The following is a 56,758-nucleotide window of genomic DNA, read 5'->3' as shown; positions in this document are numbered from 1 at the left end:
GCCTTGACGCCCGGAAAGCGCTTGCTGACATGGTCGACGTGCAAGTAAGCCATCGTCGTCTCCCGTGGACTCTCGCGTTGAATCACCGCAACCGACCCGCCGGAGATATCGCTGCCGACGGGGGCGTCTTGGGCCTCACTCCATGAAGGAGTCGACGTTATCGGGCGTGATCATGACGTTACCGGTATCGATGTGATTGGGCGTGATCGCCCCGGTAGCCAGTTGCCACATGTTGATCACCGACCAGTAGCCCTGCATGGTCGGGCGCGAAGCCGACGAGGAGTCCGCCACGCCCTCCTTGATCAACACCAGCATCTGGCTGAGGTCATCGAGACCGACCAGTTGGACCTTGCCGACCTTGTCGGCCTCCTTGATCGCCTGACCGATACCGACCGGTCCGGCGGCGTCCGACGCCACCCAGCCATCGAGGTCGGGGTTGGCCTGCATGATCGCGGAGGCCTGCTGCTGCGCGGTATTGATGTCATCGTTGTCGACGCCGGTCGCGACAACCTCGATACCCTCGTGCGCATCAAACACGGCCTGCGCACAGCGTGCCCGCTCGGCGTGGTTGGGGGCCGTGGGCACGCCCATCATGATTGCCACCTTGCCCTGTCCATCCAGCAGTTCGATCAAGCGATTGGCCGCCATCTCGGCCTGCTCGCAGAAATCGCTGCCCACGGTGGTCAGATTCATCCCCTCGGGGTTGATCGAATCGAACAGCGTGATCGGAATCCCCTGCTCCTGGGCCTCCTGCAGCACGGTACGATTGCCGCTGGGATCGAGAAGATCGACGATGATCCCGTCGGGACGCGTCGAGATGGCACGCTCGATGATCTCGTTCTGCTGGGCGACGTTGGCGCTCTGGGGAGCCGAGTACTGGATCTCCACCTCGGACCCGGTCTGCGCCTTGATGGCAGCGGCAGCCTGCTGCGCACCCTGGTTGACCTTGTCGAACCAGGGGTGGACCACCTTCGGCACCACCACGAAACGATAGCTATCGTGCTTTTCGGTCCCCGGCCCCTCGGCGGCGAGGGTCGATGAAGCCACTCCCGCGGATGCCAGAATGCCGAGTGCCAGTACCACACTTGCCTTGACGATTTTCATGAGGAACCCTCCGCAATGACCCAAACCATCATTCATATGAGGCATATGGAATTCATATGAACAGCTTTTCCCACCATCATTTGCCGCTTGGCTTGCAAAATGAACAAGGCAGCCTTTAGTGGCCACGATGAAAGTTATTTATTTTGCACTTTGATTTCATTGTCTTATCGGTCTACCGAGAAGCATCGCCTCAGACCCGAGACTAACCGGCCAGTCATTTCCGGATGATCACATGATCAGTAGATAGCACCTCTACCTCCCGCGGCACGCCGGGGCCGTCGATCACCCAACCTTCCCGATGAGAACTCCCAGCAGGTGCCGAGCCATCAGCCCGACTCAGCGATGCTCACGCTCGTAAGCCTCGATCCGATCCACCTTGGGCTGCGAGCGGCCGCCGGGCTCATACTCGTTACTCAGGAAGCTCTCGACGATCGTCTTGGCCAACTCGATACCAATGACGCGCGCGCCCATGGTGACGATCTGGGCATCATTGCTCTTCCGAGCGCGCTCGGCGGAGTAGGTGTCGTGAGCCTGGGCGGCACGAATGCCGGCCACCTTGTTGGCGGATATCGCCACGCCAATGCCGGTGCCACACATCAGGACGCCGCGATCGTAGCGCCCCTCGGCAATCGCCTCCGCGATCTCGATCGCGATATCCGGGTAGAGCACCGGCTTCGCCTCGTGCGTGCCGAAGTCCTCGACTTCGTGCCCCAGCGCCCGGACATGCTCGATCATCGCCTGCTTCATCTCATACGCCGCCTCGTCACACCCCAGCGCCACTCGCCACTGCTTTGCCATCACTCACCTCCCATGCTCTCAATGGCGTCGAACGTCGACGGCGTCATCATAGCCACACATTGTTCATATGAACAATAACATCTCATATGAGCAAAAAGTCGTGTATCAAACGGGGGAAACGACGCACGAATCGGCGCCAAAGCCGCTAGTGAGCCGCGATAATCATGCTCAAGTAACGAGATAGAACGAAGCGATATCACCACCAAAGTCGCATATCCGCGTCTTTTCCGGTCGCTATGATGGTCCCAAGCGCCACAGACAACCAAATGTGCAGCATTGGATCATATTTTCAGCAGGCCAGATCCGGACAGCGATCGTCCATGGCCTGGCACACATCTCAATCGCCGGGAGCGTCGGCCATGACACGTCTTTACAACGATCCTGTGAATTTCGTCGACGAAGCGACCGAAGGGTTCGTCGCCGCGCATGCGCAGCGGGTCTGCCAGGTGCCCGGCGGGGTCATTCGCAGCACCCGCAGCGAGCCGGGTACCGTCGCCGTCGTCATCGGTGGAGGCTCCGGCCACTATCCCGCCTTCGCGGGGCTGGTCGGCCAGGGCCTGGCTCATGGCGCGGTGATGGGCAATCTGTTCGCCTCGCCTTCGGCGCAGCAGGTCTACAACGTCTGCAAGGCAGCCAACAATGGTGCCGGCGTGCTGCTCAGCTTCGGCAACTACGCCGGCGACGTGCTGCATTTCGGCCAGGCCCGGGAGCGCCTGATCCGCGAGGGCATCCCCTGCGAGATCGTCGCGGTCATCGACGATGTCTCCAGTGCCGGGCAGGACGAGCTGCACAAGCGTCGCGGCATCGCCGGCGACCTGACCGTCTTCAAGATCGCAGCGGCAGCGGCCGAGGCCGGCTATTCGCTGGAAGAGGTCGTACGCGTCTCCCGCGCGGCCAACCTGCGCACCCGCTCCATGGGCGTGGCGTTCGACGGCTGCACGCTGCCGGGTGCGAAGGATGCGCTGTTCCACGTTCCCGCCGGCAAGATGGCGGTGGGCCTGGGCATCCACGGCGAGCCGGGGATCAGCGAGCAGAACGTTCCCAGCGCCGACGCTCTCGCCGAGCTGCTTGTCTCTCACCTGATGGAGGAGATCCCGGACGGGGTCGGCAGTGTCGGAGGGGCCAAGGCCTCGGTGCTGCTCAACGGCCTGGGCTCAATCAAGTACGAAGAGCTGTTCGTGGTCTATCGGCGGGTCAATCAGTTACTGACGGAGGCCGGCCTGGAGATCGTCGAGCCGGAAGTGGGAGAACTGGTCACCAGTCTCGACATGGCGGGCGCCTCGTTGACACTGTTCTGGCTCGACGACGAACTGGAGCGACTGTGGAAGGCCCCCGCTGATGCACCGGCCTATCGCAAGGGCAGTCTCGAGGCCGCCCCGCCCATCGACGCCTCCCAGCTGGACATCCCGGATGCCGATGCCATTCCACCCGCCAGCGAAGCGTCGATCGCTACCGCGCGCTGCCTCTATCAGGCCTTGAGCGCGACGCGCAAGATCATCGATCAGGAGGTGGAGGAGCTGGGGCGACTCGATGCCATTGCCGGGGATGGCGATCATGGCATCGGCATGCAGCGCGGGGTGGTCGCCGCGGAACTGGCCGCGGAAGACGCGGTGAGCCGCAGTGCCGGGGCCGGCACGCTGCTGCGCATGGCCGCCGAGGCGTGGTCGGATCGCGCTGGCGGCACCTCCGGCGCGATCTGGGGCGTCATGCTCAATGCCCTCGGTGTGACGCTCGGCGACGACGACGCGCCAACCCCGGCGCACTATGCCGAAGGCATCACCAAGGCCAAGAATGACGTGATGGCGTTCGGCAAGGCCAAGCTGGGCGACAAGACGCTGGTCGATGCGCTGGCGCCGTTCAGCGAGGCGCTCGAGCAGGCGGTGAATGCCGGCGACGATCTGGCGACGGCATGGCGCAAGGCCGTCGAGGCCTGCGAAGCGGCGGCGACCGCCACCTCCGAGCTCCGGCCGAAGATGGGGCGCGCCCGCCCGCTGGCCGAGAAGAGCCTCGGCACGCCGGATCCCGGCGCGGTCTCGCTCTCCCTGATCGTCGCCGCCATTCAACCCGTCATCGACCGGTGACCCCGTTCTCGATGGCCCAAGGCTAGACAACCGCGAGGACGCCATGGCTCAAGCCCCGATCACCCTGGGCATCAGCTTCAAGATGTACTTCGGCTATGCCCAGACCCTGGAGTGGTGTCGCCGGATCGCCACCCTTCTCGCCCATCACCCGGCCGTCGTCGACGGCCGGGTGTCGCTATTCGTGCTGCCCAGCTTCCCGGCGCTCGCCCCGGTGCTCGACTGCTTCGCCGACACGCCAGTCGGCGTGGGTGGCCAGAACCTGTATCAGGCACCACCCGGCGCTTATACTGGCGAGGTGAGCGGGGCCATGCTGGCCGAGATGGGCTGTCGTTATGTCGAGATCGGCCATGCCGAACGTCGGCGCCTGTTCGCGGAAGATGACGCTGTCGTCGCCACCAAGACACGGATCGCGCTGGCGCAGGGGCTGATTCCGGTGCTCTGTATCGGTGAAGCCGACCATGGCGAGCCGCGCGATGCCATTGCCGACTGCCGGCATCAGATCGACTCGGCGCTGGCGCTGGCGACGCCGGCGCAGCGCTCGCAGCCGCTGGTGGTCGCCTATGAACCGCACTGGGCGATCGGTGCCTCGGAACCGGCATCACTCGCGCACATTGCAGCGGTCTGCCAGGGGTTGCAGGATCACCTCTCCACGCACCCGTCTGCTAGGGTGATCTATGGTGGCAGCGCCGGCCCCGACCTGTTGACCCGCCTGGCGGGAAAGGTCGATGGTCTGTTCCTGGGGCGTTTCGCCCACGATCCGGCCGCGTTCGAGGCGATCGTGAACGAAGCCTCGCTGCTCGCGTCAAACGGATCAGCCGCGGGGAGCGAATCCTCCGCACCGGATTGACCATCCGCGCTAAACTGAACAGCCACGTTAGACTTGATGCCACGTTAGACTTGATTGCCGTGTCGAACCGAGTGCCAGATCGCGTCTCGCGACATCATCCATTTACGATCTAGGGGATCCGAAAGCCAATGCCATCTCGTCGTCAGCTAGCCAACGCCATCCGCGCGCTTTCCATGGACGCCGTGCAGAAGGCCAACTCCGGCCACCCCGGCATGCCGATGGGCATGGCCGATATCGCGGAAGTGCTGTGGAACGACCATCTCAAGCACAACCCCGCCAACCCGGACTGGGAAGATCGCGACCGTTTCATTCTCTCCAACGGTCACGGCTCGATGCTGCACTACTCGCTGCTTCATCTGACCGGTTACGACCTGCCGATGAAGGAGCTCGAGAACTTCCGCCAGTTGGGTTCGAAGACCCCCGGTCACCCGGAACACGGTTACACGCCCGGTATCGAGACCACCACCGGGCCGCTGGGCCAGGGCCTGGCCAACGGTATCGGCATGGCCATCGCCGAGCGCACCCTGGCGGCGCAGTTCAACCGTGACGGCCACGAGATCGTCGACCACCGCATCTGGGTCTTCGCCGGCGACGGCTGCCTGATGGAGGGGATCAGCCACGAGGCGTGCTCGCTGGCCGGCACCCTGGGTCTGGGCAACCTGACCGTGTTCTACGACGACAACGGCATCTCCATCGATGGCGAGGTCGAGGGCTGGTTCACCGACGACACCGCCAAGCGCTTCGAGGCCTACCACTGGCACGTGGTGCGCGACGTCGACGGCCACGACGCCGAACAGATCAACGCCGCCATCGAGGAAGCCAAGCGTGTCACCGACAAGCCGACCCTGATCATCTGCAAGACCGTGATCGGCTTCGGTTCGCCCAACAAGGCGGGCAAGGAAGAAAGCCACGGTGCCGCCCTGGGCGAAGACGAAGTCGCGGCCGCGCGCAAGGAGCTGGGTTGGGAATATCCGGCGTTCGAGATTCCCGACGACTACTACGCGGCGTGGGACGCCCGCGAGCAGGGCCAGAAACGCGAAGCCGAGTACGACGCCAAGCTGGCGGCTTACGAGAAAGCCTACCCGGAACTGGCCAAGGAGCTGAAACGTCGCTACAACGGCGAACTGCCGGCCAACTTCGACGGCGATGCCCTGATCAAGACGGCGCAGGAGAAATCCGAGACCACCGCCTCGCGCAAGGCCTCGCTGGGCGTCCTCAACGAGCTGGGACCGGACCTGCCCGAGCTGTTCGGCGGCAGCGCCGACCTGGCACCGTCCAACCTGACCCTGTGGAAAGGCGCCAAGGCGATCAGCAAGGAAGACTTCGACGGCGGCTACCTGCACTACGGCGTGCGCGAGTTCGGCATGGGCGCGATCGCCAACGGCATCGCCACCCACGGCGGCTTCATTCCCTACGACGCGACCTTCCTGGTGTTCATGGAGTACATGCACAACGCCGTGCGCATGTCGGCGCTGTCGCATACCCGCATCATTCACGTCTTCACCCACGACTCCATTGGTCTCGGCGAAGATGGCCCGACCCACCAGCCGATCGAGCAACTGGCCGACCTGCGCAATCTGCCCGGTCTGGCGACGTGGCGGCCGTGTGACGCCACCGAGACGACGGCGGCCTGGGTCGAGGGCCTGAAGCGGGAGAAAGGCCCCACGGCGCTGATCTTCTCGCGCCAGGATCTGCCGGCCCAGCCGCGCGACGACGAGCAGCTCAAGCAGATTCGTCGCGGCGGCTACGTGCTCAAGGAAGCCGAGGGTGGCAAGCCGGAGCTGATCCTGATCGCCACCGGTTCCGAAGTGGGCCTGGCAATGGACGCCGCCACCGAACTCGAGGGCAAGGGCAAGAAAGTCCGCGTGGTCTCCATGCCCTGCACCAGCGCCTTCGACGAGCAGGACGAGAGCTATCGCGAGTCGGTGCTGCCGAGCGACGTGCGCAAGCGTCTGGCGGTCGAGGCCGCCATCCCGTCGACCTGGTACAAGTACGTGGGCCTCGACGGCGACGTCATCGGCATGACCACCTATGGCGAGTCCGCCAAGGCCGGCGATCTGTTCAAGCACTTCGGTTTCACGGTCGACAAGGTCGTCGCCCGCGCCGAGAAGCTGCTGGGCTGATCGTCACATCCGATAGCGTCAAACCAGACGCCCGGCCTATTGGCCGGGCGTTTTTCGTTGGAGGGTTCGCGACGAGGCGGCTCGGCCGCCGAGGAACGCTCCGGTCTCGGCCAGCGCTCAATCGGACTTGTCGTCGACCCGGGTCGCCTCGTCCAGGCGCAGAATGGTGTGGGCGTTGGTGACGCTGGTGGCGAGGGTGTCGATCACCCCGGTGCGCAGCGCGCCGAGGATACCGGCCGCCTTGGTGTTCTCGGCGGCGATGGCGATCACGTCGGGGATCCGCGCCAGATCGGTGATGGTCAAGCCGATCACGCGGCCCTGCATCGGCGTCATCGACGGCCGGCCGTAGATGTCGATGAAGTCGTAGCCCATCATGTCGCCGACCGTGCCGGAGAGCCGCGCCTCGGCAGTCTCCTGGGGGGTGAACCAGCCCATCCGCACCATGTTGCTGTTCTCGCTGAGATCGCCGATGCCGATCAGGGCGAGGTCGGCGCGCCGGGCGCGATCCAGGGTCTGGCGAATGGTCGGGTTCTCGTACATGGCGTCGCGCAGTTCGAGGTTCTGCACCAGCGCTGGCGCGTAGAGCGTCTCGCTGTCGCCGCCGAACTTGATCGCCAGGCGACGACAGATATGGTCCGGGTTCATGTACTCCCCCGCCCGCACCGAGCCGCCGATAGCGCAGACGAACGAGCATTGGCGCTGCCCCTGCTCGAACACGTTGTCCGCCACCGCACCGACGTTGCGCCCCATGCCGACGGCGACGATCGCCCCCTCGCTCAGCTGCCGCGAGAGATGATCGGCGACCAGGCTGGCCACGTTGGCGCGCTGAACGTCGGCATCGGCGTGATCGAGCGCGATCAGGGCGCGCTTGACCCCGAAGCGCCGCTTCAGGGCCTGCTCGATCTCTGCACTGACGGCGGGATGCTGGCGCACACGAACGTCGACGATGCCTTCCGCCTGCGCGCGCTTGAGCAGGCGCCCCGCCTTGACCCGCGAGATCCCCAATCGATTGGCGATGACCTCCTGGGTCTCCCCCTCGGTGTAGTAGAGGGTGGCGATTTCCGTCATCAGAGCGATATCGGCGTTCTCGTTGCGCTCGTTCATGCACGCTTCCATAGTTTGAGAAGATCGAGTGTTGAGAAGATCGGTCTTGAACGGCCCGAGACGGGCGGCGTCCCACCCTCGCCCAGCCGGCCGCTTCGACCGGCTCACGATACCACAGGGTCCACCGCGTTCGACTTTCTCGCGCGCCGGGATCGGCGTAGACTATCGGCGGATTGCGGTTCGCCGCGATCGGTTCTCAGGGCGGGGTGCAAGTCCCCACCGGCGGTAATGAGGCGGCGTGACACGAACGCCAGTCTCTCAGCCCGCGAGCGCTCGATGGCACCGCCTTCGAGGTCAGCAGATTCGGTGAGATTCCGAAGCCGACGGTGATAGTCCGGATGAAAGAGAACGGCTCCCTTGCAACGACGATTCGGTCAGCCGCGCGGCGATCGGTGATGTTCACCGTTCGCGCCTACGCCAACCGCCTCCCGTGACGCCCAAGCGGATCCGAAGCCCTGATTCTGGTTAACGTGACTTCGGTCACCGATCAACAGGAAACGACCATGAATCAGCCCTATCCGCCGCAGCTCTCGCCGCAGACGCTGTCGCAACGCATCGCCTTCATTCGTGCCGACTGGCACGGCGATATCGTCGGCAACTGCCACGCTGCCTTCCTCGAAGCGGTCGCCGAACGCGGCTTTGCCACCGAGCAAGTCGATACCTTCACCGTCCCAGGCGTGTTCGAGATCCCGCTCCAGGCCAAGCTGCTGGCCAAGAGCGGCCGCTACGCCGCGATCGTCGCCTCCGGCTTCGTCGTCGACGGCGGCATCTATCGCCACGACTTCGTCTCCACCGCCGTGATCGACGCACTGATGTCACTGCAGGTCGAACAGGAAGTGCCGGTGCTCTCCGCGGTGCTGACGCCGCACCACTTCCATGAGCACGAGGCGCATCTGTCGTTCTTCCAGCAGCACTTCCTCACCAAGGGGCGCGAGGCCGCCGAGGCGTGCCTGACGACGATGGAAAACCTCAGTCAGGTACGTAAGCTGAGCGTCGACTGATCGCCTGCCGGCATCATGCCGATAAGCCCACGCCATCCCCGATGGCGTGGGCTTTTTCGTTCCGTTTCACCCGTTCGACGGGGGATCAGGTCAGCTCTCGACGGCGGCCTGGCGCCGACTCCTCACCCGCAGATAGATCGCGAACGCCAGCGACACGGCGATCAATACCCACAGGCACACGGCGATCGGACTCTTGGTGAAGAAGATCGAATAGTTGCCGTATGACTCCAGGCTCTTGACGAAATAGACCTCTGCCGACTTGCCGAGAATGAAGCCGATGATCAGCGGCACCGTCTCCAGTCCGATCTTGTGGGCGACCCAGCCGAACACGCCGAAGATCAGCAGCGTCCAGACATCGAACATGATGCCGTAGTTGATGGCGTAGGCACCGACGACGCACATCATGATGATCAGCGGATAGAGAATGTACTTCGGCACCTCGATCACCCTGGCGATATGGCGGATCGCGAAGTACATGATGCCGAACATCAGCACATTGGCCGCCAGCAGCGCGATGATCATCAGGTACCAGGTATCGAGGTTGTTGCCGATGAACAGCGGGCCGACCTGGATGCCCTGCAGCGTGAACGCGCCGATCAGGATCGCGGTGGTGGAGTCCCCGGGGATACCCAGCGACAGCAGCGGCACCAGCGCGCCACCGGTCAGCGCGTTGTTGGAGGACTCCGACGAGACGATCCCCTGCGGGGCGCCCTTGCCCATCTGGGAGGAGTCCCGCGAGAAATTCTTCTCCTGGCTGTAGGCCAGTACCGAAGCGGCACTGCCCCCCACGCCCGGCAGGATCCCGACGAAGGTGCCGATGCTCGAGGAGCGTATCAGGTTGGTTAGCTGGCCCTTGAACACGCCGAACCGGAACTTGGCACCGTTCTTAAGCGAAATCGGCCCCTGGCCGGTCTCGTCCCTGAACCCCTTTTCGGCATCCAGCAGCACGGTGGTCAGGCCGAAGATACCGATCAGCACCGGCAGCAGCGAGAAGCCGTCGATCAGGTAGTACTGCATGAAGTCGAACATCAGCCGCGGCTCGCCGTTGCCACCCTCGGTGATCGAGTAGGTGCCGATCAGGCTCAGCCACACCCCCAGCACGCCGCTGAACACGCCCATCAGCATGTTGGAACAGAGCGAGGCGATGACCGTCAGCGCCAGCAGGATGATCAGGAATTTCTCGACGTAGGAGAACTTGATAGCGAAGTCCGCCAGCAACGGCGCGAAGAAGAACAGTACCGCGGCGCTGAACAGCCCGCCGAAGACCGAGGCGACGATCCCGATCTTGAGCGCGCGTTCTCCCTCGCCCCGCTTGGCCATCGGATAGCCGTCGAAAGTGGTGGTGATCGACGATGGCGTGCCGGGGATGTTGATCAGTACGGCCGGCACCATCCCGCCGGAAATGCCGCCGACGTAGAGCCCCAGCAACAGCGCGATGCCGTTCTCGAGGCCGAAGGCGTAGGTCAGCGGCAGACAGACCGCCACCGCCATGGTGGCGGTCATGCCGGGGATCGCGCCGAAGATGATGCCGATCGCGGTCCCCGCGGCGATCAGCGCGAAGAACATCGGCGTGAGATGAGACAGGATATCCATGAAAGACGTCTCCGGCAGTCAGGGCGAAGGAGTTGGGGGCCAGCGGCTCAGGGCAGGGTGATGCGGAAAAGCTGTGCCAGCACGTACCAGGCCAGCGTCGGTGCGATCAGCGCATTCAGCACCAGGATGACCCACAGGCGCCGCGTCGGCCGATCCACGTACAACAGCGAGAGCAGAAACACGAACAGCACCGACATGATCAGAAAGCTGTAGCCGGTGTTGGGAAACACATCGCTCAACACGCCCATCAGGTAGAAGTAGGCCGTGGTCAGCGCCAGCGTGCCGAAGAAGCGCCGGTGGTCGAAATCGCCCTCGCGTCCGGCCAGAACGCGCCCCGCGTGCTTGAGCCCCGGCACCAGCCGCCGGTAGCGGGTGATCAGGATGATCGCCAGCAGTACGACCAGAATCCAGGTGACGATTCGCGGGAAGAAGAGATGCGATTGGTCGAAATCGATGGTCACATCGAGCAGCGACAGCCATTGGCTTTCCATGGAAAGCGGCTCCTGCGCCGGGTCATTACCGGCGGCCTCAGTGGTGGAAACGAGCCGTACCGGCCGACGTCGGTCGGCCGGTACGCGACAGGATCAACCTTCCAGGTCGTTGATGATGGTCTTGTACTGGTCGTTTTTCTCTTTCAGGTAGCTGGCCGCTTCCTGGGAAGGCTTGAAGTCCGGCACGAAGAACGAGCGCTTCTGCTGCTGCTGGATCTCGCCCTCGTCGTAGATCTCCGCCAGCGCGTCGTCGATACACTGGATCGCGGCGGGATCCATGTCCTTGTTGTAGAGGAAGAAAAATTCCTTGTCGAAAGTGAAGTCCTGGTCGGCGGTCATCGGCACGCTGACATTCGGCGTCACGTACTGCAGCAGCTGCTCGCGCGTGGTGTCGCCCATGCCCGCTTCGTCGGTTTCGGCGATGGTCTGCTCGCGCGCGGTGATCCAGACGAAGCGCATCGCCTTCTGATCATCCGCCGGCAGCTGGGTGTACTGCTCGTTGGCCTGCACCGAGCCGTTGATCACGTCCACCGCCCCGTCGAACAGCAACTGATTCTTGTCCGCCTGGGAGCCGGTATTGACGGCGACGATATTGCCTTCCTTGCCGGGAGACTTCATGCGCACGGCATTCTTGAGCGCCGAGAACCCGATCTCCGAGACGCTGCCCGGCTGGATCGCGACCTTGATCTCCTTGCCGTCGCCCGCGGCCTCGATGATGTCGCTCATCGACTGATAAGGGGAATCCTTGGGCACCAGATAGGCGTTGCCCGGGTTGATGGCGATGGTCGGCCCGACGATGAACTTGTCGAAGATATCGGGATAGCCGTTCACCCCGTAGAGGTTGCCCAGATAGGCGCCATCATGAAAGATCATCACGGTGTTGCCGTGACGGCTGCGCTCCAGCGCCTGGAAACCCGGCATCACCCCGACGGCATCGACCTTGGCATTGATATCGAGCTTGTCCGCCAGTTGATCCACCACGATGCTCGAGTTCTGGTAAGTGTCGCCCCCGGTCGAGGTCGAGCCGATCACCACGCGCAGGTTGCCCGGCAGCGGACAGTCGTCGGCGGCCTGTGCCGAGGCCGATATCCCGATGGCGGCACTGGCGACGATCGCCAGACAGGTCTTGTTCCAAATCGCTTTCATGACACGTCTCCCTCATACCGTTGCCCACTCGAGTGGCGCGACTCGCGACGCCCTACCCCGGCGGTGACAAAATGATAGCGTTATCATCCAACACGTCTTGCACGGTAATGAAGGCGACTTTGTCAGACAATTCAACTTAAGTCCCTAGACCAAGGTCGCATGCCGTCGTTCGGTGCAACTCCCTGAAATCGAGGCAGAAAAAAGCCCGGCGATGGCCGGGCTTCGGAGATTCCATGGCGTCCTGCGTCGAGCGTCGATCCCGGAACCGGGATCAGGCGACGGTGACATCCTTGGAAAGGTAGACATCCTGAACCGCATTGAGCAGTTCGATACCCTCGTTCAGCGGCTTCTGGAACGCCTTGCGCCCGGAGATCAGGCCCATGCCGCCGGCACGCTTGTTGATGACCGCCGTGCGTACCGCTTCGCCCAGGTCGGAGTGCCCCTTGGAGCCACCACCGGAGTTGATCAGTCCGGCGCGCCCCATGAACGAGTTGGCCACCTGATAGCGGGCCAGATCGATCGGGTGATCGCTGGTCAGTTCGCTGTAGACCTTGTCGTGGGTATGGCCGAAGCCGATCGCCTTGTAGCCGCCGTTGTTCTCGGGCAGCTTCTGCTTGACGATGTCGGCCTTGATGGTCGCCGCCAGGTGCACCGCCTGACTGGTGAGGTCGGAGGAGACGTGGTAGTCGACCCCATCCTTCTTGAACTCCGGGTTGCGCAGGTAGGACCACAGCACGGTGACCATGCCCAGCTCGTGGGCGCGCTCGAAGGCTTCGCTGACTTCCTGGATCTGGCGACGGCAGTCCTCGGAACCGAAGTAGATGGTGGCGCCGACCGCGATGCAGCCCATGTCATGGGCCTGCTCGATCTGCGCGAACATGGTCTGTTCGTACATCGCCGGCAGCGTCAGGCTCTCGTTGTGGTTGAGCTTGAGCATCATCGGGATCTTGTGCGCATAGCGCCGCGCCACCGAAGAGAGCACCCCCAGCGTCGAGCAGACGCAGTTGCAGCCGCCCTGCAGGGCCAGCTCGACGATGTTCTTGGGATCGAAGTACATCGGGTTGGGGGCAAACGACGCACCAGCCGAGTGCTCGATGCCCTGGTCGACCGGCAGGATGCTGAGGTAACCGGTACCGCCCAGGCGACCGGTATTGAACAGCGTCTGCAGGTTACGCATCACGTGCGGACTGCGATCGGTGTCGGAGAAGACGCGATCGACGAAGTCGGGGCCCGGCAGATACAGGTCTTCTTTCTTGAAGCCCGTGCAGGTATAGCTGAGTAGGCTGTCTGCTTCCTTGCCCAGCAGCTTGGCAATATCGGTCATGTTGCTTTTCCTCTGTCCTCAAGATGGATCATCCGGGAAATCTCGACTTGGGCCGCTTCCCTGTCTACCAAAGATGGCTAACCGATAATGGCTGCGTGGCATGGTCTCGACCCGCTGCCCGTGGCGCCAACTTCCCTCTCTATCGCGGCGATCATCGACTCGCCGTTGAGAGCGTTTTCAAACAGTGGCCGCGCTCGACAATACGGCGTTGAAATCGGCTTCAAAAGGAGCATTTTCCCTCGGGCAGACAAGTACGCCTGCCCGCTCCGTCTACGCCGACCCTGCCGGGTCTTGCCTCCGCTCGCCGAATTCGTGAAACCCCGCTAAGGAAGCACCGCAAAATTGTCCGCGCTTCCAGAGATCACCGCCAAGAATAAGCGACTATGCGCCGCAGTTCACGCCCATGCACCATTTCTGCATCGCCTGTCTGCTCGATCGGACGCCCTGACGGGGGCTGTCCCAGATTGTCACGTTTCGTATCCCGACGGCGGCTGAAAATCGTCATGGGAAAGTCTTGAGCGCCGGCCGGGGTCAGACCGGTGGGTCATGGTCGTCGGGACGACGCCAGGCATTTGCTATGATGCTCGTCCCTCACGCGATGCGAGATTGTCAGGATGTCCGTTCTGCGCGGCTTTTTGTGGCTGCTGGTCTTTCTGCTACTGGGACAGGCCGCGGTGGAGCTGTTCCACCTCCCGATGCCCAGCGGCGTCATCGGGATGCTGTTGTTGACGCTCTTCTTCGGCTACCGGGGTGGCATGAACCCGCATGTCGTCCACGTCAGTCAGCCGCTGATCGCGATGCTGGCGCTGTTGATCATGCCCGGTGTCGTCGAGATATTCTTTGTCGCCGGCCGGTTCGCGGACCAGTGGATCGCCATCGTGACCGCGCTGATCGTGGGCACGCTGCTCAGCGTGCTGTCGAGCCTGCTGCTGATGCGGCGCTATCTGCCCGCGAGCGACGTCCCGGGGAATGCCGGCGATGAATGAGTGGCTCGAGCGGCTTTCGCAGCTGCCGCAACAGTGGTTCGACTCCCCGGTCGCCGCCATCGCGCTCACGCTCGGCGCCTATTTCCTCGGTATCCGCCTGTTCAAGCTGATGCATCGGCCCACCTGGTGCCCGCCGATGCTGATCGCAGCGCTCCTGATCGCCGCAGTCATCGCGTTGTTGCCCATCGGCATCGACGACTACAACCGCGGCGCCGGCTGGCTCATGCTGCTGCTGGGTCCGGCCACCGTCGCGCTGGCGGTGCCGCTCTACCAGCAACTGCCGCAGATTCGCGCGCTGTGGAAGCCCATCATGCTGACGCTGCCGCTGTCAGCGACCCTGGCGGCCTGCTACGCCGTGATCATCGCCGCCGCCATGGGCGCGCCGGCGGAGGTGCTCGCCTCGCTGGCGCCCAAGTCGGTGACCTCCCCCATCGCGCTCGGGCTGGCCGAGGAGCTGGGCGGCTCCCGGGCACTGCTGATGGGGGCACTGCTGACGACCGGCGTCACCGCCATTTTCGGCGTGGAGTGGCTCAGCCGGGTCCTGCGCATTCGCGACCCCCGGCTGATCGGCCTGGCACTGGGCATCAACGGACACGCCCTGGGTACGGTACGCGCGTTCGAGATCAGCAGCGTCGCCGGCGCGTTCGCTTCGCTGGGCATGAGCCTGACGGGTGCCTTCACCGCCATCGTGCTGCCTCTCGTCTGGCATCTGTTCGACTGAGCCTCGCTTCGTGCCCCCAATCGATGCCTGACAGCGACGCACATCCCGCTACGCTGTTAGTCAGGCCGTCGCCTGCTGCGACGGTCGGGCAAGGAAAGCCGGACACGGCAAGGCCTCGACAGGAGAGATCCGATGACGATAGCCAGTGACAGCGGTCAGGGAAGCCCGACGCTGGTGCTCATGCACTTCTTCGGCAGTTCCCATCATGAGTGGGAGGCGGTCCTTCCGCTTCTCGACGAGCGGTACCGGGTGATCACGCTGGACATGCCGGGCTTCGGCCGCGCCAGTGACGTGGCGGGATTCGATGTCGCCTCGATGACCCGCCATGTGAAGCAGTGTGTCGACGACGCCGATCTCGACGACGTCATCCTGGTCGGTCACTCGTTCTCCGGCCGGATCGCGATGACCGTCGCCGCCGACCACCCCGCCTGGCTGCGCGCCATGATTTTGATCGCGCCCTCTCCACCCGGGCCACAGTCGATCAGCGAGGAGGAACACCGGTTCCAGCTCGGCTTCGATTTCAGCGAGGCCCAGGCACGCCAGTTCATCGACGGTGCCAGCGAAGTGTCTCTTCCCCCGGCGCTCTACCAGCAGGCGGTGGAGGACGCCATCAACGCCAATCCATCGGCATGGCGGGCCTGGCCGACAGCGACGTACGCCGAGGACTGGCGCGAGACCGTCGGCAAGCTCCCCTACCCGGCCTGGGTGCTGGTCGGTGACAGGGACCCGTCGCTGCCACCGGACATCCAGCGCTCCGAGGTGATGCCCCACCTCCCCCAAGGCAAGCTGGAAGTCTTTCCCGGCTACGGGCATCTCCTGCCCATGGAGATGCCGGAGACGCTGGCGGAGCGGCTCAACACCATCGCCGCGGAGACCCCGTGACGACCTCAGTGGGTGGAGGGTGCGGGCGCCCGGCCGACCATCGCCACGCAGAGCGCGAGCGGCCAGGGCATCTCGGCGCTCGCTCGCAGTGACGCCGGGTCGCTGAGCGGCATGGCACCGAGCGCTCGGCAAGCCTCGACGAAGCGCGTCGTCGCCTTGCCGGACGCCCCGATCGTCGTCGGCACGCGAAACCCATCGCCCCACTCGACCAGGCGGGCGACGAGGGCCAGGCCCGCCGGGCCGATATCGATATCGCTGCCGACATGCATGCGATCCACGTCGAGCAGCGCCCGGGCGCCGCGCAGGCGAGCCATGCGCACGACGACCCGCATCGCGGCCTGGGCGGCCGGGCCGGCGCCGCCATCGAGACAGCGCCGGTCCTCCGGCGATAGCGCGAAGCCATCGTTGGCGGCGACGACGGGGGCCGGCTCGTGTCCCAGTTCGCCGCCGGCGGTGACGCTGGCCAACCCCGCCAGACGCGGGCCGCTCAGGACCAGCCGCCTGCCGCGATGGAGCGTGATGAGATGCGCCGCCTGGGCCAGGGCGAAGCGGGCATCGTCCAGCACCACCAGCGGCAGCGAGCGTGACAGTACCTCTTCAGCGGCGATGGCTTCCAGGGCAACGGCCTGGTCGGGACGATCGAGCACGACCAGTGCCGGCCCCTGGTCGGCATGGATGGCTTCCAGCAGTCCCGCGCCGGCGCCGCTCGAACCCGACCTGCAGGAAACGACCAGCGCTCGCCCGGTGACGGGCTCGCCCCCCGGCTCGTCCCGTTCCGGCGGGCCCTCCCATAACCGGCAGGGCATCGAGCGGGTCAGGACCACGCCACTGGCCTCGCCCTCGACCAGGCAGTCGGTGGCGGAGAGGTAGAACGACAGCGACTCGAGGCGGCGCATCACGACGCTGTCGCCTCGAAGAGCGGCGAGGGCGCGAGAACCAAGGCAGTGGCGATGGCAACGACGATCAAAGCAGCTTCCCAACATGAGAGAGATCGTCTCAAATTATGAGCCGAGCGCTCCCGCGTCCAGTGCTTTGACCTGACATCCGGCTCAGACTCGGCTGGCCCGACACGAATGCGCTAAGATGGACGGCCTCGAACCTCGCCCTCAACCTCGGGTTATCGGACTCGCCCATGACCTACCGCGTCGCCATCAACGGATACGGCCGTATCGGCCAGAGCGTCCTGCGGGCACTGATCGAGCGCCCCGATCTGCCGCTGGAGATCGTCGCCATCAACGAGCGCTCCGATCTCGAGACGATCGCCTACCTGACCCGCTACGACACCACCCACGGGCGCTTCCCCGGTCATGTCGAAGCGGGTGATGGCTGCCTGATCGTCAACGGCAGATCCATTCGAGTCCTCAACGCCGAGGCACCGGAGACGTTGCCGTGGGGAGAACTCGGCGTCGACCTGTTGCTGGAGTGCTCCGGCAGTTTCAAGGATCGCGCCACCGCCGAGCGCCACCTCCAGGCCGGCGCGTCGCGGCTGCTGTTTTCCCAGCCGGCGGAAGCGGATGTCGATGCCACCGTGGTCTACGGCGTCAACCAGACGGCAATCGCCCCCGGAATGCGAATCGTCTCGGCAGCGTCATGTACCACCAACTGCCTGATACCGATCCTCGACGTGCTGGAAGCCAGCTTCGGCGTCTCCCACGGCGTCACCACCACCATTCACTCGGCGATGAACGACCAGCCGGTGATCGACGCCTATCACAACAGCGACCTGCGCCTGACCCGCTCGGCGATGCACTCCATCATTCCGGTCGATTCCGGTCTGGCGCGCGGCATCGGCCGACTGATGCCGCATCTGGCGGATCGTTTCGAGTGCCTTCACGTGCGGGTGCCGACCATCAACGTCTCGGCCATGGATCTGGCGATCTCGCTCGAGCGCGACACCGATGCCGACGCGGTCAACGCCTGCCTAGCCGCCGCCAGTCGCGAGCGCTACCTGGGCCTGCTCGGCATGACCTACGAGCCGATGGCCTCGGTCGACTTCAACCACGATCCCCGCTCGGGTATCGTGGATGCCACTCAGACCCGCGTGGCCGGCGGCCGCCTGCTGAAGGCGCTGTGCTGGTTCGACAACGAATGGGGTTTCGCCAACAGAATGCTCGATGTCGCCCGCCACTGGCTCGAACTCTCATCTCCCGTCTCCGAACCCGCCACCTCCTCAGGAGAGGGTATTCAAGAAACAGGCGAACGAAGACGAGGCAAGGCGAAACCGGATGAAACAGCGGAGTTTACGAGCAGTAAATGAGCATGTTGAAGAAGGTTTCAACGCCGTATCGGCGAGTGCAGCCCTTTATTGAACACCCTCTAAGGAAAGGATTTCATGACCGTACTCAAGATGTCTGAACTGGATCTCTCCGGGAAGCGCGTGTTGATCCGCGAGGATCTCAACGTCCCGGTCAAGGGCGGCAAGGTGACCAGCGATGCCCGCATCCGCGCCTGCCTGCCGACGATCCGGGCTGCGCTCGACGCCGGCGCCAGCGTGATGCTGATGAGTCACCTGGGTCGGCCCACCGAGGGCGAGCCCGCCGACGAGTTCACGCTGGCCCCGGTGGCCGAGCATCTCTCCGAGCTGCTGGGCAAGCCGGTACGGCTGGAGAAGGAGTACCTCGAGGGCAACGTCGAGATCGCCACCGGTGAAGTCGTGCTGCTCGAGAACGTGCGCTACAACGAGGGCGAGAAAAAGGACGACGAAGCGCTGGCCAAGGCGTATGCCGCCCTCTGCGATATCTACGTGATGGACGCCTTCGGCACCGCCCACCGCGCCCAGGCGTCCACCCATGGCGTGATCCGGTTCGCACCGCAATCCTGTGCCGGCCCGCTGCTGGCCAACGAGCTCGACGCGCTGGAGCAAGCCCTCAGCGCGCCCAAGCGCCCGATGGCCGCCATCGTGGGCGGGTCCAAGGTGTCGACCAAGCTCGACGTGCTCTATTCGCTGTCGGAGAAGTGCGATCAGTTGATCGTCGGTGGCGGCATCGCCAACACCTTCATCGCCGCGGCCGGTTACGGCGTGGGCAAGTCGCTCCATGAAGCGGACCTGATCGACAAGGCCAAGGAGCTGATGGCCAAGGTCGAGATCCCGCTGCCCACCGATGTCGTCGTTGCCACCGAGTTTTCCGAATCCGCCACGGCGACCGTCAAACCCGTCGACCAGGTCGGCGACGACGAGATGATCCTGGATATCGGGCCGGAGACCGCCAAGCACCTCGCCAGCCTGCTCGAAAATGCCGGCACGATCCTGTGGAACGGCCCGGTCGGGGTGTTCGAGATCGACCAGTTCGGCAAGGGCACCGAAGTGCTGTCGAAGGCGATCGCCGCCAGCCCCGCCTTCTCAATCGCCGGCGGTGGCGACACCCTGGCCGCCATCGACAAGTACGGCATCGCCGACCAGGTCTCCTACATCTCAACCGGTGGCGGCGCCTTCCTCGAGTACGTCGAAGGCAAGACACTCCCGGCGGTCGCGGCGCTGGAAGCGGCTGCCAAATAGCGCCGGCCATGGTCTGATGACAGACGACGACACCGACTCGAGAGTCGGTGTCGTCGTCTCTGGGCAACGATCTGCCATTTCACACCGCTTTCTGGTTCACGGCGCCGCCTGGGTCTCGTCCTGTCCGCTCTCCGCCAACGCCCGTTTCACCAGCCCGCTCTGCTTCATGCGGGAGAGGAAATCCTCGACGTAGCGCGTGACCTCATCCGACGCCTGCGCCTTCGTCACCGCCATGCACTGCTCGATGGCGGTAAAGCGTCCCGCCAGGACACGATACCCCGGATGCTCGGCGGCGTAGCTCGCCAACGGCTGGCGCACGCCGGCGGCAGCGTCCAACTGACGTTCGACGAACAGCTCGATCGCCGCGGCGGACGTGGCGGCGCGGACCAGGCTGGCATGCTTCAACGCCCGTGTCAGGTAGAGGTCGTAGGCCGCGCCCTTGCCCACGGCGATGCGGACATCGCCCCGATCCAGCTCGTCGACCTCCTGAAACGGCGCCGCCTCCGGCACCAGGTAAGTGCCTTCGATGATCACGTAGGGGTCAGTGAAATGGATCTTCTCGGCTCGCACCGGGTCGCGGGCGACAAAGCCGACCCGCCAGGCATCGTCGTCGATGGCGGCGAACACGTCGCCGGCGCCGTCGAAGGTGGCGAATTCCGCTTCCACCCCGAGCTCGTCCGCCAACGCCCGTGCCAGCACCGCCGAGACCCCGGCAGGCTCACCGTTCTCGCCACGCTGGGCCAGGACGGTATTACCGTAGTTGATCGCCACGCGCAGTCGCCCCTGCGGCGCCAGCGCCTCGATGACCGCCGATTTTTCATCGCTCATGAATCTCTCCCGTTGATATCACCGCTAGATATCTATTCGCACTATAGCCAGAGATTCCACTAACGGTGCGCGGCCGCTGAACACGATCATGAACTTCCGTTCAACGAGAACGGCCCCGTCAGAGCGGGGCCGTCGAGTGCTGACGATATCGAAAAAGCCGGTGGCGTCAGGAAGCCCTCGCCGGCAGGAACTTCGCCTTGAGCTTACCCGCGAACATCGGCACCAGCACCACCAGGGCGGCGGCGATCCATAGCCCGATCGACAGGTTGGACTGGAACAGGATGGCGACATCGCCACCGCTGATCGACAGCGCCCGGCGCAGGTTCTCTTCCATCAGGCCGCCCAGTACGAAGCCCAGCACCACCGGTGCCAGCGAGAAGCCGAACTTGCGCAGCAGATAGCCGAACACGCCGATGACCAGCATCAGGTAGATCGCCATCAGGTCGGAGTGCAGCTGATAGACGCCGACGAAGGCGAGAATCGCCACGCTCGGTACCAGCAGCCAGCGCGGCACCTGCAGTACGCGGGCGAACACGCCGGCCAGCGGCAGGTTGAGCAGCAGCAGCATGACGTTGCCGATATAGAGCGAGGCGATCAGGCCACCTACCACCACCGGCTGTTCGCGGAACATCATCGGACCGGGGTTGATGTTGTAGAGCATCAGCGCGCCCAGCAGGATCGCGGTGGTGCCGGAACCGGGAATGCCCAGCGTCAGCATCGGCACGAAGGAACCGGCGGCGGAAGCGTTGTTGGCCGCTTCCGGCGCCGCCAGGCCGCGCATGTCACCGGTTCCAAAGGTATTGTCACGGTCACTGATGCGTTTTTCGGTGGTGTAGGCCACGGCGCTGGCGACCGAAGCGCCGGTGCCCGGCAACACGCCGATGACGAAGCCGATCACGCTGGAGCGCAGGATCGCCCACTTGCAGTAGAGGACCTCGCTCATCTTGACCATCACGCGGCCGATCGGCGCCATCTCGCCATCCTGGTCGTGGCGGAAGGCGTGCTCGAGCATCAGCAAAATCTCGCTGACCGCGAACAGGCCGATGATCATCACCACGAAATCGATGCCATCGTAGAGTTCGGGCATATCGAAGGTGAAGCGCAGCACGCCGGTGCCGGAATCGACGCCGACGGTCGAGATCAACACGCCGAGCACGGCGCCGATCAGCGTCTTGATCGGATCCTTGCCCATCATCGCGGACATGGAAGCGAAGGCAAAGATCATCAGGCCGAAGAATTCGGCGGGGCCAAATTTGACCGCCACGATCGCCAGCAGCGGCGCAAACAGGGTCAGGCCGATGATCGCGATGGTCGCTCCGATGAACGAGCTAACGGCGGAGAGTCCCAGGGCCGGCCCAGCCAACCCCTTTTTGGCCAACGGATGGCCGTCCAGCGTGGTCATGACCGCGCCGGCATCGCCGGGCACGTTGAGCAGAATGCTCGACATGCGCCCGCCGTACTCGGAACCGGTGTAGATGCCCGCCAGCAGGATGAGTGCGGATTCCGCCGGCAGGCCCAACGTATAGGCCAACGGCATCAGAATGGCGATACCGTTGATCGGGCCGATACCCGGCAAGGCACCGAACAGGGTGCCGAGCAGCGCGCCGAGGAAAGCGAGCCCGAGATTGAGCGGCGTCAGCGCGACACCGAAGCCCTGGATCAGAAAATCGAACATGGTTAGTTGCTCCCCAGCAGCGGCTCGATCCAGCTACCGGTCGGCAGCGAGATTCCCAGTCCGTAGGTGAATAGCAGATAACTGCCCACCGCCAGCAGCAGGCCGCCGACGACCGCTTTCAACGGCGCGGCACCGAACAGCCAGGCGATGATGATGCTGACCAGGGCGGTCGTCACCAGGAAACCGAGGTTGATGAACAGCGCCGCATAGACACCCAGCACCGCCATGGTGAAGAGCAGGCGCAGCAACAGCGCGCCGGTCGGCCACTCACCGCTGGCGCCCGGGCGCACGAACAGCACGACAGCCAATACCGCCAGCAGACCCGACAGTATCAGCGGAAAGGCTTTCGGCCCGACCGGGTCGTAACTGAACGGCACTTCCAACTGCCAGGCCTGGACGGCGACGAACGCCGCCAGACCGAGCAACAGCAAACTCAGGATTCGGTCGGCGGCGAGTTTCATTGGGTCAGACCCACTTCTTTGGCCAGTTGCTGGAAGTCGGCAACCTGGTCTTTCACGTACTGATGGAAGTCTTCACCGAACTTGGCCATCGGGAACAGACCGCGCCCTTCACGCAGCTTGGCGAAGCTTTCCGTCTCGCTCAGCGCTTTCAGACGGTCGGCCCACGCCTGATAGTCTTCGTCGCTGACATCCGGCCCCATGTAATAACCGCGCCAGATCGGCCATTCGACGTCGTAGCCCTGCTCCTTGGCGGTGGGGATGTCCGCGTAGGGCCCACCCATGCGCTCTTCGGAGAGGGACGCCAGAATCCGGATCTCACCGCTGTCGAGCTGTGGTTTCAGCTCGGCCAGGTCGCCGGTGAAGACCTGAATGTGCTCACCCAGCAGTGCGGCCAGCGCTTCACCGCCACCCTCGAAGGAGACGTAGCGCAGCTTGCGTGGATCGACGTCGTCGGACTTGGCCATCAGCGCCGCCTTCATCCAGTCCTGGCTGCCGACCGTACCACCGGCACCGATGACCACGCTGGAGGGGTCCTTCTTCAGCGCTTTCATCAGTTCGTCAAGGTTGCTCCACGGCGCATCCTGGCGGACGACGACCGCGCCGTAGTCCACGCCCAGCGCACCGACCCAGCGCACGTCGTCGACAGTGTGCTGCTGCCCGAACTTGCCCAGCGCCAGGTTTAGCGCGGCACCGGTGCTGGCGGCCACGATCAGGTTGGGATCGTCGTCGCGTACGCCGGTAACGTGGTTGTAGGCGACGGCACCGATACCGCCCGGCATGTAGCTGACCATCATCGGCTCGTCGATCAACTTGGCTTCCTGCAGGCCATTGGCTGCCAGCCGGCAGGTCAGATCATAACCGCCACCCGGTTTGGCCGGCGCGATACACTCCGGCGGCTTGGCCTGGGCCTGGACGGCACCGGCCAGTAGCGCACCACCGGTAACGGCGGCGACCAGCCAGCGATGAAAACCTTTCGCTTTGGACACGTGATTGTGAGGCATGCTGTGCGTCTCCTACCTGGGTTGTTATGCTCGCAAAGCTCATGGCGGGCACCGGACTCGGGCCGGTTTTGCCCACCGACAGCGCGATGCTAGAGCGCTAACCTTTCATCAACCTGTCATCTAAACCTTTGTCTTATAGGACATTAGTCGCATAAGGCATGGGGGTCCGATGACGCGAGACACCGTCATGCATCTGCTCGTGATCGAGGATGACCCGCTGCTGTCGCGCTCGCTGACCCAAGCGATGACCCGCCATGGCTATACCGTCGATGCCCTGGCCCGCATCGACGATGCCATCCAGGCGTTGCGCCAGGGTCGTTTCGATCTGGTACTACTCGACCTCGGCCTGCCCGACGGCAGCGGCCTCGAAGTGCTGGAGTGGATGCGCGCCCACACCGACTCGACGCCGGTGATGATTCTCACCGCGCGGGATGCACTGGCGGATCGGGTACGCGGGCTGGACCTCGGCGCCGACGACTATCTGGCCAAGCCGTTCTCGATCACCGAACTCGAAGCCCGGGTGCGGGCCCTGCTGCGCCGCAGCCAGCAACGGCTCGACAACAACGTTCGCTTCGGTGGTCTGGTACTGGATACCCGCTCGGCCAGCGCCTGGCTGGACGGGACGGCGCTCGATCTGCCGAGGCGCGAGTTCAGCCTGCTGGAAGCGCTGATGCTCAATGCGGGACGCATCGTGCAGCGCGAAGCCCTGGAGAACCGCCTGTTCGGCTTCGAAGCGGTGGGCGCCAACGCCCTGGACGTCTATGTCAGCCGGCTGCGCAAGCGCCTGGCCGGCTCCGGCCTGTCGATTCGAACGCTCCGCGGCCTGGGGTATCGGCTCGAGGAGCCGCGGGAGCCCTTCGGGAAGGGTCGGCCCGAGTGATGCCACCTCGCACCTCGCTCAAGCGGCGACTGACGCTATGGCTCGTGGTGATCGTCGCCGGGCTGGGGACGCTGCTGCTGATCGAGGCCTACACCAGCGCCCGCAAGGCGGCGGACCGGGCCATGGATGGCCAGCTCGAGGCTGCCAGCCTGACCATCGCCGAGTCGCTGCAGTGGCCGGAGGGCAATCCCACCCTGGAGATGCCCGCCTCGGCGCTGCAGATCCTTGCCACCCGCTGGCAGGAGAGGGTCTTCTACTGGTTGCAGGCGGATAACGGCACCACGATCACCCAGAATGCCGACCTGCCGATCACCGAGGCGATGCGGGCCGAAGCCCGGCAAGGACCGGTCTATCTCGATGCCCGCTACGACGGCCAGCCGATTCGTCTCAGCGGCCGCGAGGTGGACTCCGCCGGCTGGGATACCCAGGAGCCGGTGCAGTTGTGGGTGGGCCACACTCGCCATGGGCGCGACCTGCTGGCGCGGGAGCTATTCCGGAAGAGCGCGACCCGCTTCGCCGCGATGGTGCTGATCACCGCGGCCCTGGTGGGGATCGCGATGCACACCATGCTGGCGCCGTTGCGACGCCTGCGCCAGGCGCTGCGCGATCGTCGCGCCGAGGAGAACAGCCCGTTGATGCTCGACGTGCCGCGGGAGATGCAGGAGCTGGTCGAAACGCTCAACCGCTTGTTCGCTGACCAGCGCCATCATCGAGACGCGCTATTGCGCTTCATCGCCGACGCTTCGCACCAGCTCAAGACCCCGCTGGCGGGGCTTCAGAGCACCAGCGAGCTGGCTCTGACCAGCCACGAGCCCGGGGTCTGGCACCAGGCCCTGGTCACCGTCCACGACAGCGCCGGGCGTACCAGCCGCCTGGCCGGACAGATGCTGAGCCTGACCCGCCTGCAGCATCTGGGGCCATTGCATGAATGTCAGCCGCTGGCACTGGATCAGTTGATGCGCGAGATCACCGTCGATTGGGCCGATCGCCAGGACAGCCGCGATCACGACCTCGGGCTCGCCATCGAGGCACTGGCTCCGGTCTGGGTCGAGGGCGAGAGCTGGGCCCTGCGCGAACTGCTCAACAACCTGATCGACAATGCCTTTCGCTACACGCCACCCGGCAGCGAGATCACGCTGGCGCTCCGCGGCGATGATGCGTGGGTGACGCTGGCCATCGAGGACGACGGCCCCGGCGTCGACGCCGAATCCCTCGACCGCCTGACGCGACCCTTCGAGCGCGGACATCGCCAGGACACCCACGGGTCCGGGCTCGGCCTGGCCATCGCCGACTCCATCGCCGGGCGTCACGGCAGTCGGCTGGAGGTGTCCAACCGCGCCCCTCGAGGGCTCAGAGTCTGCCTGACGCTGCCTCGCTGTCAGCCGCCCGAGGGGAGCGAGGGATGACCAGACAGCTCCACCTTGGCCTGGGTCTAATGCTGTCGCTCTGTCTCGGTGTCGGCGGCAGTGGCACGGCCCGCGGGGCCGAAAGGCTGATCATCGAAGCGGCCCTGGATCGACAGATCGTCGAGCCGGTGCTGGCCGCCTTCGCTGCCGAGAACCCGCAGATCGACCTCGACTACCGCGATCGCTCCACGCTGGAGGTCGACCGCCGGGCTCGGGATCCAGAATCGCCACCGGACGTGGTGATCAGCTCGGCCATGCCGTGGCAGCTGGCGCTCAGCAACGACGGGATGGCCCAGCCCCTCGACGCCCCGGAGGCCGATCAATGGCCGGCGTGGGCCAAATGGCGCGACGAGGTGTTCGGCTTCACCTTCGAACCGGTGGTGATGGCCTACCGGCTCGAGCTCGCCTCGCACATGCCGCCGCCGGAGACCCACCGCGACCTGCTCGACCTGCTGACCCACTATCGCCAGTGGCTCGACGGCCGCGTGGTCAGCTATTCGCCGCGCGAGAGCGGCGTGGGCTACACCCTGTTTCAGCAGGATGCCCGCTACACGCCCCGCGCCTGGGACCTGATCGCCGCCATGGGCGCCGCCAATGTCGACTTCGAAGCCACCACCCAGCGCATGCTGGAGGGACTCAGCGACGGTCGCTACTGGCTCGGCTACAACCTGCTGGGCTCCTATGCCATGGTCTGGGCCCAGAGCCATCCCGATATCATCGTCCAGGTCCCCAACGACTACTCGCTGGTAATGATGCGGATGGCGTTCGTCCATCGCGATGCCCCTCATCCGGCAGCGGCCAAGCGCTTCGTCAGCTTCCTGCTGAGCCAACGGGGCCAGCACATCCTGGCCGGCCAGACGCCGCTGTTCAGCGTGCGCGATGATGTCGTCGGCCCCTACACCGCGCAGCGGCTGCGCGATCAGGTGGGCGATCACCTCTATCCGATCCCGATCAACGCCACGCTGCTGGCGTTCGTCGATCCGCTGCGCCGCCAGGCCTTTCTGCGCCGCTGGGATCGCGAACTTCAGATCCTGGAACCGCCGGAACAGTAGTCGTCTCGCGCCAAGGGGCGCGATCCACCCGCCGAGGTCTGTGTCCGGCAGCGCAATGCCGTAAGATATGCCGCCGCGACGTCGCAGCGCCTGCCAGCGCTGCGATCAAAGACATAGATCACCGAGAGTTCCGGATGAGCACGCCAGCCACGACCACCGCCACCGCCCACTCGACAAGCCAGGCCCGACGCGCCGCCATCGGCAGTTTCGTCGGCGCCGTGGTCGACTGGTATGACTTCCTGCTCTACGGCATCGTCGCTGCGCTGGTCTTCAATTCGCAGTTCTTTCCCAACGTCAGTCCGGCCGCCGGCACCCTGGCGGCACTGGCCACCTTCGGCGTCGGCTTTCTGTTTCGTCCGCTCGGCGGCCTGGTATTCGGTCATTACGGCGACCGCCTGGGTCGCAAGCGCATGCTGATTCTTACCGTCATCCTGATGGGCGGTGCGACGGCGCTGATCGGTCTGCTGCCGACCTATGCCCAGATCGGCGTGTGGGCGCCGATCCTGCTGGTGACGCTGCGCGCGGTGCAGGGTTTCGCCGTCGGCGGGGAGTGGGGCGGCGCCGCCTTGATGGCAGTGGAGAGCGCGCCACGCGGTCGCCGCGCGTTCTACTCCAGTGGCGTCCAGGTCGGTTACGGCGTGGGCCTGATCCTGGCCACCGGCAGTGTCTCGCTGCTCAGCTACTGGCTGAGCGATGCCGATTTCACCGCCTGGGGCTGGCGCCTGCCGTTTCTGTTCAGCGTGGTGCTGGTACTGGTGGCGTTGAAGATCCGTTCGAGCCTGGAAGAGTCGCCGGAGTTCGTCGAAGCGGTCGAGCACAACGACCAGACGCCGGCCAGACCGCCGATCCTCGAGGCGCTTAGACGCCACCCCAGCGCTTTCGTCACCATCATCGCCATGCGCCTGGCCGAACTGTTCACGATGTACATCGTCACCACCTTCGCGCTGAGCTACTCCACCGGCTATCTCGACCTGTCGCGGGATCTGTTTCTCCACATCGGGCTGCTGGTCGGCGCGATCAGCTGCGTCACCATTCCGCTGTTCGCGTTCCTCGCCGACACGCTGGGGCGTCGGCGCGTCTACATCACCGGCGCCATCGTCGGCGTGCTGGCCGCGTTCCCGTTCTTCATGGCGCTGCAGGCCGGTTCGATCCTGTGGATCGTGGTATTCGCCGTGGCGCTCGCCAACCTCGCCCACGACATGGTGGTCAGCGTGCAGCAGCCGATCTTCGCCGAGCTGTTCGGCACCGCCTACCGCTACAGCGGCGCCGGGGTCGGCTACCAGGTCGCCAGCGTGGTCGGCGGGGGGTTCACGCCGTTCATCGCCGCCGCGCTGGTGGATTTCTACGCTGGCAGCTGGACGCCGGTCGCGATCTACCTGGCCGCCGGCTGCCTGCTCTCCGCCGTGGGCGCGGCGTGGATGCTGCGAAAGCGAGGGGCATGACGCGATCGAGCCCCGGCCGCTGACTATCGCCTGCCCCGAAACCCCTTACGACCAACGTCGCACTGCTTCGCCATAGACGAAGCCTCGCTTTGCCAACCGGTAATGGCCAGCCGTCGCCGCGGCTGGCTATAGTCCTTCGTTTGCTGCCGCGCCATGTCGGCCGTGCCGCGCCGAATTCGTGTCGCCATCGTGCACGCCATCGAGGTGCCTTGATGAAAAGAAGAATCAGTGAACCGGTCAAGAAGCCGCTGGTCTGGATCGGCTTCGTCATTCTGTTCGCCCTGATCAATCCCTGGTATTTCCCCGCCGGCTCCTGGTCGCCGCTATTCTTCGGCGTCCCCTACTGGGCCCTGATCATCCTGCTCGCCTCGCTGGCGTTGTCGATCTTCATCACCTGGGTGGTGAAGACGCAATGGGAGACTGGCGCTGACGAAGACGAGGAGCCCTGACGATGGAAGTGGAACTGGCCTTCAGCGGATGGTCCGGCATTCTGGTTCTGATGCTCTACGGCGGCTTGATGCTGGCCGTGGGCATCTACGCTTTCCTGCGCAATCGCAAGGTTCGTGAAAGCCTCGACGAGTACTATCTGGGCGGACGTGGCCTCGGGGTCATGGTGCTGTTCTTCACCTTTTTCGCCACTCAGTACAGCGGCAACACAGTGGTCGGCTACCCGCCCACGGCCTACCGGCTCGGCTACCAATACCTGGTTTCCGTACCGTTCTTCATCATGATCATCATGGTCTACCTGCTGTTCGCACCCAGGCTCTATGCACTGGGCCGACGCTTCAACCTGCTGACGCCGGTGGACTGGATCGATCTGCGTTTCCGTTCGAAGAAGGTCACGATCCTGGCCGCGATCCTGATGCTCTACGGTCTCGGCAACTATCTGCTGGAGCAGTTCGTCGCCATCGGCCAGGGCGTATCCGGCCTGACCGGCGGCACGATTCCCTATCAGGTCGGCGTGGTGTTCTTCATCGTGATCATGGTCGCCTATAGCTGGCTGGGTGGCATGCGCTCGGTGGCCTACACCGACACGATCCAGGGCATCGCCCTGCTGTTCGGGGTGTTCACGCTGCTGATCGGCTCATTGATCTACCTCGGCGGGTTGCCGACGGCAGCCGAGACAATGATCGCCGAGGCGCCGGAGAAACTGGGTGCGCCAAGCGGGGGCAGCCTCACCACCTGGTTCTGTCTGCTGGTGCTGGTGGGTATCGGCGCGGCGATCTACCCGCACGCTTTCCAGCGGATTTTCGCGGCTCGCAGCGAGCGGACGCTCAAGCGCTCCTTCATCCGCATGGCCTACATGCCGTTTCTGACCGCCGGGGTGGTGTTCATGGTCGGGATCATCGGCATCTCCGCCTTTCCCGACCTGACCACCGCGGAGTCCGAGCAACTGGTGGGTATGATGGCCAACGCGCTGGCCAATCAGAACGCCTTCTTCTATTGGGCGATGGTGCTGCTGTTCGGCGGCGTGATCGCGGCCATCGTGTCGACGGCCGACTCGGTACTGCTGACGTTCTCGTCGATCGTCTCCAACGACCTCTACGGACGCTACATCGCGCCCGGCGCCGATGAGTCGCGCAAGATCCTGGTAGGCAAGCTGGTGGGCGTGGCCGCCGTCGTCGTACTGGTGCTGATCGCCTGGTATCCACCGGGAACGCTCTATCAGATCTTCGTGCTCAAGTTCGAGGTACTGATCCAGACCGCGCCGGCGCTGATCCTCGGCCTCTATTGGAGCCGACTCAACACCCAGGCCGTCTTCACCGGCATGCTCGCCGGCACCATCCTGGCCGCCGTCTTCACCTTCGCCGGCTACCGTCCGCTGGGCGTCTACAGTGGCCTGTGGGGATTGCTGCTCAATCTGATCGTGTGCGTGGGCGGGAGCCTGCTCAGCCAGGCCACCGAGGCAAACCGGCAGCGGGCACTGGAGGTGATCGGCTGGCAGCGCTGACCGGGGACACCCGCTGATCGCGGAGGGCGGGCGCCGTTGGAGTGAATCCACTTGCTGGTGGCTCGCCCGGCGCTCATGCTATTAGGCATAAGTCTAATTCGCAGTGATCAGAGCTTCGTGAATACCATCCTCGGCGCCATCATCCCCATCTTCATCCTGCTGGGCATCGGCTATCTGGCGGTGCTCAAACGTGTCGTCGACAAGGCCCATATTCAGGGCATGGGACGCTACGTCATCAATATCGCCCTGCCGGCGCTGGTCATCCAGGCGCTGCTGGAACGTCCGCTGGGCGAAGTCTTCAACGTACCCTACCTGCTCGTCTACGGGCTCGGTTCCGGGCTCGCCTTCGCCATCACCTTCCTGCTGGTGACGCTGCGCGGCGACGCGCCGCTGGAGCGCCGGGCGATGTATGCACTCGGCACTTCGGCCTCCAACAGCGGTTTCATCGGTTACCCGGTGGCGGTGCTGGTCATCGGCCCCGCGGCAGGTATCGCCCTGGCGCTCAACATGCTGATCGAGAACCTGCTGGTGATTCCCACGGCGCTGGTGCTCGCCGAGCTCGGCCGTCAGGCCCGGGGCGGCGTCTGGGAGACGGTGAAACCGGTGGCCGTGCGCATCCTGCGCCACCCCCTGATCATCGCCATCGCCGTGGGCACGCTGCTCGCCGCGCTGGACCTGCATCCGCCGGCCCCGATCGCCCGGGTGCTGGAGATGCTCGCCGCGTCATCGTCACCGGTGGCGCTATTCGTGATCGGCGGCACGCTGTGCGGCCTGCGCGTGCGCGGCATGGTCAAGCGCGTGACCCGAATCGCGCTCGCCAAGCTCACCCTGCATCCGCTCTGCGTGCTGCTGATGATACTTCTGGTCCCGGGGCTCGATCCGGTCTTCGCCACCGCCGCCATCGTCTTCGCCTGCGCGCCGATGCTCTCGATGTACCCGCTGCTTGGCCAGCGCTACGGCTTCGGCGAGCTGGGTACGGCGGCGATGGTGATGGCGACGATACTCTCTGCGCTGACCCTGGCGCTGGGCATCTGGCTGAGCCATCTGTGGTTCGTCTAACTCGAGCCCGGTCGTCTAACCCTTCGGGGAGCGCAGCGACTCCAGCGCCTGCTTTCCCTGCAGGGCAGCCATGCCCGTCGGCATGACATCGAGCCTGTCGCTGAAGATTTCCAGTGACAGCGGCCCCGAGTAACCGGTCCGCTCCAGTGCGGTCATGAAGGCGCCGATGGGCAGCTCGCCGTCGCCGGGGAACGCTCGTCGATGGCGACTCAACGCTTGCAGATCCTGCCCTCGCGGCCACGGCGAGTCGGCCAGTTGCACCAGGCCGATCCGGTCGCCCGGGATCGTGCCGAGGGTTTCCAGCTCCAGCTCCCGGGCAAGAATGTGATAGCTATCGAGCACGATGGAGAGCGCCGGATGATCCGTCTGTCGGACGATCTTCCAGGCATCGCGATAATCGAAGAGATGGCGCCCCCAGGCCAGCGCCTCGAACCCGATCCGCATCTCTCCTGCGGCAGCCACCTCGGCCAGTTCGTGCAGGGTTTCGGCTGCCCGGCCATGGTCGTGAGCGGCCTCCTCCCGCGTGTTGCTGCAGGCAAGCAGAAAGTCCCCACCGAGTTCGGCCAGGGTATCGAAGTGGCGCTTGGCCTCGTCCAGCCTCTTTCGATGCAGCTCGGGCGGCAGCGCCTCGACATCGCGAAAGGGCTGCAGCGCCACGACCGTCAAGCCGAGTTCGCGGCAGCGATCGCCGACGGCCCGCGGCGACAGCCCGCTCGACCACAGGTCGTCGACGAAGATCTCCACGCCATCGAACCCGGCCCGCGCGATCGCCTCGAGCTTGTCCATCAACCCGCCACTCAGGCAGAGCGTCGCCATCGCTTCCGTCGTCATCTCACCTCCCGATCATTGTCAGACGGCACCCCGCTTAGCGTAGTCGATCCGCCACCCTCCCGAGGCGCTGGTATACTGCCGCCTCGCTCGTTTCTGGAACCGCCATGATCTCCTCCTCGGTTACCGCTCCTCCCTGGCGTCAGGGCGTGTCGTTACTGGCCCTGCTGGGCGCCCTGGGCTGGCTGTTGCTGGGTAGCGCCGACGGCTCGGTACTGCAGGCCGGTATCGTCGTGGTGCTCTGCATCGGCCTGTGGGCCACCGGCTGGCTACCGCAATGGCTGACCGCACTGATCTTCTTCACCCTGTGCACCGTGGCCAAGGTGGCCCCGGCCTCGACGGCATTCGCCGGTTTCGAGTCGGCTGCGACCTGGCTGGTGTTCTCGGGCATGGTGATCGGCGCCGCGATCAATCACACCGGCCTGGGCGAACGCGTCGCTGCGAGGATCGGCCCCCACCTCGCCTCGGGTTATCCACAGGCGGTCGTGGGGATCGGTCTGCTAGGATTGATCGCGTCGTTCTTCATGCCGTCGGCGATGGGCCGGATCGTGCTGCTGGTGCCGATCCTGCTGATGCTGGTCGACCGCTTCGGCTACGCGCCGGGCGATCCAGGCCGCATCGGCATCCTGCTCAGCGGCATCATGTCGAGCTTTCTGCCCACCTTCACGATCCTGCCGGCCAACGTGCCCAACAATGTGCTGATGGGCGCCAGCGAAGCGGTTCTCGGGTATTCGCCCAGCTACGGCGAATACCTGCTGCTGCACTTTCCCGTGCTGGGGCTGCTCAAGTGGGCACTGATCATGGCGTTGATCCTGTGGCAGTTCCGCGCGGCGCCACCGTCACCGTTCACGGCCGAGGCACCGTCCCGGTTGGGGCGCGGCGGCAACCTGATGGGCGTGCTGCTGGGCTTTGCCGTGCTGATGTGGATGACCGATGCCTGGCACGGCATTTCTCCGGCCTGGATCGGCATGCTGGTGGCCCTGGCCTGCCTGTTCCCCGGCAGTGGCCTGCTGCCGGCCCGGCCATTGCAGCAGATGAATCTCGAGCCATTCATCTACGTGGCCGGCATCGTCAGCCTGGGCGCGCTGGCGCATCAGAGCGGGCTGGGCGAGGCGATCGCCGGTCGGCTGCTCGACGTGCTGCCGCTGTCACCGCAATCGACCGCCGGTAACTTCACCTGGCTCGCCGTGATCGCCACGGTGCTGGGCATGCTGGTCACACTGCCCGGCGTGCCCGCGGTAATGACACCACTGGCGCCGCAGCTGGCCGACGTCACCGGATGGTCGCCGTCGGCCGTGGTGATGTCCCAGGTGATCGGCTTCTCGACCGTGGTATTTCCCTATCAGTCGCCACCCCTGATCATCGGTTTGCTCACCTCCGGCGTGACCATTCGTCAGGCCATGCGGATCACGGTGCCGCTGGCGCTGATCACCATCGTGCTGCTGTGGCCGCTCGATTTCGTCTGGTGGCGCTGGCTGGGCGTGATCTGAGCGGGCCGCGATTTTTTTGCCCCGGAGCCGGGAATAGATCACCTAGACTGAACGTCATACGAGACGCGAGCTGCAACTCTCGGCGCGCGGCGAGTGAAGCGATACGCATCCAGCCGCGCGCTGCCAGCGTATCCACGACATGCCACTGTTGGCGGTTGGAGACTCATCATGTTGATCAAGATTGCCAAGCCCGGCGACCTGCGCGAATCGGACGTCACCCCGGAATCGGTCTATCTCTCGCGTCGCCGCTTCATGGGCGGCGTGATCGGCGTCGGTGCGGGGCTGGCACTGGCCGGCCGTGCCCAGGCCGCCGCTTCCGACTACCAGGACGTACCTGCCGGCAATCCGCCGGACTGGTTCGGCCCCAAGCTCGAGAGTGCCGAATGGGACAGCGTGGTCCCCGCCGACCAGAAACTGGACAAGCTGACACCCTTCGAAGACGCCACCCACTACAACAATTTCTACGAGTTCGGCACCGGCAAGAGCGACCCTGCCCGCAATGCCGACTCGCTCGAGACCCAGCCGTGGAGCGTGGTGATCGACGGCGAGGTCAACAACGGCGGGCGCTTCGCCCTCGAGGATATCGTCAAGCCCTCTCGACTGCAGGAGCGCATCTACCGGCTGCGCTGCGTCGAGGCGTGGTCGATGGTGATCCCGTGGCTGGGCATTCCGCTGGGTGACGTGATCCAGCGTGCCGAGCCGACCTCGAAAGCCAAGTACGTCAAGTTCGAGACCCTGGTCGCACCGGAGCAGATGCCGGGGCAGAACTCCTCGTTCGCGCTGATCGACTGGCCCTACACCGAAGGTCTGCGCATGGACGAGGCGATGCATCCGCTGGCGATTCTCGGCCTCGGCATGTATGGCCGCGAGCTGCCCAACCAGAATGGCGCGCCCTTCCGGCTGATCGTGCCGTGGAAGTACGGCTTCAAGAGCATCAAGTCGATCGTGCGCATCTCGCTGGTGGAGGAGCAGCCGGTCAACTCCTGGCAGGCGATCGCCCCGAACGAATACGGCTTCTATGCCAACGTCAATCCGCAGGTGGATCACCCGCGCTGGAGCCAGGCCACCGAGCGCCGGCTGCCCAACAGCCTGTTCAATCCCAACATCATCGATACCCGCATGTTCAACGGCTACGCCGACGAGGTCGCGAGCCTCTATCAGGGCATGGATCTGAGGAAGAACTTCTGATGGCGATGCCGCGCTATACGCTGACGCTCTGGCGCATCGTGGTGTTCATCGCCGCGCTGGCGCCGCTGGTCTGGTGGAGTTACCAGGTCGCGATCAATGCGGCCGGGCCGGAGCCGGGGAGGTACCTGTTGCTCAATATCGGTCAGGGCATTCTATGGATGCTGCTGCTGACTCTTTCCCTGACGCCGCTGACCAAGTTGACGCGCTGGAAAGGCTTCACCCTGATCCGGCGCCAGCTCGGCCTGTGGACGCTCGCCTACGCCGTGCTCCACCTGTTCTGCTATGCCGTCTTCATTCTCGGCCTGGATCTGTCCCGCCTCGGCAGCGAGATCGTTCGCCGTCCCTACATCATCGTCGGCATGCTCGCCCTCGCCGGGCTGATCGTGATGGGCGTGACCTCCAACAAATGGTCGATGCGCAAGCTCGGCAAGCGCTGGAAGACCCTCCACAAGATCGTCTATCTGGTGCTAGGCCTGGGGCTTTTGCACTTCCTGTGGGTGGTTCGGGCCGACCTGGAGCAGTGGAGCCTCTATGCCGCCGTCGGCGCGCTGCTGATGATTCTGCGCATTCCGCCCATCGCCCGGCAGTTGCCGAAATTCCGCCAGTTGATCAAGCGACCCCACCGCGCGCACGCCTGACCTTTTGGGTACGCGCTTGCGGCTTGCGCTCAGAACCGCGTCGCGGCGTAGGGCGCGGGGTCGACATAGGGTGTCTCGCCGCAGATCATTTCCGCCAGCAGCCGCCCGGACGCCGGCCCCAGGGTGAAGCCCTGATGGGCGTGCCCGAAGTGCAGCCACAGCCCCGGGTGTCGCGGCGCCGGGCCGATGATCGGTTTCATGTCGCTGGTGCAGGGGCGTGCACCCAACCAGGAGGCGGCTTCGACCGCCTCGCCGAGCTCGAGAATCTGGCGCGCCGCGACCTCGGCCCTGCCGGACTGCAGCGGGGTGGCGCGGGCATCCAGACGTGCGAATTCGGCGCCCGTGGTGATGCGCAGCCCGCGGTTCATCGGCGCCAGCATGATGCCGTTTTCCGCATCCAGCATCGCCATGCTGAGCGGCTTCCGCATCGTGTAGTGGCGATGATAACCGCGCTTGACGAACAGCGGCAGGCGATAGCCCAGCCGCCGGGTCAGCGTATCCGCCCAGGGGCCGAGCGCAATGACGGCCTGTTCGGCATCGATCACACCGTCCTGGGTGGTAACGCGCCAGGCCTTACCGTGTTGCGCCAGCGTCGTTGCGTCACCGTTGACGAAATGGCCGCCACGCTGCCGGAAAAGATCGGCATAACTGGCGACGAGGGCACCGGGATCGCGTACGGACCAGGGTTGGGTCCAGTGCACCGCCCCGGCCATGGGATGTCTCAGCCCCGGTTCCAATCGACCGAGCTCGGCGCCGTCGACGACCGTATGCTCGACGCCATATTCCCGCTGCAGCCGCTCGGCATGCGCGATGCCCTGGGCCATGGCGCTCGGTGTCCGAAACGCCGTCCGCCAGCCGGTCTGGCGCACCAGCGCGTCGGCACCCGCCTCTCGAATCAGGCTATCGTGCTCGCTCAGGCAGTGCTCGATCAGCCGGCTGTATTCACGTGCGACCCGGGCATAGCGCGACGGCGACGACCACCACCAGTACTGCGCCAGCGGCGAAGCCAGCCTGGGCAGCGCCAGCGGGTGATAGTTGACGTCGATGCCGCCCTTGCGCATGACCTTGAAGATCATGCGGCTGTCATGGGGGAACGGGTAGGGCTCGACGGCCTCGCGCTGAATCAACCCGGCGTTGCCGTAGGAAGTCTCTTCCCCCGGCGCCCGCCGGTCGATCAGCGCCACCTGCCTGCCACGCCGCTGCAACTGCAGCGCCGTCGACACGCCGATCATGCCAGCCCCCAGCACCAGAACATCCGCTTGCATCACCACGCCTCGCGCCATCATCAACAGATCTTCCACATTACAACTTTCCGTCGCCAGCGCCACCCGGTCAGCCCAACTTCGATGCCTCCAGGTGACGTCGCTCCAGGCTTTCGGCCACGTCCCCGATCCCGCTTCCCCTGGCTCACTGGTCTAGACTTTCGTCGAAGCGCCGCCTCGGGGAGCCGGATTTGTCGGTAAGCTCGTCCGTCCCCCACCGTGGCAGACATCGACATCGTCGCCCGTGGACATCATCCATCCCTCAGCCGGAGAGTCTTTCATGAGCAAGCGCATCCTGGCGTACCGCCGCCTCAACGACCAGCAACTCGAGCAGCTACGCGAACGCTTTCACGTCGACTACTTCGGCAAGCTCGAGTCGCCCGACGATCCGGCGTTTCGCGAAGCCCTGGGCGAGGCCCACGGCCTGATCGGTGCCGGGGTCACGCTGACGCCGGCACTGCTCGACGCCGCCCCCAACCTGGAGGCGGTCGCCAGTATCTCGGTGGGCGTGGACAACTACCCGGTCGATGAACTGACCCGGCGCGGCATTCTGCTCTGCAATACCCCGGACGTGCTCACCGAGACCACTGCCGATACCGGCTTCTCACTGATCATGTCGACCGCTCGGCGGGTGGTGGAGCTGGCCGAATTCGTCAAGCGCGGTGACTGGAAAGCGAGCATCGGGCCCGAGCAGTTCGGCAGCGACGTCCATGGCAAGACGCTGGGCATGGTCGGTTTCGGTCGCATCGGCCAGGCCGTGGCTCGCCGGGGCGCCCTCGGCTTCGGCATGAAGATCCTCTACTCCAACGCTTCGCCCAAGCCGGCGCTTGAGGCGGAACTGGGCGCCCGCCACTGCGAGCTGGACGAACTGCTGCAGCAATCCGATTTCGTCTGCGCGATCGTCCCGCTGACCCCGGAGACCCGCCAGCTCATCGGCGCCCGCGAGTTCGGGCTGATGCGCGAAAGCGCCATTTTCATCAATATCTCCCGCGGCCAGGTGGTCGACGAAGCGGCGCTGATCGATGCCCTGACCAGTGGCCAGATTCGCGGCGCCGGTCTCGACGTGTTCGAGCAGGAACCGCTGCAGGCGGACTCCCCGCTACCCAGGATGCCCAATGTCGTCGCCCTGCCGCATATCGGCTCCGCCACCCATGAGACGCGTACGGCGATGGCGCAGCGTGCCGTGGACAACATCATGCTGGCGCTGGACGGCAAGCGTCCGCTCAGCCCGTTCAACGAGGAAGCCTGGGCAGGCCGCTTCGACTGACCTCACGACCGCGTTCTCGATGGCGCCTCGACTATTCGACCGGGGCTTTCCATCGGGGATCCCGATTGCCGGTAAGGCGATATACCACCAAAGGGGGATAGGCGACATCGTCGTGGCGCACTAGTCTTTCCGACACTTTTGGATCGATCCAAAAACGGGGCCACGATGGTATCCACTGCTCGAACTCGCGTGACGCTCAAGGACATCGCTGCCCATGCTGGCGTGTCTCGCTCGACCGTATCGCTGGTGATGCAAGAGAGTGAACTGGTGGCGGGGCCAACCCGCAAGCGGGTGCAGGAAGCCGCCGCCGCGCTGGGCTACGTCTACAATCGCGGCGCGGCGACCTTGAGAAGCTCGCGCACCGCCACCGTCGGCGTCGTTGTCCACGATATCGCCAACCCGTTCTTCGGTGCCTTGATGGCGGGGATCGACGAAACCCTGCAGGCCGCCGACTACATCCCCTTCCTGGCCAGCAGCGGCGACAGCCTGGATCGTCAGGCGCGTTTTCTCGCTCGCATGCGTGAGCATCGCGTCGACGCCTTGCTGTTATGCCCGGCGGAGGAGACGCCGGCGTCTTCGATCGAGGCGATCGCCGACTGGGGCATGCCTTGTATCGAGGTCATGCGCCACGTCGGCCAATCGCCGCTCGGAGACTATGTCGGTGCCGACCTCCGCGCCGGCGTCATCAATGCCGTCCGTCATCTCGTCACTCAGGGACACCGCCGCATCACGCTGCTCGCGGGCATTGCCGATCACTCCGCTGATCGGGAGCGCCTCGCGGGCTATCGACACGCCATGCACGAAGCCGGTCTCGACGAGCTGGCGAGCGTCGACCGCGGACCCTTGACCCGTTGCGCGGGACGCGAGCGAACCCTGGCGCTGCTGCGCGGCGACACTGCGCCTACCGCACTGATCTGCCACAACGACCTGGTCGCGCTCGGCGCCCTGCTGGCGCTGTCGCATCTCGGGCTTCACGCGGGACGGGATTGCGCGGTGATCGGCGTCGACGACATCGAAGAAGCCGCCCTCGCCGAGCCCGCGCTGAGCAGCATCGCGACGCATCCTCGCGCGATCGGCCGGAACGCTGCCGAACTGGCCATACAGCGAATAGCGCATCCCGAAGGCGAGCGACAGCGCATCGTGCTCGAGGCCCCCCTGGTGATTCGCGCCAGTTCCCGAATTTCATCCGCTGTCACGCAGGAGTCGACATGAACCATCGCCCCCCGGCCTTTCGCGGGTTAGCCACCGTTCTGCTGACGACAATGGCGCTGACGGCGCTCGTCGCCATCGTTCCCGCCGCCCAGGCTCGCGAGCTGATCTTCGGCCATGGCGCCACCGAGGATACCGCCTATCACCTCAGTGCGGAGCGCTTCAAGCAGCTGCTGGAGGAGAAGACCGGCGGTGACCTGACGGTCAGTATCTACAGCAACTCGGTGCTGGGTCACGAAACCGAGATGTTCGAGCAGCAGACCGCGGGCGCGCTGGACCTCTCGATCGTCAATCCGGGCCTGATCTCGGAGTTCTCGCACACCGCCACCATCTTCTCGATTCCCTTCCTGTATCGCGATCTCGACCACTGGCGTCACGTGCTGGATGGCGAGCCTGGCCGGGAAATCGCCCGGCGTATCGAAGAGGAGACCGGGGTCAAGGTGCTTGCCTACTACGGCGGGAGCACGCGCCAGATCGTCAGCACGCGACCGCTCGAGAATCTCGATGCGCTCCAGGGCATGAAGCTGCGCACCAATCCGACCCGTCCGGTCATCACCGCCTGGGCGGCGCTGGGCACCCAGCCGACGGTGATGGCCTACAAGGAGATCTACACCGGCCTGCAGCTCGGCGCCATCGACGGCCTGCTCAACGAAGCGGAGTGGATCTACCGCATGCGCTTCCACGAGGTCGCGCCCTATATCGGGCTCTCCGAGCACGACATCACCGTACGCCTGCTGACGATCTCCGACGACACCTGGGACTCGCTGACACCGGACCAACGGCAGGCGGTGCAGGCGGCTGCCGACGAGAGCGAGCAGTACGCACGCAACCTGCAGATCCGGCTCGACAAGGAGTCTCGCGACAAGCTGAAAGAGGAAGGTGCCACTTTCTATCCCATGGACCGCCAGCGCATGCAGCAGATCGTCGCCGAACCGCTGGGGCGGGTCATCGACGACATGGGGCTACGCGATCTTTACGAACTCATCATCAACACGGATTGAGGAGCACCTCATGGCATTCGCAATGACCCTGGGCCGCGTCAACCGTCAGTTGGAGCGCTTCCTCAATGGCGTGTTGCTGCTGTTGCTGGCCAGCTTCATCGTGCTGATCGTCTATCAGATCGCGAGCCGCAATCTGGGCTTCATGCCGCGACTCTACTGGACCGAGGAGATGAGCCGTTTCGCCTTCCAGTGGATGATCATGCTGGGCACCTCGATCGGGGTGCTGCATGCCGACCACTTCGTGCTCGAGGCATTTCCGCGCGGTTCCCGACCGGACCGGGTAACGCGAGTGATTCGAGACGTCGCCTGTCTGCTGGTGGGCATGATCTTCGTCGTCTTCGGCTTCGGCTTCCTGCTCTCCGGCTTCGACCGCATCGCCAGCGCCTCGCAGTTGCCGATGGTGGTGACCTATTCGACCTTCTTCGTCAGCGGCGTGCTGATCGTGCTGTTCAGTCTGCAGCGCCTGCTGTTGACGATGCGCCACGGCGTCGACGCCATGGAACGCGAGCTGGACACCCCTTCCGAGATAGATGAGCTGGGGGCCGCCCCCCCGACGCAGACACTCGATACCCCGGAGAACCGATCATGATGCCCACCGACTGGTTACCCCTGCTGCCGTGGCTCCTGTTCGTGCTGCTCGGCGTATTCATCATTCTCGGCGTACCCATCGCCATGTCGCTGGTGCTGACGTCATTCTCGATCATCGTGCTCGACCCACGACTCGTCCCCTGGATCATGTTCCAGCGCATGTACTACGGCATGGATTCTTTCGTGCTGCTGGCGGTCCCGCTGTTCCTGCTCGCCGGCAACCTGATGAATGCGGCCCGGATCACCGATCGCCTGATCACGCTGTGTCTCAATCTGGTCGGCCACGTCAAAGGAGCACTGGCCCATGTCAACGTGCTGGTGAGCATGCTGTTCGCCGGAGTTTCGGGATCCTCGACGGCGGACAGTGCCGGCATCGGCACGGTGCTGATCCCGGCGATGAAGAAAGAGGGCTACCCGACCCATTTCAGTGTCGCGGTCACCGCGGCCTCGTCGGTGATGGGCATCATCATTCCACCGTCGATCAACATGATCGTCTGGGGCGCGCTGACCAGCACCTCGATCGCCGGCCTGTTCCTGGGGGGCATCGTTCCCGGGGTCCTGATCGCGGTGGCACAACTGCTGCTCAACCTGGGCTATGTGCGCCGCTACGACGTGCCGACGCGCAAGCGGGCCACGCTCAAGCAACTGGCCAGTTCGGGCAAGGATGGCCTGCTCGCCGCCGGCATACCGGTGCTGATCATCGGTGGCATTACCCTCGGTATCGTCACGCCAACCGAAGCGGCGGTGATGGCGGTGCTCTATGCACTGCTGCTGGGTTCCATCGTCTACCGCGAGCTGACCTTCAGGAGCGTGCTGGACGCCTCGACCGACACCGTTCGGCTCTGCTCGCTGTCGCTGTTCAGCCTGGTGGGCGCCGCGATCTTCGGCTACCTGATCAGCTTCTACCGCATCCCACCGCAACTGATGGCTGGCGTCGAGATCACCGACCCGACCACCCTGCTGATCATTGCCACCATCGTCATGCTGCTGGTCGGCACCTTCATGGATTCGTTGCCGGCAATGGCGATTCTGGCCCCGATCTTCCAACCGCTGGCGGCCCAGGCGGGCGTCGATCCGCTGCAGTTCGGCGTGATCAGCGTCATGGCGCTCGGCCTTGGCCTGATTACCCCGCCTTACGGCCTGTGCCTGATGATCTCGGCCAAGATCGGCGGCATCCCCCTGCTCAAGGCACTGGGTACCACGATGGTCTATCTGCTGGTGATGCTGGTGGTGATCGGCCTGTTGATCGCCTTCCCAGACCTGGTCCTCTACCTACCCCAGACTTTCGGCCCGGACGCGGGCTGAGACAGGGCGATCAAAAAGTGTGCAATTTCTGGGGACTCGTTCGCTCCGGCTTGTGATTTCCAGCCGGGGCGACTAAAGTTGCAGGATAGATTAAAAACAGTGTTCCGTAATCCTACAGTCTTCGATCACGGGGCCGATAATCAGAGAACTGGAGTCAACCGCAGCGGCCAGCTTCACTAAAGGCCGGCGTCACATCCACTGACAGCGCCCTCGAGGCGACCCACCATGCCCGATCCCCTCTGCCTGCTTTTCGATTGCGACGGCACTCTGGTCGATAGCGAACCTCTCCTCGCCGAGATCATGGCGAAGTATCTCAATCAGGCGGGCCTGCCCTTCCAGCCCAATGACTATCTAACGGAATTTCGTGGCGCGCGTTTCGCCAGCATCGTCTCCCATCTGGAACGACTGCACGGACGCCTCGAGGATTCCGTTCGCCAGCGAATCGAGACGGCGATGCGCCAGGAGATGCACGAGCGCATGGTCGACGAGCTCGAGCCCATCGCTGGCGTACCGGAAGCGCTCGACGCGCTCGGAGCCCTGCCGCGCTGCGTCGCGTCCAACGGGCCCGAGGCCAAGATTCGGCGAGCGCTGGACAGCACCGGATTGCGTGGCTTCTTCGGCGATCATATCTACAGCGCCTACACCGTGGGCAGCTGGAAACCGGCGCCGGGCCTGTTCCTGCACGCCGGCCGCGACATGGGCTTCGAACCCGCCGAATGCATCGTGATCGACGATGCCCAGGTGGGCGTCCGCGCCGCGCTGGCCGCGGGCATGCGGGTCGTCCATATCAATCGCTTCCCCGACCTCGAGCCCTCCCCGTCAGAGGCCATCGAAATTCGCGACATGCGCGAATTGCCGGCAGTGATCGACAAGCTGATCCCGGCCCTCGCCGTCGGCAACCTCTAGTGGCTCGACCGAGCACGCTCGGCGACGGCCACTGACCGAGGTTCCACCGCTCAAGGCGATGATCGCGGCCCGAGCNNGCTCGGGCCGCGATCGTTTTGGATCGCTCGTTACCGGCCGGATGGCCGCGTTATCATGTGTCCTTCACGTTTTATCGGAGTTCCCATGCCTTCGTTACAGGATCAACTGCGCGGCCTGGTCTATTCGACCGAACATGGCGAGACCTGCCCCGACTGCCGTCGGCCTGTCGCCGAGTGTGAATGCCGGGCCCGGGAGGAGGCCGAACGGATCGCCGCGCTCGACGGTATCGTTCGTATCCGGCGCGAGACCAGCGGCCGCAAGGGCAAGGGTGTGACGACGATTCAAGGCGTGCCGCTGGACAGCGAAGCGCTGAAGATGCTGGCCAAGACGCTCAAGAAACGCTGCGGGACGGGCGGTGCGATCAAAGATGGGGTGATCGAGATCCAGGGCGACCATCGCGACGTACTCAAGCGCGAGCTGGAATCGCGAGGCTACAAGGTCAAGCTCGCCGGGGGGTGAGCCCGAGGGACTCCCGCGCCTTGTCCGGCGCGTGGAATTTAGGCCGTGTTCCCTTGTCCCATCCTTATCGCGCGCTTCAACGCTCAACCTTCGAGGGGATTCGATGTTCTCGTCCAACGCTTCACGGTCGCTCCGACTCGGCACTGCCGCACTGGCACTCGGGATGCTGGCAGGCTGCGCCAGCGGCCCCCAGTTCGACACGCTGGCGGCTCGCGTGGTTGCCGACAAGCCGGTCACGCTGCCCGAATCCGCGGTACTCGAGGTTCAGCTGAAGGACATTTCCACCGGCGACGTCCTGGCCAGCAGCCGCTACGAACAACTGGGGCGACTGCCGATTCCGGTCACGCTGCAGTACGCAGCCGAGGCGATCGATCACGACGATCTCTATCGTCTCAGCGCGCAGATTCGCGACGACGACCGTATTCTCTACCTGAATCCCGAACCGGTCTCGGTATTCGGTGACGGTGACGCCGCCGAACCCGACATCCCGGTCACGACCACCGGCGCGGCGCCGACGCACTGAAGAGACCACCCACCGAAGGTACGGCTTGTGGCGGTCGGGCTAGCGCCTCACCCTGTAGGGCTTCGCTTCGCCACCAAGGAGGGCAGGATGGAAACACTGACATTACCGGGCACGGACATCGTCACCTCGCGCATCGGCCTCGGCACCTGGGCCATGGGTGGACGCATGTGGGGCGGCACCGACGACCCCAACGCGATTCGCACCATCCACGCCGCCATCGACCGGGGCGTCAACCTGATCGATACCGCTCCGGCCTATGGCTTCGGCCATTCGGAGGAAGTCGTCGGCAAGGCGATTGCCCAGTCGGACCAGCGCGACAAGCTGGTGCTGGCGACCAAGGCCGGTCTCGAGTGGTACGACGACAACACCCTGGCACGCAACGCCACCGCCAAACGCCTGGAGAAGGAGCTCGACGACTCGCTGCGGCGACTGCGAACCGATCATATCGATCTCTACCAGATTCACTGGCCGGATCCACTGGTCGACCTCGAGGAGACCGCCACGGCGATGGCGCGCTTCCACCGCGAAGGCAAGATCCGGGCGATCGGCGTGAGCAACTTCTCCCCCGAGCAGTGCGACACCTTTCGTCGCTCGGCGCCACTACATACGCTGCAACCGCCCTACAATCTGTTCGAGCGCGATATCGACGGCGAGATCCTGCCTTACGCCGAGAACAACGACCTGACGCTGCTGACCTACGGCGCGCTCTGTCGGGGGCTGCTCACCGGCAAGATGCACTCGGACTACAGCTTCAGTGGCGACGATCTGCGCAACAAGGATCCCAAGTTCCAGCAACCGCGCTTTGCCCAGTATCTGGCCGCCGTCGACGCGCTGGCCGAGCTGGCTCGCACCCGCCACGACAAGAGCGTACTGGCACTGGCGGTGCGCTGGATCCTGGATCGTTCGCCCAACATCGTCGCGCTGTGGGGCGCACGCAAGCCGGACCAGGTCGATCCGCTGGGCGACATTACCGGTTGGCAACTGAGTGAGGAGGACATGGCGGATATCGACGCGATTCTGTCGAAACAGGTGAAGGAGCCGGTGGGCCCGGAGTTCATGGCGCCACCGACGCGCCAGTAAACGTCCGACACCACCTGCGACATCAGAACCCGGCCGAGGCCGGGTTCTCTCGTTCCAGAACCATGCCACCCCGCCGCCGTTCCAGCTCATCGACCAGTGCCATCAGCGTCGGCCCGATCGGCGCCACGACCTTGAGCGCGAACAGCTCGTCGGCCCGGGTAGTGCCGAGATTGACGCAGGCCATCGGCTTGCCGTCCCTGGCCGCCCGCCGGGCGAAGCGGAACCCGGAATAGACCATCAACGACGATCCGATCACCAGCATCCCCGCCGCCGCCTCGAGGGCAGCCAAGGCCCGTTCGACCCGTGGCTTGGGGACGTTGTCGCCGAAGAACACCACGTCCGGCTTGAGAATGCCGACATGACAACGATGGCAACTGGGTACCTGGAAGGTCGAAAAATCGTGGCCGCCGAGATCGGCGTCGCCGTCCGGCCCGACCTCCGCGGTCAGCGACAACCACTGCGGATTGAGACGGGCCAGCTCATCATGGAGCGCGTGGCGCATCATCGTCGCGTCACAGCGCATGCACTTCACCACATCGGCCTGGCCGTGCAGATCGATGACGCGACGGGCACCGGCACGCTGATGCAGACCATCGACGTTCTGCGTCACCAGCGAGGTGATCCGCGACTGTCGCTCCAGCACCGCCAACGCCTGGTGCGCCTGGCCCGGCTGAGCGCCGGCGAGGGCACGGAATCCGACCAGGCTACGCGCCCAGTAGCGCTGGCGAACGCCATGACTCGCCATGAACGCCTGATGAGTGACCGGCGGTGGCCGTTTCCAGTCGCCCAGCGCATCGCGATAGTCGGGAATACCGGAGTCGGTGCTGACACCGGCACCTGTCAGCACGAACAGCCGCGGATGGCGCTCGACGAAATCGGCCAGCGTCGCGACGTCCGGAATTGCGTCTTTGGACATACTGTTTTCCACCGATCGATGTTAGATATGAAAGCTACAATTCATCCACCCAACATAGGCGTCCTGAACGCTGGTGGCTCCCGCTATGCCCGATACGCCTCTGGATCCTGTGGCCGAAAAGCGTTTGAGAGGCATCCGTCTCGCTAGACGGATCTACGCACCACGGACCCTGGGCCTCCTGATTGGCGGGCTGTGTATTGGCAGCGCGCTCCACGAATTGCCGACCCCGCCCTGGGTCTGGACGCTGTGGGCCCTGCAGATCCTGTTCTGGTCCCATCTCGCCTACTGGCGGGCGAGGTATCACGCCTCACCCTATCATGCCGAACGCTGGAACCTCGGCGCCGACAGTCTGCTGGGCGGTTTCTGGACGGCAGCCATGCATTTCAATGCACTTCCCTCCGTGGTAGTGCTGACCATGATCAGCCTCGATAATATCGCGGTTGGCGGGATTCGCATGCTGCTGCGGGGGCTCGGTCTGCTGGCCGCCGGTGCGGTGATCGGCATGTGGTTGATCGTTCCGGGATTTCCCAACGTCGTGCCGTCGTCGACCGTGCTGCTCTGCAGCCTGCCGATGATCATCGTCTACCCGCTCGCGATCGGCTACCTCACCTATCTCCAGGCCCGCAAGCTCAGCCGCCAGAAGACGACGCTGATGGAGTTGAGCCGCGCCGATGGGTTGACCGGGCTGTTTAACCGCCGCTTCTGGGAGGACCAGGTGGCGACCCACCTGCCAACCGAGTCTCCCGCCACGATCGCACTGCTCGACCTCGACCACTTCAAGCGCATCAACGACGAGCATGGCCACGGTATCGGCGACCAGACGCTGCGCACGCTGGCGGCTCTGCTGCGCCAGTCGTTCGGCGATGACGTGCTGCTCGGCCGGTACGGTGGCGAGGAGTTCGGCCTGCTGATGCCGTCGACTACCCTGGAACAGGCCATGGCCAGGCTTCAGCACTTCCAGCAACGACTGGGGCGCTACCCGCCACCGCGCCCACTTCTCAGGATGCCCACCTGCAGCATCGGCGTGGCCGCCAAGAGCCCGCTGATGATGAACCACGAGCAGTGGCTACTGCAGGCAGATCAGGCGCTCTACGCGGCCAAGCATGCCGGACGCAACCGGATCTGCGTCGACGGCGTTCCAACATCGCAGACCACGCTCGACCTCGGCTAGAATGGAGGCTCTTCCCGCCCACGCCACTGCAAGGACAACCGCTCATGGCCTGGTTGGAGTACGTGCTGCCGCTGATCTTTCTCGCCCCGCTGGGCGCCGCCGCGCTGGTGGCGATCACCCTTCGCGACGTGCAGACCGTCGGCCTTCGCTCTCCGCACGACGGCAAGCCGATTCGTGAAATTGCCCAGGCCCACCGGGACCGGCTGGAAAAGGCACGCATGGTGTTCTTCCTCGATGCCACGCTGGCGCCGACGCTCACCCTGATGCCGCTGGTCTACGGCATGGGCCGCATGCTGTTCGCCAAGGAGCAGAGCTGGCTGGAGTGGTCACTGTACGGGGTGGTCAGCACCCTGCTGGCGATGCTGTTCTGCTTCCTGATTCTGCGCGACGTGCAGCGCGTGCGCCGGCTGACGCGCAGTCTCGCCTGTGAGCTGGCGGTAGGCCAGGCGCTGGACCACCTGATTCGCCCGCTGGCCAAGCCCTATTTCGTGTTCCACGATTTTCCCGCCGACTCCTATACCATCGACAACGTGCTGGTGACGCCGCAGGGCGTATTCGTGATCCAGACAGTGGCCCGCGACTTCCCGCTCGATCTCGAAGGCCGCCCCATCAATACCGTATCGGTGGAGAGCGAACGCCTGCGTTTTCGCGGCTGGAGCGAGCGCCAGGTCCTGCGCAAGGTGCGGCTTTCGACGGTCTGGCTGCGTCAGTGGCTGGCTCGTCACGCCAAGTTGAGCGTGCCGGTGAGTGGCATACTGGTGCTGCCCGGCTGGGAGATCGATGACGAAACCGAGCATCTCGGCGACAGCCGCGACGTCCGGGTGGTCGATGGCGTCGATCTTGCCACCCAGTTGGGTACGGCCCAGGGCGAAGCGATCGACGACGCCCAGCGCCAGCACCTGGTGGAGATCCTGAACCGGCGCCACCAGTGCGGCGTGAACAAGCCCCCGAGCCAGTGACATCGCCGGGGCGACGTTTCGCGCCGGCTTCCCGGACGCCATCTTCCCACTCTTTTTCCACATCACGTTCTTGACGAAGCGTGCTTGCACCCAACAGGAGACGCCATGCCCCGTTCCGATTCCCGCACCGCCTACGATGTCCTGACCTTTGGCGAGGCGATGGCGATGTTCATCGCCGACGATCAAGGTCCGCTCGACCAGGTGACGAGATTTCATCGCCGCACCGCCGGCGCCGATACCAATGTCGCGATCGGACTCTCGAGGCTGGGCTTCGACGTGCGCTGGCTCAGCCGGGTCGGCGCGGATCACAACGGCACCTTCCTGCAGCGGGCACTGGAGGCCGAAGGTCTCGACTGCCGGCATGTCCGGCGTGATGCAGCGAACGCCACCGGACTGATCTTCAAGGAGCGTGCCGTCGACGGCGCCGACCCTCACGTCGAGTACGTCCGCCGGGGTAGCGCCGCCAGCCACCTGAGTCTCGCCGACGCCGGCGATGTCGAGCTGGAAGCGGCCCGCCATCTCCACGCCACCGGCATCCCGCCTGCCATTTCCGAGTCGGCGCGCGAACTCTCCTTTCATCTGCTGCGGCAGGCCCGCCGCGACGGGTTGTCGGTCTCGTTCGATCCCAATCTGCGCCCCAGCCTGTGGCCCAGCGAAACGATCATGATCGAAACCCTCAATGCGCTGGCCGCGGAGGCCGACATCGTGATGCCGGGACTCAGCGAGGGTCGGCTGCTGACCGGCCGCGAGACGGCCTACGACATCGCCGGCGACTACCTCGACCGCGGCGCCAGGGCGGTGGTGATCAAGCTCGGCCCGGAGGGTAGCTACTTCCGCACCGCCGACAGCGAGGGCACCGTCGACGGCTCACCCGTCGAGCAGGTCGTCGACACCGTCGGTGCCGGCGACGGCTTCGCGGTGGGCATCGTCAGCGCCTATCTGGACGGGCTGGACTGGCACGCGGCGCTGCATCGCGGCAACCTGATCGGCGCCCGCCAGGTTCAGGTGATCGGCGACATGGAGGGCCTGCCCAACCGGGAGCAGCTGGTCGCCATGGAGCGCGGCGGCGACGCCCGCTAGCCGGAAACGCGCTCGTCGTCCCGCGCCGCCGGACCGCTGGCGGCCTCGGCGCGCGCTCGGTGGCGAAGCCCGGCCAGCACCGCCGGCTTGAGTGCTCCCAGCGCCTCGCCGGAGAGGCCGCTGAGAACGATCAGCCGGGCATGGCGACGCCCTGGCGAATACCCCAGCCACAGCGGGAATTCGACCGCTCGCAACGTCGCGGGCTGAACCCGCAGCGACCAGCGGCGCGGCCGGGCCAGTCGCTCCCATAGCCACCAGCGCTCGAACTGCGATAGCGTCGGCGGTCGACCGCCTTCGAGGGCCAGCACGCCGTCGTGGTCCGCCGAATGGAGGGGCAACTCCCCCGCCATCAGCATGGCTCTCGGCAGATTGTCGGCCGCCAGCAGCCAAGCCATTGGTGGCCCCGTCTCGCGACCGATCGCCACTGCCCACAGCGACAACCACGCCGGTTCGAACCGTTCGGCACCGTAGCGCCGCAGCCTCGGCTCGGCGGCGACGGCGCCCAGCCGCCGAGGCAGCCTCGACGCCGGCGCCGTCTCATCCACCGCCATCATCCGCCGCTCGCCTTCGCGATCAGCCATTGGCCCACCCCTGCAGCAGCGCCAGTGCGGCCAGCGACACGAAGAACCACACGACCAGGCCGATGCAGCGACGCCGTGTCAGGCGCGCATCGCGACCGATCTCGGCGGCACCGTCGCTGCGTCCCTTGAGGATCGCCTGCATGTCGGGCGCGGTCTCGTCGATCACCACGTCCGAGAGCTGCACGGCCGACGGCGCCGGCGCGGTCAAACTCACCGCATAGCCGACCACGACCGAGACGATCAGCCCGACGAAATTCTGGTAGAGCCAGGAGACATCGGTCTGGGAGACGGCCCATACCGCCGCCATGCCGACGATGATCCCGCTGACCGCCCCTCTGCCGTTGCTGCGATGGCTGAGCACGGCCAGCAGGAAGGTTCCCAGCAGCGCGCCGTAGAACCAGGAACCGATGCGGTTGACGGCTTCGATGACCGGGCCGAGATTACCGGCGAAGAACGCGAACGCGGTGGCGTAGAGCCCCCAGAAGATGGTCGCCCAGCGCGACGCCTTGAGGTAGTGCCTCTCGTCGGCATCGGGCCTGACGTAGCGGGCGTAGAAATCGCGCACCGTCACCGCGGACAACGAGTTGAGCGCGGAATCCAGGCTCGACATGGCGGCTGCGAAGACCCCGGCGATCACCAGCCCGGTCACCCCGACGGGAAAGGCGTTGACCACGTAGCGCGGGAACAGCTCGTTCAGGTTCTCCGGCGCGGTGAGGCCGTGCTGCTGGTAGTAGGCGGCGAGCATCACGCCGATGAACAGGAACAGCAGCATCTGCGGCACCAGCAGGTAACCACCGATCAGCAGCGAGCGCTGCCCCTCGGCGATCGAGGGGCTGGTCAATACCCGCTGGATCTGGCTCTGGTCGGTGCCGAAATAGGCCACGTGCATGACCACGCCGCCGATCAGCCCCGCCCATAGCGAGTAGGTCACGGTGGGATCGAGCGACAAATCGATGGTGTCGAACATGCCGTTGGCGGCGCCGTAGGCGAACACGTCGCCCCAACCGCCGGGCAGGCTCGAGACCATCAGCACCATGCTCAGGATCGCGCCCAGCCACAGCACGAACATCTGGATCACGTCGGTCCAGATCACCGCGCTGATGCCGCCGAGCACGGTATAGCTCACCGCGATCACCGCCATCAGCACGATGGTCAGGTTGACGTCCCAACCGGTGACGACCGAGAGCACCAGCGCCGGTGCGTAGAGCACCACGCCCGTGGCGAGGCCGCGCGCGATCAGGAACAGCAGCGCCGCCAGCGATCGGGTCAGCGCCCCGAAGCGACGCTCGAGCAGCTCGTAGATGCTGTAGATGCCGGCTCGATGGAAGATCGGTACCAGCACCAGAATCAGAACCGCCATCGCCAGCGGCACGTTGATGAAGGTCGCCAGGCGCTCCAGGCCGCCCTCGAACCCCCAGCCGGGTGCGCCGATGAAGGTGATCGCGCTGGCCTGGGTCGCCATCACCGACAGGCCGATGGCCCAGCCGGGAATCTTGCGGCCACCGAGAAAATAGTCCTGCGTGCTCTCCTGATCCTTGCCGAAGCGGGCGCCCACCCATGCAATGCCCACCACGTAGACGATCAGAACCGCGGTATCCCACCAAGTGAAAGCGCCCACATCCCGTCCTCGCTTTTTTGTTATCGACAAAAATGAGCGTAGCACGTCGTTGATATGTCACCCCGGCGCCGGCGGCCGGGGATTGTTTCCATCGCCCAGTCTCGAAGGACTTGCCAAGCCCCCCAAACGGCCCGATGATAGCGCGCTTTTTTCTCCCTCCCACCAGCGGGCTGGTATTTCAAGAGGCATCCGATGCGTCTGATCTCCTTCGACGTTTCTCGCACCCTGCACATCCCCGGCGTTCGCTACATCAAGCCCGAGCGCATGTTCGAACATCTCGACGAGATCCAGGCCGCCGACTGGCTGCTGTTTCCCAGCTACTGGCAGGTCAGCACGCTGCTGCATGCGATGCACAAGCGCATCTTCCCGTCGCCTGCCACCTACTACCTGGGCCACGACAAGGTGGAGCAGACCCGCGCCTTCCAGGCCATCTGCCCGGACAACCTCCCGCGGACGACGATTCAGGCCAGCACCTGCCACGGTATCGATATCGCCGAGGCGGAAGTCGGCTACCCGATGATCGTCAAGGAGATTCGCAGCGCCCGTGGTCAGGGCGTGCACCTGATCGAGAGGCGACGCGAACTCGAAACGCTGGCCGCGTCCCAGGAGGTGCTGTACGCCCAGACCCTCCTTCCCATCGACCGGGACCTGCGCATCGTCCTGATCGGCGATCGGATCCTCGCCAGTTACTGGCGGGTGACACCGGCGGGGGGATATCGCGCCAACGTCGCCCAGGGCGGCACGATCGATCACGACGACATCCCCCCTTCCGCGCTGGCGCTGGTCCAGCGTGTGGCCGCCAGACTGGGCGTCGATCATGCCGGGTTCGACGTTGCCATGGTCGGGGATCACCCCTTCCTGTTCGAGTTCAACCGCCTGTTCGGCACCCAGGGCATCGCCGACCCCGGCAGGACGACGGCCACGGCCATCCTGGAATGGCTCAACCGCAGCCAGGGAACGCCCGCCGCGAACGACGCCGGTATCGCGGCGGAGCCGATCGAGGGCTTTCCGGAAGGGCTTCTTGACGTCGCGCCAGCGATGGTCTGAATGACGATCGCCAGGGATGGCGGGCACAAAAAAGACCCCGGCCAGATGGCAGGGGTCGTGGTCAGCGAGAAGCCGGGCGATCTCAGCCCGGCGGCTGTTCCGGACTGTCAGGCATGTTGATGCTGCCCGGCTCTTCACGATTGAGGTGCAGGAACTGCAGGTGGCGCTCGTACTGGTCGAGGATGTCATCGATGACCTGCTCGCGGGTGTAGCCCATCAGGTCGTAGCCCTGGCTACCTTCCAGCAGATACACCTCCAGACGATAGTACCGACTGCTGCTGCGCGGTGTTCGCATGGCGAAGGACGGCGTCGAGAACGGATGCGTCCAGATCTGGTAAGCGAAGTTCTGCTCGCTGCCGAGATCGACGTAGAGCGACAGGTAGTCGTCATCGTTTTGCGTGCCGGTGCTGATGTCGACGTCGACGCCCTGCTTCATCAGCTCCTCGCGCACCGCCTCCATTGCCGGCCGCCCGGTCTCTTCCAGGAACTGCTGAGCCTGCTGGCGATTGGGGAACGACATGGCACGCTTGAGCCGGGTCTTCCAGTCATGAGCGCGATCGCGCCCGCCAGCGGACATGCGTCCCGACAGCGAGCCGGACAGGCTCAGGCGGTGACTGTCCTCCTTGAACGCCTCGACCTTCAGCGCCTTGTAGAGCCCCGCGATCATGAAGAACAGCACGATCGAGAAGGGCAGCCCGGTGATGACCACCGCGCTCTGCAGTGTCGACAGGCCACCGGCCAGCAGCAGCGACAGGGTCAGCACCCCGATCACCGCCGACCACAGGATGCGCATCCAGATCGGTGCGTCGCTGTTGACGTCCTTCAGCTTGGAGGTGAAGTTCGACAGTACCAGGGCGCCCGAGTCACCGGAGGTGACGAAGAACACGATCGCCAGGATGCTAACCGCGATGGTCGAGAAGACTGGGAACGGATACTCCTGCAGGAACAGATAGATACCCGCCGGCGGCGTATTCATGACCTGCTCGCCGAAGTCCGTTGCGCCATTCATCGCCATGTCGAGAGCACTGTTACCCAGGATCGACATCCAGATCATCATGAAAGCGATCGGCAGCGTCAGGGTGCCGGCCACGAAGGTTCTGATGGTGCGGCCGCGCGAAATCCGTGCCAGAAACAGACCGACGAACGGGCCCCAGGCGATCCACCATGCCCAGAAGAACAGCGTCCAGGCGTTGAGCCAGTCCGTCGGCTGATCGAAGGCATAGGTGTCGAACGACATCGAGATGAAGCCGGAGAGGTAGTCGCCGATGTTCATCACCAGCGCATTGAGCAGGAACACCGTCTTGCCGGCAAACAGCACGAACAGCAGCAGCGCGATCGCCAGCAGAATGTTGAACTCGGAAAGGCGACGAATCCCCTTCTCGACACCGGTCACCGCGGAGATCGTCGCGAACAGCACGATCAGCAGCACCAGGATGGTCTGGGTCCAGGCACTTTCCGCGATACCGAACATGAAGTTCAGCCCGTAGTTGAGCTGGATGACGCCGATGCCGAGACTGGCAGCGATACCGAACACCGTGCCCAGTACGGCGGCGATGTCCACCACGTGACCGATGGGGCCGTAGATCTTCTTGCCGAAGATGGGATAGAGCGCGCTACTGATGGTCAGCGGCAGGTTGTGTCGATAGCTGAAGAACGCCAGCGACATGCCCACCAGGGTGTAGATCCCCCAGCCTGAAAGCCCCCAATGGAGGAACGTCAGCTGCATCGCGTGACGGGCGGCCGCCACCTGGTCGCTCGGCGCGTTGGGCGCGTTGTAGAACTGGGTCAGCGGTTCCGCCAGGGCGAAGAAGATGACCCCGATGCCGATACCGGCGGAGAACAGCATCGCCGACCAGGAGAAGATATTGAAATCTGGCCTCGAATGCTCCGGCCCGAGACGAATCTTGCCGAAGCGGGAAAAGCCCACGAACACCACGAAGGCAAGGTAGATGACGACTGTGAGAAAGTAGTACCAGCCGAAAGTGTTGGAGATCCAGCCCAGCAGCGCGTTGATGATGCCGTTCGCTTGCTCGGTAGCGATCATCGCCCACAACGAAAAGGCGACGATGCCCATGACCGACCCATAGAAGACGACTGGATTCAGCCTGTCCTGGGTCGTGGAATTATTATCGGGGCTTGTGCTCATGCGGCTCCCATCATGGTCAGATAGTTTGCGTTGACGAGCAGCGACGCCCCTGGCGGCTGACATGACCTGCAGAGGCGCAGGGCGTTTGAGGCCCTTGGCTCGTTCCCGTGTTCCCGCCGCGAGGTCATCTGACCTCGAGTTGAGTTAAGTCGACTTCAGTCGTTGAATCCAGCCATGTGTTCAACGGAAGACTCGACCCACTCAGTAGCCCTGACGCTTGGCTGTCATCTGCCGATCCCGGCGTCAGGTCGTGGAACCGCCGGCCCACGCGTCGCGCGTTTTTGCCAGCCTGGCGATGCCGGCTGGCGTCTGAAATATGGCTCATCGCCGGGTAAAAGCGAGAATGGTTTTTCCCAGCGGGCAGTGGCGACGTTGGCCGGCGGTCTGAATCGGCGATCGGGTGCTCGCTCTCGACCCTGGCGTGCGGTCGAACCGATCTTTATTAATTGACCGTTCAATTAAAATACGGAGTTGTGGGTCTGGTTTCAACAGCCATACCCGACACTCGCCCGAGGCAATGGTCTAATGGGTGCCAGATACGACGACGCCGGGAGCGGGCCCGGCGACGAGAGTAGAAGCGGGAGAGTGCTCAGTCTCCCTTGAGGCGGCCACCCATCTCCTGGGCCAGCTCGACCGCGTAGTGATCGGTCATGCCGCCGATGAAATCGAGCATCCGACGATAGCTGTCGTAGAGCGGCCAGTTCGGCTTCGGCGTGTTCTCGCCGATCAGCGCCAGCACGCGCTGGTGCTTGAAGGAAGAGTGCCCGGTATGATGCAGCTCATGCGCCGCACCGATGAAGGCCTCCAGCAGGATACCGAGCGTGGTGTAGGCGCCGATCTCGAGCTTGGCCTTGCGCTCGTTCTGGAAGATGCGCTCGCGAGCCAGCTGCTTGGCCGAGGAGACGCCCCAGGTCAGGTCCGGGTGGCAGAGCTCGAGTAGATCGTCGTTGAGAGTGCCGTTGAGCAAGGCTTTCTCGTGTTGAACGAAGACATCGCCGACTTCGTTGACCGCCCTCTCCATCGCCGCGCCGCGCAGCGCCGCGATCCGCCGACGCTGCGACACACCGTCGGCGGCCATCTGTTCATAACCCCTCGGCGGCTCGCCGGCGATCTGCAGCAGTACCTGGGCGACCTCCTCGTAGCGCAGGATGCCCATCTCCAGACCATCCTCGAGATCGAGCAGCGCATAGCAGATGTCGTCCGCCGCCTCGACCAGATAGGCCAGGGGATGGCGGCACCACTTGGAACCATCGACCGACTTGAGACCAAGCCGTTCGACGACCTCGACCAGCAGGTGCTTCTCGGACTGATAGCAGCCGAACTTGCCCATCTGGCCACCATGCTCGACCGTCCACGGATACTTCAGCAGCGTACCCAGCGTCGCGGCGGAGAGCCGCATGCCGCCGCGAAACTGGTTGTATTCGATCTGGGTCACGATCCGGAACCCCTGGGCGTTCCCCTCGTAGGTCAACAGATCCCGGCGCTGCGCCTCGTCGAGCCCCTCCAGCAGACCGCTTCCCTGGGCCTCGGCCCACTTGAACCAGTCGCGAATCGCGTATTCGCCGGCATGCCCGAACGGCGGGTTGCCAATGTCGTGCCCCAGACAGGCCGCCTGGACGATGACGCCGAGATCGGCGGGCGTGACCCAATCCGGCAGGCTGTCGCGCAGCTGCTCGCCGACGATCATGCCCAGGCTGCGACCGACACAGCCGACCTCGATCGAGTGGGTCAACCGGGTGTGGATATGATCGTTGTCGGTCAGCGGATGGACCTGGGTCTTGCGCCCCAGACGCCGAAACGAGCCGGAGAAGACGATGCGGTCGTAGTCCTTGTGAAACGGACTCCGGCCGATTTCGCCGCGCGACGTCCGGGCATCGTGCAGCCGGACAGGATCGAGCAGGCGCTCCCACTGCATGACAGTCATCGTGATCTCCGTTAACACTAAAGGCAGCTTCGGGCTTCGGGC

At 64.7% G+C, this 56,758-nt stretch carries 52 protein-coding genes and 1 riboswitch (1 of these 53 cut by a window edge); of the genes, 32 read left to right on the top strand and 20 right to left on the bottom strand.

The window, feature by feature from the left end; genetic code table 11:
• From DOM56_RS15235 to rpiB, 3 genes are all read right to left on the bottom strand, one after another.
• On the bottom strand, positions 1-53 hold the start of the coding sequence (locus DOM56_RS15235) for a sugar ABC transporter ATP-binding protein (protein WP_110709930.1). 1,447 nt of this gene lie to the left of the window's left edge; only the first 53 of its 1,500 coding nucleotides appear in the window; its start codon is at positions 51-53; its stop codon lies beyond the left edge, outside the window.
• Between the two features lie 82 nt (positions 54-135).
• Positions 136-1,104, bottom strand: coding sequence for a substrate-binding domain-containing protein (locus DOM56_RS15230; RefSeq protein ID WP_110709929.1), 969 nt, complete (start codon positions 1,102-1,104; stop codon positions 136-138).
• 336 nt (positions 1,105-1,440) lie between these two features.
• Positions 1,441-1,902 carry a ribose 5-phosphate isomerase B gene (gene rpiB / locus DOM56_RS15225; protein ID WP_110709928.1) on the bottom strand — a complete coding sequence of 154 codons (462 nt, stop codon included), beginning with the start codon at positions 1,900-1,902 and terminating at the stop codon, positions 1,441-1,443.
• Positions 1,903-2,261: 359 nt separating this feature from the next.
• On the opposite strand from rpiB, the gene DOM56_RS15220 reads away from it, so the two are divergent.
• From DOM56_RS15220 to tkt, 3 genes are all read left to right on the top strand, one after another.
• Entirely contained in the window at positions 2,262-3,983 is a 1,722-nt protein-coding gene (locus DOM56_RS15220) for a dihydroxyacetone kinase family protein (protein WP_110709927.1), read from the top strand.
• Between the two features lie 43 nt (positions 3,984-4,026).
• Positions 4,027-4,830 (top strand): triose-phosphate isomerase family protein, encoded by an 804-nt coding sequence (locus DOM56_RS15215; protein WP_110709926.1) that lies wholly within the window; start codon positions 4,027-4,029, stop codon positions 4,828-4,830.
• Between the two features lie 128 nt (positions 4,831-4,958).
• The gene (tkt, locus tag DOM56_RS15210; protein WP_110709925.1) at positions 4,959-6,953 is read left to right on the top strand and encodes a transketolase; all 1,995 of its coding nucleotides are present in this window, start codon (positions 4,959-4,961) and stop codon (positions 6,951-6,953) included.
• 117 nt (positions 6,954-7,070) lie between these two features.
• Here tkt and DOM56_RS15205 read toward each other — a convergent pair whose 3' ends face one another.
• Positions 7,071-8,057 (bottom strand): sugar-binding transcriptional regulator, encoded by a 987-nt coding sequence (locus tag DOM56_RS15205; RefSeq protein ID WP_110601278.1) that lies wholly within the window; start codon positions 8,055-8,057, stop codon positions 7,071-7,073.
• Positions 8,058-8,245: 188 nt separating this feature from the next.
• A riboswitch (FMN riboswitch) is annotated at positions 8,246-8,411 on the top strand.
• 149 nt (positions 8,412-8,560) lie between these two features.
• On the opposite strand from DOM56_RS15205, the gene DOM56_RS15200 reads away from it, so the two are divergent.
• A complete protein-coding gene (locus DOM56_RS15200) occupies positions 8,561-9,058 on the top strand; it encodes a 6,7-dimethyl-8-ribityllumazine synthase (protein WP_110709924.1) in 498 nt (165 codons plus the stop codon).
• A gap of 90 nt (positions 9,059-9,148) precedes the next feature.
• On the opposite strand, the gene DOM56_RS15195 is transcribed toward DOM56_RS15200, so the two are convergent.
• The 4 genes from DOM56_RS15195 to DOM56_RS15180 form a co-directional block, all read right to left on the bottom strand.
• Complete coding sequence (locus tag DOM56_RS15195; protein WP_110601282.1) at positions 9,149-10,651, bottom strand: tripartite tricarboxylate transporter permease; 1,503 nt, start codon at positions 10,649-10,651, stop codon at positions 9,149-9,151.
• A 47-nt stretch (positions 10,652-10,698) separates the two neighbouring features.
• Positions 10,699-11,142, bottom strand: coding sequence for a tripartite tricarboxylate transporter TctB family protein (locus tag DOM56_RS15190; protein ID WP_110601284.1), 444 nt, complete (start codon positions 11,140-11,142; stop codon positions 10,699-10,701).
• Between the two features lie 93 nt (positions 11,143-11,235).
• Positions 11,236-12,288: an ABC transporter substrate-binding protein gene (locus DOM56_RS15185; RefSeq protein WP_110709923.1), complete on the bottom strand. Its 1,053-nt coding sequence runs from the start codon at positions 12,286-12,288 to the stop codon at positions 11,236-11,238.
• Positions 12,289-12,559: 271 nt separating this feature from the next.
• The gene (locus DOM56_RS15180; RefSeq protein WP_110709922.1) at positions 12,560-13,612 is read right to left on the bottom strand and encodes a class I fructose-bisphosphate aldolase; all 1,053 of its coding nucleotides are present in this window, start codon (positions 13,610-13,612) and stop codon (positions 12,560-12,562) included.
• Positions 13,613-14,226: 614 nt separating this feature from the next.
• Between DOM56_RS15180 and DOM56_RS15175 the strand changes: the two genes are divergently transcribed.
• The 3 genes from DOM56_RS15175 (at position 14,227) to DOM56_RS15165 (ending at position 16,201) form a co-directional block, all read left to right on the top strand.
• Complete coding sequence (locus tag DOM56_RS15175; protein ID WP_110709921.1) at positions 14,227-14,598, top strand: CidA/LrgA family protein; 372 nt, start codon at positions 14,227-14,229, stop codon at positions 14,596-14,598.
• Positions 14,591-15,319 carry an LrgB family protein gene (locus DOM56_RS15170; RefSeq protein WP_110709920.1) on the top strand — a complete coding sequence of 243 codons (729 nt, stop codon included), beginning with the start codon at positions 14,591-14,593 and terminating at the stop codon, positions 15,317-15,319. Before DOM56_RS15175 ends, DOM56_RS15170 begins: the two co-directional genes overlap by 8 nt.
• A 132-nt stretch (positions 15,320-15,451) precedes the next feature.
• Positions 15,452-16,201, top strand: a complete 750-nt coding sequence (locus DOM56_RS15165; protein WP_110709919.1) for an alpha/beta hydrolase — start codon at positions 15,452-15,454, stop codon at positions 16,199-16,201.
• 5 nt (positions 16,202-16,206) lie between these two features.
• On the opposite strand, the gene DOM56_RS15160 is transcribed toward DOM56_RS15165, so the two are convergent.
• Positions 16,207-17,097 (bottom strand): aconitase X, encoded by an 891-nt coding sequence (locus DOM56_RS15160; RefSeq protein WP_232822323.1) that lies wholly within the window; start codon positions 17,095-17,097, stop codon positions 16,207-16,209.
• A gap of 236 nt (positions 17,098-17,333) precedes the next feature.
• Here DOM56_RS15160 and DOM56_RS15155 point away from each other — a divergent pair, with 236 nt between their 5' ends.
• Positions 17,334-18,458 carry a glyceraldehyde 3-phosphate dehydrogenase NAD-binding domain-containing protein gene (locus DOM56_RS15155; RefSeq protein ID WP_110709917.1) on the top strand — a complete coding sequence of 375 codons (1,125 nt, stop codon included), beginning with the start codon at positions 17,334-17,336 and terminating at the stop codon, positions 18,456-18,458.
• Positions 18,459-18,533: 75 nt separating this feature from the next.
• Entirely contained in the window at positions 18,534-19,697 is a 1,164-nt protein-coding gene (locus DOM56_RS15150; RefSeq protein ID WP_110709916.1) for a phosphoglycerate kinase, read from the top strand.
• A 96-nt stretch (positions 19,698-19,793) separates the two neighbouring features.
• Here DOM56_RS15150 and DOM56_RS15145 read toward each other — a convergent pair whose 3' ends face one another.
• From DOM56_RS15145 to DOM56_RS15130, 4 genes are all read right to left on the bottom strand, one after another.
• The gene (locus DOM56_RS15145) at positions 19,794-20,525 is read right to left on the bottom strand and encodes a transporter substrate-binding domain-containing protein (protein ID WP_110709915.1); all 732 of its coding nucleotides are present in this window, start codon (positions 20,523-20,525) and stop codon (positions 19,794-19,796) included.
• A gap of 166 nt (positions 20,526-20,691) precedes the next feature.
• The gene (locus tag DOM56_RS15140; protein WP_110709914.1) at positions 20,692-22,200 is read right to left on the bottom strand and encodes a tripartite tricarboxylate transporter permease; all 1,509 of its coding nucleotides are present in this window, start codon (positions 22,198-22,200) and stop codon (positions 20,692-20,694) included.
• 2 nt (positions 22,201-22,202) lie between these two features.
• Positions 22,203-22,661 (bottom strand): tripartite tricarboxylate transporter TctB family protein, encoded by a 459-nt coding sequence (locus DOM56_RS15135; RefSeq protein ID WP_110709913.1) that lies wholly within the window; start codon positions 22,659-22,661, stop codon positions 22,203-22,205.
• The gene (locus tag DOM56_RS15130; protein ID WP_110709912.1) at positions 22,658-23,662 is read right to left on the bottom strand and encodes a tripartite tricarboxylate transporter substrate binding protein; all 1,005 of its coding nucleotides are present in this window, start codon (positions 23,660-23,662) and stop codon (positions 22,658-22,660) included. The genes DOM56_RS15135 and DOM56_RS15130 overlap by 4 nt, the downstream gene beginning before the upstream one ends.
• A 187-nt stretch (positions 23,663-23,849) precedes the next feature.
• On the opposite strand from DOM56_RS15130, the gene DOM56_RS15125 reads away from it, so the two are divergent.
• The 7 genes from DOM56_RS15125 (at position 23,850) to DOM56_RS15095 (ending at position 31,452) form a co-directional block, all read left to right on the top strand.
• The gene (locus DOM56_RS15125) at positions 23,850-24,542 is read left to right on the top strand and encodes a response regulator transcription factor (protein ID WP_110709911.1); all 693 of its coding nucleotides are present in this window, start codon (positions 23,850-23,852) and stop codon (positions 24,540-24,542) included.
• Positions 24,542-25,948, top strand: a complete 1,407-nt coding sequence (locus tag DOM56_RS15120) for a sensor histidine kinase (protein WP_110709910.1) — start codon at positions 24,542-24,544, stop codon at positions 25,946-25,948. Before DOM56_RS15125 ends, DOM56_RS15120 begins: the two co-directional genes overlap by 1 nt.
• Complete coding sequence (locus DOM56_RS15115; protein ID WP_110709909.1) at positions 25,945-27,000, top strand: ABC transporter substrate-binding protein; 1,056 nt, start codon at positions 25,945-25,947, stop codon at positions 26,998-27,000. Before DOM56_RS15120 ends, DOM56_RS15115 begins: the two co-directional genes overlap by 4 nt.
• Positions 27,001-27,134: 134 nt before the next feature.
• The gene (shiA, locus tag DOM56_RS15110) at positions 27,135-28,442 is read left to right on the top strand and encodes a shikimate transporter (protein ID WP_110709908.1); all 1,308 of its coding nucleotides are present in this window, start codon (positions 27,135-27,137) and stop codon (positions 28,440-28,442) included.
• A gap of 212 nt (positions 28,443-28,654) precedes the next feature.
• Entirely contained in the window at positions 28,655-28,891 is a 237-nt protein-coding gene (locus tag DOM56_RS15105) for a hypothetical protein (RefSeq protein ID WP_110597482.1), read from the top strand.
• A gap of 2 nt (positions 28,892-28,893) precedes the next feature.
• Positions 28,894-30,393, top strand: a complete 1,500-nt coding sequence (locus DOM56_RS15100) for a sodium:solute symporter family protein (RefSeq protein WP_110709907.1) — start codon at positions 28,894-28,896, stop codon at positions 30,391-30,393.
• A 117-nt stretch (positions 30,394-30,510) separates the two neighbouring features.
• Positions 30,511-31,452, top strand: a complete 942-nt coding sequence (locus tag DOM56_RS15095; protein WP_110709906.1) for an AEC family transporter — start codon at positions 30,511-30,513, stop codon at positions 31,450-31,452.
• Between the two features lie 15 nt (positions 31,453-31,467).
• On the opposite strand, the gene DOM56_RS15090 is transcribed toward DOM56_RS15095, so the two are convergent.
• On the bottom strand, positions 31,468-32,283 hold the full coding sequence (locus DOM56_RS15090; RefSeq protein ID WP_110709905.1) for a sugar phosphate isomerase/epimerase family protein: 816 nt from the start codon (positions 32,281-32,283) through the stop codon (positions 31,468-31,470).
• A gap of 104 nt (positions 32,284-32,387) precedes the next feature.
• On the opposite strand from DOM56_RS15090, the gene DOM56_RS15085 reads away from it, so the two are divergent.
• The 3 genes from DOM56_RS15085 to msrQ all read left to right on the top strand — a co-directional run bounded on the left by DOM56_RS15085 (position 32,388) and on the right by msrQ (position 35,596).
• Entirely contained in the window at positions 32,388-33,770 is a 1,383-nt protein-coding gene (locus DOM56_RS15085) for an SLC13 family permease (RefSeq protein WP_110709904.1), read from the top strand.
• 168 nt (positions 33,771-33,938) lie between these two features.
• Positions 33,939-34,958 carry a protein-methionine-sulfoxide reductase catalytic subunit MsrP gene (gene msrP, locus DOM56_RS15080; RefSeq protein WP_110709903.1) on the top strand — a complete coding sequence of 340 codons (1,020 nt, stop codon included), beginning with the start codon at positions 33,939-33,941 and terminating at the stop codon, positions 34,956-34,958.
• A complete protein-coding gene (gene msrQ, locus DOM56_RS15075) occupies positions 34,958-35,596 on the top strand; it encodes a protein-methionine-sulfoxide reductase heme-binding subunit MsrQ (RefSeq protein WP_110709902.1) in 639 nt (212 codons plus the stop codon). Before msrP ends, msrQ begins: the two co-directional genes overlap by 1 nt.
• A gap of 29 nt (positions 35,597-35,625) precedes the next feature.
• Here the strand turns inward: msrQ and DOM56_RS15070 are convergent, their stop codons facing one another.
• A complete protein-coding gene (locus tag DOM56_RS15070) occupies positions 35,626-36,897 on the bottom strand; it encodes an FAD-dependent oxidoreductase (protein ID WP_232822321.1) in 1,272 nt (423 codons plus the stop codon).
• Between the two features lie 241 nt (positions 36,898-37,138).
• On the opposite strand from DOM56_RS15070, the gene DOM56_RS15065 reads away from it, so the two are divergent.
• From DOM56_RS15065 to DOM56_RS15025, 9 genes are all read left to right on the top strand, one after another.
• Positions 37,139-38,125: a D-glycerate dehydrogenase gene (locus DOM56_RS15065; RefSeq protein ID WP_110709901.1), complete on the top strand. Its 987-nt coding sequence runs from the start codon at positions 37,139-37,141 to the stop codon at positions 38,123-38,125.
• Between the two features lie 165 nt (positions 38,126-38,290).
• Complete coding sequence (locus DOM56_RS15060) at positions 38,291-39,337, top strand: LacI family DNA-binding transcriptional regulator (protein WP_110709900.1); 1,047 nt, start codon at positions 38,291-38,293, stop codon at positions 39,335-39,337.
• Complete coding sequence (locus DOM56_RS15055) at positions 39,334-40,335, top strand: TRAP transporter substrate-binding protein (protein WP_232822320.1); 1,002 nt, start codon at positions 39,334-39,336, stop codon at positions 40,333-40,335. Before DOM56_RS15060 ends, DOM56_RS15055 begins: the two co-directional genes overlap by 4 nt.
• 10 nt (positions 40,336-40,345) lie before the next feature.
• The gene (locus DOM56_RS15050; protein WP_110709899.1) at positions 40,346-40,924 is read left to right on the top strand and encodes a TRAP transporter small permease; all 579 of its coding nucleotides are present in this window, start codon (positions 40,346-40,348) and stop codon (positions 40,922-40,924) included.
• On the top strand, positions 40,921-42,228 hold the full coding sequence (locus DOM56_RS15045; RefSeq protein ID WP_110709898.1) for a TRAP transporter large permease: 1,308 nt from the start codon (positions 40,921-40,923) through the stop codon (positions 42,226-42,228). Before DOM56_RS15050 ends, DOM56_RS15045 begins: the two co-directional genes overlap by 4 nt.
• A gap of 225 nt (positions 42,229-42,453) precedes the next feature.
• A complete protein-coding gene (locus DOM56_RS15040) occupies positions 42,454-43,134 on the top strand; it encodes an HAD family hydrolase (protein ID WP_110709897.1) in 681 nt (226 codons plus the stop codon).
• A gap of 162 nt (positions 43,135-43,296) precedes the next feature.
• Complete coding sequence (locus DOM56_RS15035) at positions 43,297-43,671, top strand: translation initiation factor Sui1 (RefSeq protein WP_110597494.1); 375 nt, start codon at positions 43,297-43,299, stop codon at positions 43,669-43,671.
• A 103-nt stretch (positions 43,672-43,774) separates the two neighbouring features.
• Positions 43,775-44,194: a YbaY family lipoprotein gene (locus DOM56_RS15030; protein WP_110709896.1), complete on the top strand. Its 420-nt coding sequence runs from the start codon at positions 43,775-43,777 to the stop codon at positions 44,192-44,194.
• A gap of 87 nt (positions 44,195-44,281) precedes the next feature.
• Complete coding sequence (locus DOM56_RS15025; RefSeq protein ID WP_110709895.1) at positions 44,282-45,274, top strand: aldo/keto reductase; 993 nt, start codon at positions 44,282-44,284, stop codon at positions 45,272-45,274.
• A gap of 22 nt (positions 45,275-45,296) precedes the next feature.
• On the opposite strand, the gene DOM56_RS15020 is transcribed toward DOM56_RS15025, so the two are convergent.
• Positions 45,297-46,190, bottom strand: a complete 894-nt coding sequence (locus tag DOM56_RS15020; RefSeq protein ID WP_110709894.1) for an NAD-dependent protein deacetylase — start codon at positions 46,188-46,190, stop codon at positions 45,297-45,299.
• A gap of 85 nt (positions 46,191-46,275) precedes the next feature.
• On the opposite strand from DOM56_RS15020, the gene DOM56_RS15015 reads away from it, so the two are divergent.
• From DOM56_RS15015 to DOM56_RS15005, 3 genes are all read left to right on the top strand, one after another.
• Positions 46,276-47,361 carry a diguanylate cyclase gene (locus tag DOM56_RS15015; RefSeq protein WP_110709893.1) on the top strand — a complete coding sequence of 362 codons (1,086 nt, stop codon included), beginning with the start codon at positions 46,276-46,278 and terminating at the stop codon, positions 47,359-47,361.
• 44 nt (positions 47,362-47,405) lie between these two features.
• Positions 47,406-48,320: a nuclease-related domain-containing protein gene (locus tag DOM56_RS15010; RefSeq protein WP_110709892.1), complete on the top strand. Its 915-nt coding sequence runs from the start codon at positions 47,406-47,408 to the stop codon at positions 48,318-48,320.
• A 105-nt stretch (positions 48,321-48,425) separates the two neighbouring features.
• The gene (locus DOM56_RS15005; protein ID WP_110709891.1) at positions 48,426-49,400 is read left to right on the top strand and encodes a sugar kinase; all 975 of its coding nucleotides are present in this window, start codon (positions 48,426-48,428) and stop codon (positions 49,398-49,400) included.
• Here the strand turns inward: DOM56_RS15005 and DOM56_RS15000 are convergent.
• Together DOM56_RS15000 and DOM56_RS14995 are read right to left on the bottom strand one after the other, a co-directional pair.
• The gene (locus tag DOM56_RS15000; protein ID WP_110709890.1) at positions 49,397-49,981 is read right to left on the bottom strand and encodes a hypothetical protein; all 585 of its coding nucleotides are present in this window, start codon (positions 49,979-49,981) and stop codon (positions 49,397-49,399) included. The genes DOM56_RS15005 and DOM56_RS15000 overlap by 4 nt on opposite strands.
• Complete coding sequence (locus DOM56_RS14995; RefSeq protein WP_110709889.1) at positions 49,974-51,599, bottom strand: sodium:solute symporter; 1,626 nt, start codon at positions 51,597-51,599, stop codon at positions 49,974-49,976. The genes DOM56_RS15000 and DOM56_RS14995 overlap by 8 nt, the downstream gene beginning before the upstream one ends.
• A gap of 192 nt (positions 51,600-51,791) precedes the next feature.
• Here DOM56_RS14995 and DOM56_RS14990 point away from each other — a divergent pair, with 192 nt between their 5' ends.
• A complete protein-coding gene (locus tag DOM56_RS14990; protein WP_110709888.1) occupies positions 51,792-52,646 on the top strand; it encodes a hypothetical protein in 855 nt (284 codons plus the stop codon).
• Between the two features lie 82 nt (positions 52,647-52,728).
• Here the strand turns inward: DOM56_RS14990 and betT are convergent, their stop codons facing one another.
• Positions 52,729-54,792: a choline BCCT transporter BetT gene (betT, locus tag DOM56_RS14985; RefSeq protein WP_110709887.1), complete on the bottom strand. Its 2,064-nt coding sequence runs from the start codon at positions 54,790-54,792 to the stop codon at positions 52,729-52,731.
• A 589-nt stretch (positions 54,793-55,381) separates the two neighbouring features.
• On the bottom strand, positions 55,382-56,716 hold the full coding sequence (locus DOM56_RS14980; protein ID WP_110597505.1) for a deoxyguanosinetriphosphate triphosphohydrolase: 1,335 nt from the start codon (positions 56,714-56,716) through the stop codon (positions 55,382-55,384).
• Positions 56,717-56,758 lie beyond the last annotated feature (42 nt).

It is taken from the genome of Salinicola sp. CR57, from assembly GCF_003206585.1.
Classification (GTDB): Bacteria; Pseudomonadota; Gammaproteobacteria; order Pseudomonadales; family Halomonadaceae; genus Salinicola; species Salinicola lusitanus.
The sequence above is the reverse complement of the archived record's forward strand: the minus strand, read 5'-3'. Positions and strand labels throughout refer to the sequence as shown.

Excerpts from the sequence above, each read along its gene's own strand:
- DOM56_RS15230 (WP_110709929.1), bottom strand. The coding sequence starts at position 1,104 with ATGAAAATCGTCAAGGCAAGTGTGGTACTGGCACTCGGCATTCTGGCA.
- rpiB (WP_110709928.1), bottom strand. The coding sequence starts at position 1,902 with ATGGCAAAGCAGTGGCGAGTGGCGCTGGGGTGTGACGAGGCGGCGTAT.
- DOM56_RS15220 (WP_110709927.1), top strand. The coding sequence starts at position 2,262 with ATGACACGTCTTTACAACGATCCTGTGAATTTCGTCGACGAAGCGACC.
- DOM56_RS15215 (WP_110709926.1), top strand. The coding sequence starts at position 4,027 with ATGGCTCAAGCCCCGATCACCCTGGGCATCAGCTTCAAGATGTACTTC.
- tkt (WP_110709925.1), top strand. The coding sequence starts at position 4,959 with ATGCCATCTCGTCGTCAGCTAGCCAACGCCATCCGCGCGCTTTCCATG.
- DOM56_RS15205 (WP_110601278.1), bottom strand. The coding sequence starts at position 8,057 with ATGAACGAGCGCAACGAGAACGCCGATATCGCTCTGATGACGGAAATC.
- DOM56_RS15200 (WP_110709924.1), top strand. The coding sequence starts at position 8,561 with ATGAATCAGCCCTATCCGCCGCAGCTCTCGCCGCAGACGCTGTCGCAA.
- DOM56_RS15195 (WP_110601282.1), bottom strand. The coding sequence starts at position 10,651 with ATGGATATCCTGTCTCATCTCACGCCGATGTTCTTCGCGCTGATCGCC.
- DOM56_RS15190 (WP_110601284.1), bottom strand. The coding sequence starts at position 11,142 with ATGGAAAGCCAATGGCTGTCGCTGCTCGATGTGACCATCGATTTCGAC.
- DOM56_RS15185 (WP_110709923.1), bottom strand. The coding sequence starts at position 12,288 with ATGAAAGCGATTTGGAACAAGACCTGTCTGGCGATCGTCGCCAGTGCC.
- DOM56_RS15180 (WP_110709922.1), bottom strand. The coding sequence starts at position 13,612 with ATGACCGATATTGCCAAGCTGCTGGGCAAGGAAGCAGACAGCCTACTC.
- DOM56_RS15175 (WP_110709921.1), top strand. The coding sequence starts at position 14,227 with ATGTCCGTTCTGCGCGGCTTTTTGTGGCTGCTGGTCTTTCTGCTACTG.
- DOM56_RS15170 (WP_110709920.1), top strand. The coding sequence starts at position 14,591 with ATGAATGAGTGGCTCGAGCGGCTTTCGCAGCTGCCGCAACAGTGGTTC.
- DOM56_RS15165 (WP_110709919.1), top strand. The coding sequence starts at position 15,452 with ATGACGATAGCCAGTGACAGCGGTCAGGGAAGCCCGACGCTGGTGCTC.
- DOM56_RS15160 (WP_232822323.1), bottom strand. The coding sequence starts at position 17,097 with ATGCGCCGCCTCGAGTCGCTGTCGTTCTACCTCTCCGCCACCGACTGC.
- DOM56_RS15155 (WP_110709917.1), top strand. The coding sequence starts at position 17,334 with ATGACCTACCGCGTCGCCATCAACGGATACGGCCGTATCGGCCAGAGC.
- DOM56_RS15150 (WP_110709916.1), top strand. The coding sequence starts at position 18,534 with ATGACCGTACTCAAGATGTCTGAACTGGATCTCTCCGGGAAGCGCGTG.
- DOM56_RS15145 (WP_110709915.1), bottom strand. The coding sequence starts at position 20,525 with ATGAGCGATGAAAAATCGGCGGTCATCGAGGCGCTGGCGCCGCAGGGG.
- DOM56_RS15140 (WP_110709914.1), bottom strand. The coding sequence starts at position 22,200 with ATGTTCGATTTTCTGATCCAGGGCTTCGGTGTCGCGCTGACGCCGCTC.
- DOM56_RS15135 (WP_110709913.1), bottom strand. The coding sequence starts at position 22,661 with ATGAAACTCGCCGCCGACCGAATCCTGAGTTTGCTGTTGCTCGGTCTG.
- DOM56_RS15130 (WP_110709912.1), bottom strand. The coding sequence starts at position 23,662 with ATGCCTCACAATCACGTGTCCAAAGCGAAAGGTTTTCATCGCTGGCTG.
- DOM56_RS15125 (WP_110709911.1), top strand. The coding sequence starts at position 23,850 with ATGCATCTGCTCGTGATCGAGGATGACCCGCTGCTGTCGCGCTCGCTG.
- DOM56_RS15120 (WP_110709910.1), top strand. The coding sequence starts at position 24,542 with ATGCCACCTCGCACCTCGCTCAAGCGGCGACTGACGCTATGGCTCGTG.
- DOM56_RS15115 (WP_110709909.1), top strand. The coding sequence starts at position 25,945 with ATGACCAGACAGCTCCACCTTGGCCTGGGTCTAATGCTGTCGCTCTGT.
- shiA (WP_110709908.1), top strand. The coding sequence starts at position 27,135 with ATGAGCACGCCAGCCACGACCACCGCCACCGCCCACTCGACAAGCCAG.
- DOM56_RS15105 (WP_110597482.1), top strand. The coding sequence starts at position 28,655 with ATGAAAAGAAGAATCAGTGAACCGGTCAAGAAGCCGCTGGTCTGGATC.
- DOM56_RS15100 (WP_110709907.1), top strand. The coding sequence starts at position 28,894 with ATGGAAGTGGAACTGGCCTTCAGCGGATGGTCCGGCATTCTGGTTCTG.
- DOM56_RS15090 (WP_110709905.1), bottom strand. The coding sequence starts at position 32,283 with ATGACGACGGAAGCGATGGCGACGCTCTGCCTGAGTGGCGGGTTGATG.
- DOM56_RS15085 (WP_110709904.1), top strand. The coding sequence starts at position 32,388 with ATGATCTCCTCCTCGGTTACCGCTCCTCCCTGGCGTCAGGGCGTGTCG.
- msrP (WP_110709903.1), top strand. The coding sequence starts at position 33,939 with ATGTTGATCAAGATTGCCAAGCCCGGCGACCTGCGCGAATCGGACGTC.
- msrQ (WP_110709902.1), top strand. The coding sequence starts at position 34,958 with ATGGCGATGCCGCGCTATACGCTGACGCTCTGGCGCATCGTGGTGTTC.
- DOM56_RS15065 (WP_110709901.1), top strand. The coding sequence starts at position 37,139 with ATGAGCAAGCGCATCCTGGCGTACCGCCGCCTCAACGACCAGCAACTC.
- DOM56_RS15060 (WP_110709900.1), top strand. The coding sequence starts at position 38,291 with ATGGTATCCACTGCTCGAACTCGCGTGACGCTCAAGGACATCGCTGCC.
- DOM56_RS15055 (WP_232822320.1), top strand. The coding sequence starts at position 39,334 with ATGAACCATCGCCCCCCGGCCTTTCGCGGGTTAGCCACCGTTCTGCTG.
- DOM56_RS15050 (WP_110709899.1), top strand. The coding sequence starts at position 40,346 with ATGGCATTCGCAATGACCCTGGGCCGCGTCAACCGTCAGTTGGAGCGC.
- DOM56_RS15045 (WP_110709898.1), top strand. The coding sequence starts at position 40,921 with ATGATGCCCACCGACTGGTTACCCCTGCTGCCGTGGCTCCTGTTCGTG.
- DOM56_RS15040 (WP_110709897.1), top strand. The coding sequence starts at position 42,454 with ATGCCCGATCCCCTCTGCCTGCTTTTCGATTGCGACGGCACTCTGGTC.
- DOM56_RS15035 (WP_110597494.1), top strand. The coding sequence starts at position 43,297 with ATGCCTTCGTTACAGGATCAACTGCGCGGCCTGGTCTATTCGACCGAA.
- DOM56_RS15030 (WP_110709896.1), top strand. The coding sequence starts at position 43,775 with ATGTTCTCGTCCAACGCTTCACGGTCGCTCCGACTCGGCACTGCCGCA.
- DOM56_RS15025 (WP_110709895.1), top strand. The coding sequence starts at position 44,282 with ATGGAAACACTGACATTACCGGGCACGGACATCGTCACCTCGCGCATC.
- DOM56_RS15020 (WP_110709894.1), bottom strand. The coding sequence starts at position 46,190 with ATGTCCAAAGACGCAATTCCGGACGTCGCGACGCTGGCCGATTTCGTC.
- DOM56_RS15015 (WP_110709893.1), top strand. The coding sequence starts at position 46,276 with ATGCCCGATACGCCTCTGGATCCTGTGGCCGAAAAGCGTTTGAGAGGC.
- DOM56_RS15010 (WP_110709892.1), top strand. The coding sequence starts at position 47,406 with ATGGCCTGGTTGGAGTACGTGCTGCCGCTGATCTTTCTCGCCCCGCTG.
- DOM56_RS15005 (WP_110709891.1), top strand. The coding sequence starts at position 48,426 with ATGCCCCGTTCCGATTCCCGCACCGCCTACGATGTCCTGACCTTTGGC.
- DOM56_RS15000 (WP_110709890.1), bottom strand. The coding sequence starts at position 49,981 with ATGGCTGATCGCGAAGGCGAGCGGCGGATGATGGCGGTGGATGAGACG.
- DOM56_RS14990 (WP_110709888.1), top strand. The coding sequence starts at position 51,792 with ATGCGTCTGATCTCCTTCGACGTTTCTCGCACCCTGCACATCCCCGGC.
- betT (WP_110709887.1), bottom strand. The coding sequence starts at position 54,792 with ATGAGCACAAGCCCCGATAATAATTCCACGACCCAGGACAGGCTGAAT.
- DOM56_RS14980 (WP_110597505.1), bottom strand. The coding sequence starts at position 56,716 with ATGACTGTCATGCAGTGGGAGCGCCTGCTCGATCCTGTCCGGCTGCAC.